The 47164-nt window shown below is 57.2% G+C and carries 36 protein-coding genes and 7 pseudogenes; 15 read left to right on the forward strand and 28 right to left on the reverse strand.

Going from position 1 to position 47164, the window contains the following annotated elements:
• Window positions 1–57: 57 nt before the first annotated feature.
• Window positions 58–564: pseudogene (locus GXB81_RS31905) on the reverse strand (hypothetical protein); the annotation flags it as partial.
• On the opposite strand from GXB81_RS31905, the gene GXB81_RS16065 reads away from it, so the two are divergent.
• Both GXB81_RS16065 and GXB81_RS16070 read left to right on the forward strand, forming a co-directional pair.
• Window positions 500–1624 carry a collagen-like triple helix repeat-containing protein gene (locus GXB81_RS16065; protein WP_346777800.1) on the forward strand — a complete coding sequence of 375 codons (1125 nt, stop codon included), beginning with the start codon at window positions 500–502 and terminating at the stop codon, window positions 1622–1624. The pseudogene GXB81_RS31905 and the gene GXB81_RS16065 sit on opposite strands and share 65 nt — an antisense overlap.
• Before the next feature lie 77 nt (window positions 1625–1701).
• A complete protein-coding gene (locus GXB81_RS16070; RefSeq protein WP_205989753.1) occupies window positions 1702–2970 on the forward strand; it encodes an isoprenylcysteine carboxylmethyltransferase family protein in 1269 nt (422 codons plus the stop codon).
• 119 nt (window positions 2971–3089) lie between these two features.
• Here the strand turns inward: GXB81_RS16070 and GXB81_RS16075 are convergent, their stop codons facing one another.
• From GXB81_RS16075 to GXB81_RS16145, 15 genes are all read right to left on the reverse strand, one after another.
• Window positions 3090–4523, reverse strand: a complete 1434-nt coding sequence (locus tag GXB81_RS16075; RefSeq protein WP_205989754.1) for a glycosyl hydrolase family 28-related protein — start codon at window positions 4521–4523, stop codon at window positions 3090–3092.
• 111 nt (window positions 4524–4634) lie between these two features.
• Entirely contained in the window at window positions 4635–5693 is a 1059-nt protein-coding gene (locus GXB81_RS16080) for a glycosyltransferase family 4 protein (protein WP_167285234.1), read from the reverse strand.
• Window positions 5690–6961, reverse strand: a complete 1272-nt coding sequence (locus GXB81_RS16085) for a phenylacetate--CoA ligase family protein (protein WP_167285232.1) — start codon at window positions 6959–6961, stop codon at window positions 5690–5692. Before GXB81_RS16085 ends, GXB81_RS16080 begins: the two co-directional genes overlap by 4 nt.
• 15 nt (window positions 6962–6976) lie before the next feature.
• A complete protein-coding gene (locus GXB81_RS16090; protein ID WP_167285231.1) occupies window positions 6977–7744 on the reverse strand; it encodes a WecB/TagA/CpsF family glycosyltransferase in 768 nt (255 codons plus the stop codon).
• Entirely contained in the window at window positions 7731–8948 is a 1218-nt protein-coding gene (locus GXB81_RS16095; RefSeq protein WP_241016399.1) for an aspartate-semialdehyde dehydrogenase, read from the reverse strand. Before GXB81_RS16095 ends, GXB81_RS16090 begins: the two co-directional genes overlap by 14 nt.
• Window positions 8945–10204: a hypothetical protein gene (locus GXB81_RS16100; RefSeq protein WP_167285229.1), complete on the reverse strand. Its 1260-nt coding sequence runs from the start codon at window positions 10202–10204 to the stop codon at window positions 8945–8947. Before GXB81_RS16100 ends, GXB81_RS16095 begins: the two co-directional genes overlap by 4 nt.
• Window positions 10204–11469 carry a hypothetical protein gene (locus GXB81_RS16105; protein WP_205989755.1) on the reverse strand — a complete coding sequence of 422 codons (1266 nt, stop codon included), beginning with the start codon at window positions 11467–11469 and terminating at the stop codon, window positions 10204–10206. The genes GXB81_RS16100 and GXB81_RS16105 overlap by 1 nt, the downstream gene beginning before the upstream one ends.
• Before the next feature lie 59 nt (window positions 11470–11528).
• Entirely contained in the window at window positions 11529–12767 is a 1239-nt protein-coding gene (gene wecC, locus GXB81_RS16110) for a UDP-N-acetyl-D-mannosamine dehydrogenase (protein ID WP_167285226.1), read from the reverse strand.
• Between the two features lie 21 nt (window positions 12768–12788).
• A complete protein-coding gene (wecB, locus tag GXB81_RS16115) occupies window positions 12789–13964 on the reverse strand; it encodes a UDP-N-acetylglucosamine 2-epimerase (non-hydrolyzing) (protein ID WP_167285224.1) in 1176 nt (391 codons plus the stop codon).
• 30 nt (window positions 13965–13994) lie between these two features.
• Entirely contained in the window at window positions 13995–16223 is a 2229-nt protein-coding gene (locus GXB81_RS16120) for a polysaccharide biosynthesis tyrosine autokinase (RefSeq protein WP_167285222.1), read from the reverse strand.
• Between the two features lie 52 nt (window positions 16224–16275).
• Window positions 16276–16728 (reverse strand): low molecular weight phosphotyrosine protein phosphatase, encoded by a 453-nt coding sequence (locus GXB81_RS16125; RefSeq protein ID WP_167285221.1) that lies wholly within the window; start codon window positions 16726–16728, stop codon window positions 16276–16278.
• Window positions 16725–17771 carry a polysaccharide biosynthesis/export family protein gene (locus GXB81_RS16130; protein ID WP_240162921.1) on the reverse strand — a complete coding sequence of 349 codons (1047 nt, stop codon included), beginning with the start codon at window positions 17769–17771 and terminating at the stop codon, window positions 16725–16727. The genes GXB81_RS16125 and GXB81_RS16130 overlap by 4 nt, the downstream gene beginning before the upstream one ends.
• 241 nt (window positions 17772–18012) lie before the next feature.
• Window positions 18013–19428, reverse strand: coding sequence for an undecaprenyl-phosphate glucose phosphotransferase (locus GXB81_RS16135; RefSeq protein WP_205989756.1), 1416 nt, complete (start codon window positions 19426–19428; stop codon window positions 18013–18015).
• Window positions 19429–19923: 495 nt separating this feature from the next.
• Window positions 19924–20652 carry a carboxypeptidase regulatory-like domain-containing protein gene (locus GXB81_RS16140; protein WP_205989757.1) on the reverse strand — a complete coding sequence of 243 codons (729 nt, stop codon included), beginning with the start codon at window positions 20650–20652 and terminating at the stop codon, window positions 19924–19926.
• A 20-nt stretch (window positions 20653–20672) separates the two neighbouring features.
• A complete protein-coding gene (locus GXB81_RS16145) occupies window positions 20673–23057 on the reverse strand; it encodes a YjbH domain-containing protein (RefSeq protein WP_167285209.1) in 2385 nt (794 codons plus the stop codon).
• A 655-nt stretch (window positions 23058–23712) separates the two neighbouring features.
• Here GXB81_RS16145 and GXB81_RS16150 point away from each other — a divergent pair.
• A pseudogene (locus tag GXB81_RS16150) lies at window positions 23713–24036 on the forward strand (sugar phosphate nucleotidyltransferase); the annotation flags it as partial.
• Window positions 24037–24334: 298 nt separating this feature from the next.
• Here GXB81_RS16150 and GXB81_RS16155 read toward each other — a convergent pair.
• The gene (locus tag GXB81_RS16155) at window positions 24335–25204 is read right to left on the reverse strand and encodes an EAL domain-containing protein (protein ID WP_167285208.1); all 870 of its coding nucleotides are present in this window, start codon (window positions 25202–25204) and stop codon (window positions 24335–24337) included.
• A gap of 411 nt (window positions 25205–25615) precedes the next feature.
• On the opposite strand from GXB81_RS16155, the gene GXB81_RS16160 reads away from it, so the two are divergent.
• Entirely contained in the window at window positions 25616–25888 is a 273-nt protein-coding gene (locus GXB81_RS16160; RefSeq protein ID WP_205989758.1) for a transposase, read from the forward strand.
• 299 nt (window positions 25889–26187) lie between these two features.
• Here GXB81_RS16160 and GXB81_RS16165 read toward each other — a convergent pair whose 3' ends face one another.
• The 7 genes from GXB81_RS16165 to GXB81_RS16195 form a co-directional block, all read right to left on the reverse strand.
• Window positions 26188–26355 carry a hypothetical protein gene (locus tag GXB81_RS16165; RefSeq protein ID WP_205989759.1) on the reverse strand — a complete coding sequence of 56 codons (168 nt, stop codon included), beginning with the start codon at window positions 26353–26355 and terminating at the stop codon, window positions 26188–26190.
• 304 nt (window positions 26356–26659) lie between these two features.
• Window positions 26660–27736, reverse strand: coding sequence for a porin (locus tag GXB81_RS16170; protein ID WP_240158958.1), 1077 nt, complete (start codon window positions 27734–27736; stop codon window positions 26660–26662).
• A gap of 238 nt (window positions 27737–27974) precedes the next feature.
• Window positions 27975–28670 carry a response regulator gene (locus tag GXB81_RS16175; protein WP_167042553.1) on the reverse strand — a complete coding sequence of 232 codons (696 nt, stop codon included), beginning with the start codon at window positions 28668–28670 and terminating at the stop codon, window positions 27975–27977.
• A gap of 33 nt (window positions 28671–28703) precedes the next feature.
• On the reverse strand, window positions 28704–30089 hold the full coding sequence (locus GXB81_RS16180; RefSeq protein WP_205989760.1) for a sensor histidine kinase: 1386 nt from the start codon (window positions 30087–30089) through the stop codon (window positions 28704–28706).
• Between the two features lie 50 nt (window positions 30090–30139).
• Entirely contained in the window at window positions 30140–31180 is a 1041-nt protein-coding gene (locus tag GXB81_RS16185; RefSeq protein ID WP_205989761.1) for an ABC transporter substrate-binding protein, read from the reverse strand.
• A gap of 125 nt (window positions 31181–31305) precedes the next feature.
• Window positions 31306–32685, reverse strand: a complete 1380-nt coding sequence (locus GXB81_RS16190; RefSeq protein WP_205989762.1) for a sensor histidine kinase — start codon at window positions 32683–32685, stop codon at window positions 31306–31308.
• A gap of 2 nt (window positions 32686–32687) precedes the next feature.
• Window positions 32688–33365, reverse strand: a complete 678-nt coding sequence (locus GXB81_RS16195; protein ID WP_167042559.1) for a response regulator — start codon at window positions 33363–33365, stop codon at window positions 32688–32690.
• Window positions 33366–33715: 350 nt separating this feature from the next.
• Between GXB81_RS16195 and GXB81_RS16200 the strand changes: the two genes are divergently transcribed.
• From GXB81_RS16200 to GXB81_RS16220, 5 genes are all read left to right on the forward strand, one after another.
• Window positions 33716–34735 (forward strand): ABC transporter substrate-binding protein, encoded by a 1020-nt coding sequence (locus tag GXB81_RS16200; protein WP_167042561.1) that lies wholly within the window; start codon window positions 33716–33718, stop codon window positions 34733–34735.
• A gap of 38 nt (window positions 34736–34773) precedes the next feature.
• Window positions 34774–35568, forward strand: a complete 795-nt coding sequence (locus GXB81_RS16205; protein WP_167285198.1) for an ABC transporter ATP-binding protein — start codon at window positions 34774–34776, stop codon at window positions 35566–35568.
• 16 nt (window positions 35569–35584) lie between these two features.
• Window positions 35585–36448, forward strand: coding sequence for an ABC transporter permease (locus tag GXB81_RS16210; RefSeq protein WP_167042564.1), 864 nt, complete (start codon window positions 35585–35587; stop codon window positions 36446–36448).
• A 292-nt stretch (window positions 36449–36740) separates the two neighbouring features.
• Window positions 36741–38279 carry an alkaline phosphatase family protein gene (locus tag GXB81_RS16215; RefSeq protein WP_205989763.1) on the forward strand — a complete coding sequence of 513 codons (1539 nt, stop codon included), beginning with the start codon at window positions 36741–36743 and terminating at the stop codon, window positions 38277–38279.
• 231 nt (window positions 38280–38510) lie between these two features.
• Window positions 38511–38828: a DUF4148 domain-containing protein gene (locus GXB81_RS16220; RefSeq protein WP_167285195.1), complete on the forward strand. Its 318-nt coding sequence runs from the start codon at window positions 38511–38513 to the stop codon at window positions 38826–38828.
• Between the two features lie 190 nt (window positions 38829–39018).
• Here the strand turns inward: GXB81_RS16220 and GXB81_RS16225 are convergent, their stop codons facing one another.
• Both GXB81_RS16225 and GXB81_RS16230 read right to left on the reverse strand, forming a co-directional pair.
• Window positions 39019–39267, reverse strand: coding sequence for a hypothetical protein (locus GXB81_RS16225; RefSeq protein WP_167042568.1), 249 nt, complete (start codon window positions 39265–39267; stop codon window positions 39019–39021).
• Window positions 39268–39511: 244 nt separating this feature from the next.
• Window positions 39512–40558 (reverse strand): phytoene/squalene synthase family protein, encoded by a 1047-nt coding sequence (locus tag GXB81_RS16230; RefSeq protein WP_205989764.1) that lies wholly within the window; start codon window positions 40556–40558, stop codon window positions 39512–39514.
• Between the two features lie 346 nt (window positions 40559–40904).
• Between GXB81_RS16230 and GXB81_RS16235 the strand changes: the two are divergent.
• From GXB81_RS16235 to GXB81_RS16245, 4 genes and pseudogenes are all read left to right on the forward strand, one after another.
• Window positions 40905–41637 (forward strand): annotated as a pseudogene (locus GXB81_RS16235) (IS5 family transposase).
• 91 nt (window positions 41638–41728) lie between these two features.
• Window positions 41729–42024 (forward strand): annotated as a pseudogene (locus GXB81_RS16240) (helix-turn-helix domain-containing protein); the annotation flags it as partial.
• A gap of 9 nt (window positions 42025–42033) precedes the next feature.
• A pseudogene (locus GXB81_RS31465) lies at window positions 42034–42225 on the forward strand (DUF6429 family protein).
• A gap of 811 nt (window positions 42226–43036) precedes the next feature.
• The gene (locus GXB81_RS16245; protein WP_205989765.1) at window positions 43037–43705 is read left to right on the forward strand and encodes a hypothetical protein; all 669 of its coding nucleotides are present in this window, start codon (window positions 43037–43039) and stop codon (window positions 43703–43705) included.
• Window positions 43706–44162: 457 nt separating this feature from the next.
• On the opposite strand, the pseudogene GXB81_RS16250 reads toward GXB81_RS16245, so the two are convergent.
• A pseudogene (locus GXB81_RS16250) lies at window positions 44163–44366 on the reverse strand (tyrosine-type recombinase/integrase); the annotation flags it as partial.
• A gap of 175 nt (window positions 44367–44541) precedes the next feature.
• On the opposite strand from GXB81_RS16250, the gene GXB81_RS31910 reads away from it, so the two are divergent.
• Window positions 44542–44964, forward strand: coding sequence for a recombinase family protein (locus GXB81_RS31910; RefSeq protein ID WP_346777801.1), 423 nt, complete (start codon window positions 44542–44544; stop codon window positions 44962–44964).
• A gap of 44 nt (window positions 44965–45008) precedes the next feature.
• Here the strand turns inward: GXB81_RS31910 and GXB81_RS16260 are convergent, their stop codons facing one another.
• Entirely contained in the window at window positions 45009–45605 is a 597-nt protein-coding gene (locus GXB81_RS16260; protein WP_167042573.1) for a hypothetical protein, read from the reverse strand.
• A 634-nt stretch (window positions 45606–46239) separates the two neighbouring features.
• On the opposite strand from GXB81_RS16260, the pseudogene GXB81_RS16265 reads away from it, so the two are divergent.
• Window positions 46240–47009 (forward strand): annotated as a pseudogene (locus GXB81_RS16265) (IS5 family transposase); the annotation flags it as partial.
• Window positions 47010–47164: the final 155 nt, after the last annotated feature.

A 47164-nucleotide genomic window follows, 5' to 3' on the forward strand; every position in this document is an offset into this window, starting at 1 on the left:
CTGCATTGCTGACATCTCGAGACTTACGGTCACTTCGTGCCACTCGTGCTCTTCCTACACTTCCGGCACCTCCGGTACTTCGGGTACTTCCGGTACTTCGGGTACTTCCGGTACTTCGGGTACTTCCGGTACTTCGGGCACTTCGGGCACTTCGGGCACTTCGGGCACTTCGGGCACTTCGGGCACTTCGGGCACTTCGGGTACGTCGGGCACTTCGGGTACGTCGGGCACTTCGGGTACGTCGGGTACTTCCGGTACGTCGGGTACTTCCGGTACGTCGGGTACTTCCGGTACGTCGGGCACTTCCGGTACGTCGGGTACTTCCGGTACGTCGGGTACTTCCGGTACGTCGGGTACTTCCGGTACGTCGGGTACTTCCGGTACTTCGGGTACTTCCGGTACTTCGGGCACCTCCTCCACCCCGATCGGCAACGTCGTCACCCAGGCCAGCAACCTCATCACCGCCGTCGGCACCACGGTTGCCGATACCGGCGGCAAGGTGTCCGGCACGTCGATCCCCGGCGTCAACAGCGCGACGACCACCAACCTCGGCGCGGCGCTCACCGATCTCGGCGACGGCGTGAAGACGCTCGGCAACGGCGCCGCAGCCGGCCTCGGCTCGCTCGGCAGCTCGGCCAATCCGCTCGGCCCGACGCTGACTTCCACCTCGGGCGTCGTCTCCGATGCAGGCGCCGCGGTCAAGTCGGTCGGCGGCGTCGTGGCAAGCCTCGGCAGCGGACCGCTCAAGCCGCTGGCGCCGGTGACCTCGACGCTCGGCGGCGTCGTCGATGGCGTGGGCGGCGGCGTCATCGCCGTCGGCTCGGGACTGAACAAGGTACTGGCGAGCGCGCCGGTGCAGCAGGTCGAAACGCAGCTCAGCTCGGTGATCAATCCGATCACGCTCACCGTCTCCAATACGACGCAAACGCTCGGCAACGCGACCGGCCTCGGCACGCCGCTCGACAAACTGCTCAGCACGCTCGGCAACGGCATCGACTCGGCAGGTCTGAAATTGTCGAACTCCACCAACGATCAGGTCGGCAAGGACGTCGGCGGCATCGTGAGCCAATTGGGCAAGACCGTCACCAGCACGGGCGGCCTGCTCACCGGAGCGACCACCAATCCGCTCGCACCGCTCACCGGACTGCTGGGCGGACTCGGCGGCGCAGGCGGCAGCGGCGGTTCGGGCGGCATCGCAATCCCGCCGCTCACCGGACTGCTCGGAAATCTCGGCCTTGGCCTCGGCGGTACTGGTGGCACGGGTGGCACCGGCGGTTCGGCCGGCCTCGGCGGCCTGCTGAGCCCGGTCACCGGCCTGCTCGGCAAGGTCGGTTCGCTCGGCGGCACCTCGGGTAGCGGCGGCCTGCTCGCGCCGGTGACGAGCCTCTTCGGCTCGCTGACCGTCTCGGTGAGCGGAACCGTCAGCGCGGGCGCAAGCGCGGGAACCAGCGGCTCGGGCGGCGGCGGTGCCACGCCCAACCCGGTGACCGGCCTGCTCGCCGGCCTCACCGGCGGTTCGTCGAGCGGCACGAGTAGCGGCGGCTCGGGCAACAAGGGCCTGCTCGCGCCGGTGACGAACCTCGTCGGCGGCTTGCTCGGCGGCGTCGCCACGACCGGCAAGTAAGCGTTCTTCGATACGGCGGCCGGGCCTTAAAAAATCAACAGCCCGGCCGCTAACAATGTCATGACTACGAGGATGGCATGAACTCCACTATCGATACCGTCGCGCAAGCGCCGGACGCTCGCCCGCGTTCGGCGGCTCCGTTTTCGGTCGGCCTCGTCGGCATCGCCGCGGGCCTGCTGACGCTCTGGCTGCTGCGCAACAGCACGACACTCGACGGCGCGACGCGCGGCGTACTCGCGTCTCTCGCGATCATCGCGACGATCGCGCTTCACGATCTGTTCGTCGCGCGCGTCTATTTGCGCCCGAGCGCCGGACTGGCGGGCCACGCGGTGCGGCCGCTCAGTGTCGCGCGCGTCGCGGTGCGGCTCGCCGCGCTTGCGTCGATCTATGCCGGCATCGGCCTGCTCTATTTCCTGCTGCCCGAATACCAGGGCACGTTCTACGAACCGTACTGGACGCTGCTGCGCACGCTCGCGCCGTACGTGATCGTCGCGGCACCGTTTTATTTCGCGTGGATGGACCGCCGCCAGCGCGACACCGACGACGCGTACCTCGTATGGGGACGCCTGCTGCTGCGCGGCGAGCGCCCCGCCAACTGGCGTCCGCTGCGGGAGATGCTGGCGGGTTGGATGGTGAAGGCGTTTTTCCTGCCGTTGATGACCGTCTATCTGTCGACCAACGCGGATCATCTGAACGGTTCGCTGAACACCGCGCTGAACGCGCCCTTCACGCTCGACTCGTTCCGCTTCATGTACGACCTGTCGTACTCGATGGACCTGATGTTCGGCACGGTGGGCTATCTGTGCACGTTCCGCATTCTCGACAGCCACGTGCGCAGCGCCGAGCCGACGACGCTCGGCTGGCTCGTCGCGCTCATCTGCTATCAACCGTTCTGGTCGGTGATGGCGAACCAGTACCTGCGCTATGAAGGTTCGGTGTTCTGGGACAACTGGCTTATTTCGATGCCGACGCTGCGCATCGTCTGGGGCGTCGTGATCGTCGCGTTGCTGCTGTGCTATGCGTCGTCGACGATCTCGTTCGGTTTGCGCTTTTCCAATCTGACCAATCGCGGGATCATTACTTCAGGGCCTTATCGTTTCACCAAGCATCCGGCTTATATCTCGAAGAATCTGTCGTACTGGATGATCTCGGTGCCCTTCATCGAGCCGCTCGGCTGGCGCGTCGCGCTCATGCATTGCACGGGGTTGATCGGTATCAACCTGCTTTATTTTTTGCGAGCAAAAACCGAGGAACGGCATTTGATGAATGATCCGGAGTATCGGGCTTACGCGGAGTGGATTGGGAGGAATGGGGTGGTGGCGAGGGTTTTGAGGGTGTTTGGGTAAAAGTACTTGAAATCATGCAGGCGGTAGTTGAGTTGTTTATCGACGCACCTGGAAAGCGGACGAGAACTCGTCCGCTTTTTTCTCTCCATACAAGCCTCGGCAACTCCCTGAATGGCAGGTTACTCGGCTATTAATACCCGAACAGGCTTGCCACTTGCGTTGACCACCAAGGAATCCGCATTTCCCTTGTAGTAACCACTGCGCGACGCATCCGTTCCGTTCATTTCCACCACGTTCCGTGCATCGGAGACGTGCAAAATGGTAATGAATTGCCACGCAACATTATTTTTCATACGTCCAATCGTATCACCCAGACACAGATCCACTCGCAGATAGCCGAAATCGGAATTGAGTAGAATCCCTCTCGCACATGACGCCACCACTGTCGAATCAAGTTCCAATTGGCGGCCATCGACCGAATAGACTCCGACATCACAGCCCTCTAGCTGCGAACTTTGGATGAGCGGCATGCTCACATGCCCGAACACCCATCCAAGCTGTCCGTGTATCACATCATCGCCGGACGTGACTGCGACGGCACGATCGAGCGTAATGACATTACCCGATACTGCTCGCACAAATGCATATTGAGCCCGGTTTGTGCTTCGCCCCACCACGACGGCTCGATTCGTGCGGAAATTTACCCCATCACTGACAGTGATCGACGTTCCTGTCGACGATTGTGCGACAGTGGCCCGTGCGAAGCTGTCGTTACCGGAAGAGACGTAAGATCCACCCTGATTTCCAAGTACCTTGCAAGATTCAAAACACAAACCGTTGATACCCGACCCACTACCCAACCCAAAGGAACCGGCGAGGGAACAGTAAGCCCATATGCAGTTTTCAAATCGGACTGTATCCGACTGCGGTCCATCGGGAAGTTCAATCGCGCAACCCAAAATTCCCCAGAACGAGCAGCCGGTCCAACGTGATTGGAATGTATCGACTTTCAGGAAGTCACATCGCAATGCGTTGCGGTTGCCGCGTGGCGCAAGTGGCGAAGATACAAAATCCACATTCAGGAATGACATGCCGACTACCTTATTTCCTTGAATCAGAAAAGGCGTGCCATCTGAACGTTGTACGGTATTGCGAAACTGCAGATTCTCGAAATCTATGTCCGCGACAGTAGAAGTCAGGGACGTGTCTCCCTGACGAATCAATAGCATCGGAGCGGCTGCGTCCCGGTTCGCCAGCAGCGTGGCACGCTTCCCTGCGCCGACCAGGCGTATGCCGGAATTCTGGATGACCACGTTATTGAAATACCAGATGCCCGCACCAAACTCGATGGTTCCCCCAGAGTCGCGAAGGTCGTACCCACCGATAGATTCAACGTGGTCAATAGCCCGCTGGACCGCTGACGAACAATCCATACCCGGTACAGCACCAAAATCTGCTACGTTTACTGGTCGATGCGAACGGGAGGCGACGGTTTCGACAGCCGCATCTCCGTGCTCCCCCCCTCGATTCTCTTGTGATTCGCCTACCTGGCGCGGCGTCCGCGTCGACGATGTTGACGCATGAACTTCAGCAATAAAGCTCGCTGCGATCAAGGATCCGCAAGCACCGACAAACCGCCTTCTGCGCATATGAATCTCCCGGTTAACGCTAAATAAAGCACCTGATCAATGCAAGCAATGTGTCATTGCAAAGTGGTCCATATATCAGATAGGCTGTTCTGAAACCCGACAGCAACGCTCGTACAGCAACAGACATTTATGCCCCATTGCATCGAGGCTGAATCTCTCCGCGTGGCTCGACTTTCCGTTTTGGCCCATCGCCATTGCAAGTTCTGGCGTCGATAGCACCGTATGCAACGCTTCGACAAGTTTCTTTACATCTCCTGGAGGCACCAGCAGGCCCGTTACACCGTCTTCGACCGCGTCGGGAATGCCTCCGATTGGTGTGCTGATCACCGGTAACCCCGCGCTCATCGCTTCGAGGATACTCATAGGCAAACCCTCCCTCCACGAAGGCAGACAGAAGATCGCCGCTCGCGCGAGCGCAGCAGAGCGGGCCGATGCATCCAGCCAACCAAGGAAGCGCACATTAGTCATGCCCGCGGCACGGTTACGATAAAACTCAATGTCACCGTCACCACCGAATTCGACTACCACATCGGGCAGAAGACTCTGCAACTGAGACGCAGCAGAAAGGAGATCGTCGACCCCCTTCTGTTGGCCAAGTTTGCCCAGAAAAAGAACCGTCTTTATCGCGGATGCGCTTGCGGCTGAGAGGACCTCCGCCGGCACACCGTTGAAAACGACGTCGACATTGGCTACGCCAATACTGGACTGAATCCAGCGTTGCCACGACGGCGACAGTGCGACCACTCGTGATGCGCGAGAAAATACAAACACGACACAGGCGCGAGATACCCTATCGAGAGATAAATAGTAATCGGCGAACCCGCCACCATGCAGATGCAGGATATAGGGCAAACGAAACGCGACACACGTCACGGCCAGGAGACTCTTCCTCAAGCAGCTGCCGCGTGATGCCATGTGAAGATGAACGAGGTCGCAATCCCTAAGCAGGCCAATGCGAATAACCGATAACCAGGCGCGAACAAACGTAACGAAACCACTCCATCGTCCATCCGCCGTGGTCGGGATGAGTAGCACGTCAACGCCCGATTTAGCCAGATAACTTTCCAGCCCTCGCAATACGGATGCTATGCCACCTTTTTGCGTGATCGACGGCCCGATCAATGCGACTCTCATGTGGTTTCCTCGATCAAGACGAACTCAAACTTCCCGTTTGCCTTGCGTGGAATAGCGTCCACCTCCTCAACCTCAACCGTCACCCCATCAACCCTCGATTTCATGTTTTTGATCAACTGCTCCACACCTGTGCGGCTCCATTCCGGTCCGGCAACAACTTTCAAAACGAAACGATTATCCCCCTTGTAGACGACCTGCCCCTCCACGACATCGGGAACGCCCTTGAATACATGGTCGAGTCGCCCCAGCATTCGTCCATCCGACAACGTAACCACCTTGTCATTCCGGCCGAGGACGCGAGACACCGTCGGGAAAATACAGCCGCAAGTGCATCGCTTACCGTCCAATGTAACGAAATCCCCCGTTCGATACCGCGTCAACGGCATCGCGCGATTGTTGTATCCAGTTCCGACAAGCTCATATCTCCCATCGTCCATGGGAATCAACTCTGTGCGCCCGTAGTCACTGAGCACATGACGCCCGCCCTGCTCACACGTGCCGATAGCCACAAGCCGTTCTGCGTGACCGTACCAATCAAAAACCCGACAGCCAAATGCTTCCTCGATACGGTCTTTCATCTCGCCCGTGAGTGTTTCTGACGACGTCACGATCGCTTTGAGTTTCGTGCTGTCGAATTTCATGCCACTCGCAATCAGCCACGATGCCAGAGCGCTGATGGACGATGGATACGCCTGAATTAGCACTGGGTCGAATTTTCGCATCGACTCGATATAGCTTCGCGCTGTCTCCGACGAAATATGGTAAGACGACAACATTAGCGTATTCGACCACCAGTCACGGCAACCATAGGTTTGTCTCTTGTCTGCACCCCGGGCAACAATATCCCCTCTCAGCCAGACACGACGCTCACCGTGGCGATATCCTGCCCACCTTAGTTGTCGATAGACAAACGCCTCTTCCTTGATTACGGCCCAGATATCCTGCACGAGGACGAGAGGTCGCCCCGTGCTGCCACTGGTTTTGATTTTGTTTCGAAGCAGCGTCGTGAGCGATCTGCCGACGATAAAGCGCTGTGGCTCCTTTCGCACGACTTCCTTATCGATACAACTCGACACATCGTCCACTATCCCAAGAACATCGGGTCGCGCAGAGAAGTGAGCACCGCCTCTTTGAAGATAATTTCGCAACGCCTCGTTCGACCGCTCATTTCGTTTCAGACGAGGATAGATGAGCAATCGGGCCGGGACGCCACGAATCATGTCCCGGATAAAACTCCGCACCGAGTATTTGAAAGAATTCAAAATCATGGTTTGAGCCAATCATTACCTGGCGTTTATATTCTCCAGAGATTTTCCAAATATCAACGCAACACGCGCCTTCAGCAACATCACCGCAAACCGGTTGTTGGTCACCCAATAGCGCCGCCACATGCGTTTCGGTTCCTGTGCTACGCGATAAGCCCACTCAAGACCACTGCGTTGCATCCACGGGGGTGCTCGACGCACTTTGCCGGCTATGACATCAAATGTGCCGCCAACACCCATCACGAAATCCACACCGAGACGATCACGCCATCGGTCAATAAAGTTTTCTTTCTTCGGCGACGTAATGGCGACAAACAGAAGTTTGGCTCCCGAGAGACGTATGATCTCGACCATGCCTTCTTCGTCGTCCCAGAAGTATCCATGGTGGTAGCCGGCAATTTTCAAGCGAGGATAGCGAACCTTTAGAACCTCGGTGGTCCTGCAAACGACGTCATCAGTCGCTCCGAGGAAATACACCGGCATATCACGAAGTACTGCCATCTGCACCAATCGCTCAAAGAGATCGACACCTGCCACTCGCTCGGGAATTTGATGCCCTAGCAGACGTGCGCCCCATACAATACCCATTCCGTCAATATTCACGATATCGCATGCCCGCACTGACGAAGATAGCGCTGTATCCGATTGCATATTGACGAGCTTGGCGACGTTAACGACCACATGCTGCGTGAACTCTCCGGCCTCCATGCGAGCGCTAATCACGTCGACCGTCTCATCCATCGTCGCAACGTCCATCGGACAACCAAAAAGCTCAATACGATTCATTGTCTTCCCCTGGTGACACAGCCATCTCAAGCGTGGCATCTGTTTTTTTTGTCAGGTTTGAAAGCATACCAAGCGCATAGAACGCCCACGCCTGAGTCCAGCGAATATAGTTAACCTTGTTGGCAGAGAATCGTCCTCTCTGATACATGAACCGTTGGTGCCGTGGCAGGTAAAGTGTCTCGATAGCGCGCTTATAGATACGAGATGCCAGATCGTGATCTGCTTTGCTCGCACCAACATTTATCAAAGTAATCAGCGCTTGTGCGACGGAATGCGTATCGAGCGGCCATACGTTATCGTCGTAATACTTGACCGTGCCATCTGGAAGGATGAAAGTCGTCCGGTAGTAATTCATGCCGAGCTCGATCCGCCCAGCAAACTCATCGGTGCACGCTGCACGCTGCAACACCGTTAGCGCCTCGAGGTTGTATCCCGTATGGAAACCGTCGACGAAACCGTGATGGTCACGCGTACCATAGCGCCACGCGCCATCCTCCCGTTGCAAATCACCGGAGCGACGGGCGGCTTTCAAGGCACGACGCATCAACGCCTCACTGCCAAGTCGGCTCGCAGCTTCGCCAACGGTCGCTGCAGTCCATAAATTGGCGTTGTGCACGAATGCAGACTCGCCTGGAATGTAAGCGTAGTAGTCGCCATCGTTCCGATATAGCGAGTCGAGGAACAGGCCTGCATCGGTCGCTGCATCGACGAACCTGGTATCCCCCGTGTGCTGGCCGAGCGCCGCAAGAGCCCGCGCGACATAGCACGTCGTGATCGCATTGGGCGTCCCACGTGGCACGAAGAACGCTCGAGCTGCCCAATCGAAATGGTAACCCCAAGCATTGTGCTTCCATGTCTTTCGCTCAGATCGCTGTTCCATGAGCCATTCGGCAAGCCTCATAGCTTCAGCAACATTCCAGTCATCATGCACTCTGCGCTCACGCTCAAGCAAACCCAATATGATCAACGCGATACCTTTTGGGTTTCGCAGCGGCGGAACGCCGACCAGAGGGCGAAAATTGAAACGGCTGCGCTTGTGAAACTGCAGCCACGCTATCTGCGCGAACGGCACGCTACTCAACCGCAAGCGCCTGAATAGAGCGCTATTCAGGCCATCGAATGGGTCATACCCTGCATAGTCAGATGCACCGCACTGTTTCATCAAGGTGTCGGCGAGAATTCCGGCGTCCGGATATATGCTCATCGAATTTCCTCCGTCAACCTGGCCGTTCTTCGGGACGGCCGTTCAGACAACGGGCGATGAGCGGAAAACAGGTACATCAACAACAGCGCGGCGAAAACATACGAGGCGGAGACGAATGACATCGAGAAAATGTTGTCGAAGCAAAATGCAGCGACGATGAACATCCATATACGATTACGTCTATTGAGCTGGCCGTACGAGAGCATGAACCAAAGCCATATGACACCACCGATCATGCCCATCTCAACAAAGAGATGAGGATAAAACGTGTCCGTTGTAGAAACCGTGTTCTGCAAACCGTACCAGTTGAAGTGATATCGGCTATAAAGCGGAGAGTGATATCTGACCGACGCAGGCCCCCCGAAAGAACCGAGACCTTCCCCGAGAAAATTCCATTTTCCTAACGACTCGAACATCACACGATACGATTCCGCTCGAGCCGAGTTTCCCGCAACCACGTAAAACGACAGTTTCGTGGTCGCCACTTGGATAAGACCATCCAGCCAACCGACCAGATACGCTCCTACCAGCGCCAGCAGTCCGACGAGCACCGACAATATCGATCGTATGTTGAGCCTTCTAGAGACCGCAGCATAAACGGCAAGCGTTGCAAATATCTTGAACGAAAAAGAGAGCAAGCTGAATACGAGAAAGACCCATGCCCATCGCCTGGATTGCTTACTCGGACGATAGTGAAGACAGAGAATAAATGCACAAAAATTGATAAACCCGAACACCGAGAAGAAGCCGATCCAGCCTTGAGCACGCAGATATATGCCTGAATCTGTCCGCACTGGAATGAGCAAAGGTAGCTTCAGCAGATATGCGACGTAAAAATAGCATTGGAATATGTCATTGCTTACGACCACAGCGAAAAACATGAAGACTACCGGCGACAGTCTCTTGCGATAGGCAAACAGCGCCACGCTCAGTCCCATCGGCACCATGAATCGCATGAGTTCGTCCAGGCCTGCGCTCACATTAAATGTGCGCCACATTCCTACGTAAAGCGAAAGCATTAACGGCAGTATCAACCATGCCTGACGGTGGAACTTCGGCCGCAAACCGATCGCGAGACACAGCATCACTACCGCACATACCTTGACCAGCTGGGAGCCGTCCATTTCGAGCACCAGCATGGTGTCGCTGATACAGAACAGCACGTAGGATATCGAAATCATCCATGCGCCAACTGAATGCCATCCGGTCCGTTCAGTTTCACCTCGTGCCGGCAACGACAAAGCAATCGAGCTCATTAGCGTGCTCCCTCGGCCACAGGTCGCAAGTTCGACTTGACGCTAAATGTCGATTCAATGCCATGTCTATCTACGTATTCCCGATAGGTGTCGCGAGCGCGACGCGCGATGAGCCAGTTACGCCATACCACGGCGCCGATTGCCGAGCAGATGATCAGCGAGAATCCTGCCTCTTTGCCGTATGCATAGAAAGCTGTGGCCAACAAACCAAATGCCGCTGTTGTAACAACGTTGATCCTGGCGGTCATCGCACCTTGCTCGAACACCATCATGACGCTGCTGTTCGCAATGCCCATCATGCTCACCGCACATTGCACTGCGAGCAGTAAACCCGCGATCGTAACGGCGACCCGATCCACCTGATGTATTGAAGACGAGGCCAGCATGCCAACCAGAATCACGTTCATCGCAAACATCAAGCCGTTACACCAACCGATCGAACGACGCATCATCCCCAGAGAATCATCGAGAGATAGCAGAGCGGCCTTGCGCTTCGCAAGTTCGGCCAGTTGCATCATGGATATAGCGCGCGGAAGCAACATGCCCAGGGCGGTCACCGAAGACAACAACGAAAGCATTCCCGCAAATACGGGCCCACACATCACTTTCGCGGCCGGAACGAAGATCAGGGAAATTCCGCCAGAAAGAAAATTCGTAAGCCCAAACTGCAAACCCTCAACGTCGAGGTATTTCGGTTGAACTCGAATCACTGGTCGACCAATAGTCAGCAGCATCCCACACGCAATCGCACCAAGTACCACCGCCAAAGCAGCAGATGAAGAAAATCCAATCGTACGGAAAAACGCAAGCACCACGCATGACCCAACAATCAACGCGACGTCGTAGAGGATTGCGATCCGATAGCGTTTCAGCGCTACAAAATAATGACGAGTGATCTGATATCCAGTCCAACCCCAGAGCAGATACAAAAAGCTGCTGAGCTCGAAATCAGCCGATGTAGCCAAGTGAATTGCAATTGCCAGCACGGTACATGCAACGGTTGTGACGAAACTCATCCACACTACGCGATAGAACGATGCGACTGCTGCGTGCCTGTCCTCAGCACCGGGCACACGCACCAGAATCAACGTAGCCCAGCCAATGGCGGTAAAGAAACCCGCCATTTGCGCGATAGACATGCTTGAGGCCATCCGTCCCAGTGCCGCCAGTGAATAGATGTGCTGCACCGCAAAGAAGACAACGACGCGATACAGACCTGGCGATCCCGTACAAATGAGCGCCTCAATGCTCTGGGCTGAAAGCACGCTGCCCCACGAGCTCCGTTTGAGGCGACCGAATAACGTGGCCGAATTCCATCGCTCCGTCACGCGAAGGTCCCTCGCGTATCAATCAGAAGCTTGGACTGGAGTCGGCGTCTGTTGATATCCTTGAACTCCCGGTGGTCGACCAGCAGCAAAACAATATCCGCCACCTCGATAGCGTTCGCGAGGCTGGAGAGCTCGACCTTTCCACGTAGCACATCCGGAAGCACGGACACGTTGGGCTCCACCACAACAATGTCCGCTACCCCTTCGTCCGCCAACTGATTCACGATGTCAATTGCCGGACTTTCGCGCAAATCGTCGATATTGGCTTTGAACGCCAGACCTAGACATGCAATCACGGGAGCCTTGAAACGCTCTGCCAGTCGTTTGGTTTGCTCGATTACGTAGTGAGGCTTTGCGTCATTGACCAGACGGGCCGTCCGAATCAGCCTGGCCTCGTCAGGAGACGAGTCAACGATGAACCATGGATCTACTGCGATGCAATGCCCCCCCACGCCCGGCCCCGGTTGAAGAATGCTGACGCGAGGATGGCGGTTCGCCAGACGAATAAGCTCCCAAACATTGATATCGAGACGATCGCAGATTACTGACAACTCGTTGGCGTACGCGATGTTGATGTCACGAAACGCATTTTCCGAGAGCTTGCACATCTCAGCAGTACGTGCATCGGTCAGAATGCAATCACCCTGGACAAAAATCTGGTAAAGGTCACGCGCCAGCTCGCTACAACGCCGGGTCATGCCACCTATAATCCGATCGTTCTGTACCAGCTCGCGAATTACCTGTCCGGGCAACACCCGTTCCGGACAGTGCGCGATACGGATGTCCGATTGCTCGCCCACTTGCTGCGGAAACGTTAGATCGGGCCGGCACTCCGAGAGCCACGCCGCCATCTTTTCAGTTGCTCCCACAGGCGAAGTCGACTCGAGTACGACGATATCGCCCCGCTTCAGCACAGGCGCGATTGCTCGGCTGGCCGCCTCGATATAGCTGAGATCCGGCTTGTGCTCTTCGCAGAAGGGCGTCGGAACCGCAATCAGGAAAGCGTCGGCGGGCTCCGGTGTCAAAGTCGCACGAAGATAACCCTGTGTAACAGCAGCATGAACCAGCATGTCCAGCTCTGGCTCGACGATATGGATCTCGCCCTTGTTAATCGTATCTACGGCTCGCTGTGATACGTCAACGCCGATCACCTGTTTTCGGCGCGCCGCGAAAGCAGCAGCAGTGGGTAGCCCGATGTACCCTAGCCCAATGATTGAAATACATTCGAAAGACATAGCGATGGTCTCTTCGCTGACTCAATTTGTTAGTGAAATACTGCTTTGGTTCGTACTTACACCTAGTGCCGCGATTAATGCTTCGACAATCCTCTCACTCGCCCTGCCGTCTCCATACGGATTGTGAGCACGGCTCATCGCAAGATAGGCTGTCGAGCTATTGAGAAGCGTTGAAACCGCTGACGCAATTCGTTCGGTATCCGCACCAACTAGTTGTACCGTTCCCGCCTCCACTGCTTCCGGTCGCTCTGTCGTGTCTCTCATCACGAGCACTGGCTTGCCAAGCGAAGGTGCCTCCTCCTGGATTCCGCCAGAGTCGGTCAGAATGATCCATGCGCGCGACATCAGAAAGACAAACTGCAGATATTCCTGAGGCTCTATGAGAGTAATATTTTCGACATTGCCAAGCAGACGGTTGACCGGCTCCCGGACATTAGGGTTGAGATGCACGGGATAAACGATCTGTGCGCTCTCATGTGAAATCGCAATCTGCTTGAGTGCAGCACAGATATTCTCGAAGCCATGTCCAAAGTTCTCCCGGCGATGTCCTGTCACGAGGATCATCTTGCGTCGACGGTCGAGAAATGGAAACTGGCTTTCCAGCTGGGCGGTGAGTCCTGACTCCCCCACAAGACGGAACTGCACTGTCAATAACGCGTCGATCACCGTGTTGCCTGTCACAATGATCCTCTCCGCGGCAACACCTTCGGCCAGCAGGTTCGCGCGCGACACTGCCGTCGGAGCAAAGTGCAGTGATGCAAGCGCGCCAGTGAGCTTGCGGTTCGCTTCCTCAGGCCACGGAGAATAAAGATCGCCTGTTCGCAGTCCGGCTTCGACATGCCCGATCGCAATGCGCCGGTAATAAGCGGCGAGCGAGGCAGCGAGCGTCGTGGTCGTATCGCCGTGAACCAGCATCATGTCCGGATTGAAGTCATCCAGAACCGGGCCGAGCTTACTCAGAATGATTCCTGTCAGCTCGCTGAGTGTTTGCCCTGGACGCATGACGTCGAGATCGTAATCAGGAACGATTTCAAATAATTCGAGTACCTGATCCAGCATGTGACGATGCTGGGCGGTCACGCAAACTCGACAATCGAAGCCACTCGTTGCACGAAGTTCGCGTACGAGTGGCGCCATTTTGATCGCTTCGGGCCGCGTGCCAAACGTGATCAGGATTTTTTTTGAAGCAGAACTCATTCGAGCCCCCAGAAGTATCGCTCGATGTCGTTAATTGCGCTCATCCGATGCGTTGCTCAAATATGCGTAGCCACCATAGTCCCCGTATTGAGCTGATCGTAAAGTCGGTCTGAAACCATTGAAGACGATGCCAGCAATCTTTGCTCCGACTCGCTCGATCCGCTTGACCGACTCCAGCAATTCGCCGCTACTTGTTACACCGGAACGTGCTGCGAGCAAGACAGTTCCGGCAAGGGGAGCGAAAATAGTCGCGTCAGTGACGGGCAACACAGGCGGCGCATCGAGCAGAACGACGTCGTATCGTTTGGACACTTCGCTCAGGATTTGAGCGATGCCACCGGCAGAAAGTACTTCGACCGGTTGAGCAAGCAGCGGCCCGGTTGCCAGCAAATCGAGATTCGAAGAAACGTCCTTCATGATCGCGACATCGAGAGCTACGCCATCGCGAAGCACGTTGGACAACCCAACATTCGAAGGCACGCCGAAATCGTTGGCCAGATGACCGCGTCGAAGATCGACGTCCATCAGAAGCACTCGCTTACCGGAAGATCCGAGCAACGCCGCGAGGTTTGCAGATGTGAACGACTTACCTATGCCGACCGAAGGGCCAGTCATCAGAATCACGTTGTTGGTGGGATTGTCGAGCAAACCGAACTGCAACGCCGTGCACAGACTCCGGATGGCTTCCACAGCTGGTTCCTGAGGCCTTGCCAACGCGAGGATGGACGGACCGCCACGGTATCCACGCTCCTTGAGGTTGGTCAGTTGACGTTGCGTATCACTCAACGGAATCGTCGCAATCACATCCATCGACAGATCGCGCTCGATGTCCATCGGATCGGTCAGGCCGCCAAACAATGTAGAGCGTGCCACGGCATACCCGATACCGCTGAAGAGCCCGACCAGCATCGATAGCACGATCACCAGCGCCTTTTTGGGCTTCAATGGCTTGTCGGCGACCAATGCCCGATCGATCACTCGTACGTTGCCGATCTTGCTAGCCGTAGCAAGCTGAAGTTGCTGGATGCTGTTGAGCAATCCGACGTACAGCCCGGTTAACACGGTCACGTCACGGTTCAGCCGGACGATGTTCTGCTGATCGTCCGGCAGACGCTGAATTGATCCATTGAAGGTTTCGATATTGGCTCGCGCCGCGGCAATCTGCTGGTCTAGCGCAAGCACAGCGGGGTACTGCGGACTATAGATCGCAGCCATTTGCTTGCGCTTCTGCTCAAGCTCAAACAGACTCGACTGTGCCTGAACCGCTTGCCCCAGAATAGCCTTCGCCTGTTCACTGAGATCAACCACCTTATGGCGATTCTGATACGCGTTAAGGCGATCTTCAGCCAGTCTCAAACTATGCTCAATATCCGGAAGCTGTCGTTTCAGGAAATCCAGGGATTTTTCCGCCGTCTCCGCCTTCCGATTGGCGTTTTGAGAAACGTAGTTCTCTGCGATCTTGTTCAGAACCGCGGCTGCCCGTTCAGGATCCTCGTCATCATAAGTCACGCCGATAACGCCAGATTGGTCTTTACCCATTTCGGTAATGACGAGATCTTTTCTTAGCTGCTCCAGAACCTGAACACGCGAGTAGCGTTTCAAGTTGAATTTCGCGCCTTCGCGGCCGTTCAACTGTGAGACGGTAAGCTGAATTGGGCCCGACGAACTCGTTAGAACCAGGGGAACACCGACTTTACCCTGCACCCCTTCGTCGAGATCACCACCGGAAAGCCGATATTTATTACCACCCAGCGCCGTAACGACGAACTTATCGCCTTCGAAGTCCTTGGGTACGTCAAATTGGTCGACGACGATATGCTCCGAACCCCAGACATATCCTCCCAGCCCAAAAATACCAGGCGTCGACAAAGCGTGGTCATGTCTCGCGATGAACGCTCCAAACACTGGGAAGTAATCCGGCGTAGCGTCGATATATAGCCGGAGATCGTCGACCATGCTCGCAGTCACGAGTCGCGAATCGAGAATCTGCATCTCGCCGTCGTCCGTCGATTTGATGTCGAATAACGAATTCAATCCGCTCATCAAATTTCCGGCAGCGGTACTCGCCAGATCCGAGTTATCCTCCACCTGGACTGTAATGTCTCCGCGGTACGTTGGTGTGGCGAGAAATGCATACATGACACCTACGAACATGCAGCCGACAGTGATCAAAGCAATGAGCTTTTTCTTGTCGAATACAACATCCATCAACGCACGAATGTCGAGTTCTTCCTCGTAATGGGTAAATTGATTTTTCATTATAGAGACGTCATTTTTGCACTTGGTCGATACGGTCTGGTCGTCTCGCGATTCAAAGACGAGAACCGCGGGAAAGATTCGCAATACGTTTGGTCCAGTCCTGGACCCCCCGTTCGATCAACGTCATCGCTTGCGCATACATGCGTGGCGAACGTCCAATCGGGTCCAGTACATCGACACGTTCGGACTCAGCCAACCGGAAAATACGCCCTCGCGCGGTTGGGACAAAATTTTCGATGACCTGTTTCTGCGCCAACTCCATGACTAGAATCAGATCAGCCGCGACACATATGCGTTCATTGACGCGTCGAGCCCGATGAGATGACATATCGATTCCGCGATCGGACAACATCTCGCAAGCCACGCGGTCGATGGGCGTGCCAGTGGACGCGGATAGTCCCGCCGACATCACCTTGATATCGGCCAGCTCGTTCTGCAGGAGACCTTGCCCTATTGGACTGCGGCAAAGATTTCCCTCGCAGACGATGAGTACGGTATCGATCATTTCGTCACAATCGCCGCGGTGAGACCAGCATTGATGGCGGGAAGAAGCAAGCTCAACACACGGCTGAAGCGAACGAGTCCATTCCCGTCCACATACACCACGTCTTTCGGTTGCAGTTCAAACTGGGTCGCGAGAATCATCGACACAGGCGAATGCGCGTCGAGGTGAAATACCTCCGGCGTGGCATTCAAAGGGCCGCGTATGACATAGATCTGCGCCGCGTCGGCGCTCGTTGAGTTGATGCTCCCCGCCTGTGAAAGCGCATCGCTTAGCGTGAGCCTTCCGCTCTTCATCGGTATCGCGGTAATCGGCTTGTTGACTTCTCCCATGACGAAAACACCGTTGTCGTCACGTGACATGACGCGGAGCATATCGCCGTTCCTAAGCAGAATGTTGGACGGATTCTGATCGCGCTCCAGCATGCTCGACAGATCCAGACGGTAAGAGATACCGCCTCGAACCAGCACCATCCTGCTTTGATCAGCAGTTGTGCTAAAACCACCAGCCCTGTTGATAGCCTCATACAAGGTCATCGGAATATCGTTGACCGGCACGCCGCCCGGCGTTCTGACTTCACCGTCCACATAAATCTGCTTGGCGCGGAACGATGCAATTCGAACGGTTAGCTGTGGCTTGATAAAGACCTTTGAAAGCTCTGCATATATCGCCTGCTGCGCCTGTTCAACAACAAGCCCGCCTACGTGTATGGATCCCGCAAAGGGAAACTGTATGTCGCCGTTGCTGTCGACGACAAAGCCTTGCCCCGGATCAAACGGCTTTGCGCTCGTCTGATTCTGCGTGCCCAGTGCAGCGGCCAATTCGGGATGATCCCATACGGTAATCTGCAGTACATCGCCGGGACCGAGCGTATAAGGAGTCGCCTTCCCTGACAGTTCGCGCTCCTGATCCGTGCCCGCTTTATCGGAACTGTCGCGCAGTTTCACGATGAGCGATGAGTTGATATCGACAATCGGAATTTGCAGATCGGCTTGCTGCCCTTTCGTGTCGACATCTCCGGTCGGAAGCGTCGCCGACACGGGCATACGCATGCCGGGGGCCACGGCGCATGCTGCAAGGCCCACACTCGCACTCACACAAATCAACCAACTCGCCAACATACGTTGCATTCTCGGCCCGAATGATTCCCTCATATGTCCCATTACATAATCCCTCGTAGGTTTCGATTGATTTTTCTTTGACGTGCGTCTATTTCTGCCTCGAATTAGCTGGCAGCACGCTTTCTCTATGGCTCTGTGCAACGGACCTGCCTACCTCACCGAACATTCAATACGCGTTCTGATGCGTGAACCCACACATAAACGTGGCAAGAACGATCTTCATATCCAGGCCAAATGACCAGTTCTGCAGGTAGTACAGATCGTGCTCAACCCGTTTCTGCATTTTTTCTATTTTGTCCGTCTCTCCACGGTAACCATTCACCTGGGCCCACCCCGTGATGCCCGGCTTGACGCGATAACGATGAATGTATCCGTTGACGATGGTTCGATACAATTCGTCGTGTTCCACGGCATGAGGTCTCGGTCCCACCACTGACATGTCGCCCTTGAGCACATTAAAAAACTGCGGAAGCTCGTCCAGACTCGTTCGTCGCAGAAATCCACCCACCACGGTCACCCGTTTATCGTTACGGGAAGCTTGCTTGACGACGCCCTGCTCACTGGCATGCATGTACATCGTGCGAAACTTGTAAATCTGGAATACGCGACCATCGGCTCCCTGTCGTTTTTGTGCGAACAGAATAGGGCCTCGAGAGGAGAACTTGACCGCAACCGCCACCAACATCATCACAGGCGCAAGGCAGATCAACGCAGCAAGTGCAAACACCCGGTCGAATACCTCCTTCGCTATAAGTGAGCGCGAGGACAGCGGCGATGCAATCAGATTGATAGCTGGCACACCAATCAGATCGATGATCGTGCTATCGAAGAGTGCAAGGCTGCTCATATCCGGAAGAAACCGAACGTTGACGAGCTCATCACGAAACTCGTTCATGCAGTGCAAGATCATGTTTTCCTCGGATAGCGGCAGGGCCAGCCAGATTTCCCGGACGTTGTCCGATCTGACGAATTTCGAAAATGCCGAAAACTCCTTGAACGACACTGCTCCAGCATGTTGAAAACCCGTGTCGGGATGCACATCGAACACCGCAGACACGCGAAACCCGCTGTCGGGAGACATCTCAATGCTGCGCACCACTTGCGCGCAATGAGATCCGCATCCAACGACCGCGACACGGCGTATGTTCAAGCCTGCGTTGCGAACGCGACGCAAGGCGGTATAGGTGGCAAATCGAAAGATGGCCAGCGCCGCCCAGGTGATCGCGGTCCAGTATGCGAACCACAGCCGCGATATGACGTCCGTACGGTGCAGCGAAAACATCAGGACAAGCGCACAACCCTGCACGATCAGCCAAGCGAGAGATATCTGACCGATCAGCTTAAGCATCGGCCGTCCTCTCCATGATTGATAGACACCAAGAGCAGGAAATAACGCTGAAGCAATCGCTGCGGCGAAAGCAATAAACCCGGTATCCACATGGTTTCCGGCGACTTCACCAAAGCGGATACTCGACGCCGCGATAGCACCACCAACAATCAGCGCGATGTCGATGCATCGCGCTAGCAATCCCTGCAATTCCGGTGATCTATGCGCCTCATACGTGACAGATTTCGAACTCATCACCCCAGGCCCCGATTTATGGTTTTCACAATCACTTACTACTTCTCACTCACTGAGTTGGTCATTTCCAGCGGTAAAACATTTATTGCTTTTTTAGGCTTTCAGCCTTTTAATATTTGTGGAGCCTTTAGTCTCATCTCCATCGGAACAAATACGTGCTGCGGACGGCAATTCAGGCCAAGCAAACAGATAGCGTCGCGGCTTCGTTCTGTGCTGAACGACTTCTTTAGCCGTCCTCGTATAACGTGCAGCCCATTGTCGTGACTTCTTTAAAGCAGCAAATATGCCAACACGGAAATCGCGCTGTAATTCCTGCGAGTCGTCCCGGAAGTCAAGCTGCATAGCGTTTGGGCGCTGACGGGAGCAAAAAACCAGAAGCTATCTTGATGGATTACGACAGTCCGTAACGTAACGGCACACCGTAACGCCACCTCAGATCACGCGTGACGAACAAAGCCAACGTGATTGAATGGACGCCCATAGGCGTCCATCCGCTTATTTCGTCGTCGTGCCGGCGCCGCCAGTGCCGCCTGTACCGCCAGTCGGCCCGGTGTTACCGCTTCCAGAGATGGGCGACGCCTCACCCGCCGAAACCGCCGCGGCGGCAAGCGACGTCGAGGGTTGCCCGTTGCTGGAAATCGCACCCACCGTCAGCAACGTATCGAGATCCGAGTCGGCTCCGCTTTGTCCCGGTGTGAAAGACACCATGAGGAATGACGACGTCGAAAGCGTCACGCCATACATCTTCTTGATCAGTTGCGCCACACCGGCTTCGGCGTTCTGGATCACGCTGGGGTTGGTCAGCGCCGATTGGTAGGACGCGTTGGACGCAATGCCGGACAGGAGACCATCCACGGTCGTCCCCAGCTGACCAGCCAGGTAACTCAGCAACAGTTGAGTCAATGGCGTCACGTTGTACGTACCCGCACCGCTAGCAAACGAGTGAATCGTGGCTGCGCCGTTTGACGCGGTGATCGCGCACGGACCGTCAAACTGGAACGATACGGAATAGGCACCGCTCGCATTGGCGGTCGCGCTTCCCGCACCGTTCTTACAAGTCAACTGAATGCTGGCATTCGCCATGGCAGCACCGACAGCGGCAGTGCCGCTGACCGTTCCCAAAGGCGAAGTGCCGCCACCTCCGCAGGCAGCGAGCACGGTTGCCGAAAGCATCATTGCCCCTATCTGCAGGGTGCGAGTCGTTGCGCGACTAAAAGGCTTCATTCTCAATCTCCAAATAGAAGTCACTGATCACTAACAGGTGACGATATCGACATGTCACCTACCTTGAGCGCATCGTTCCCGAACGATTCAGACAAACTCGCGGGTTTGAGCGAAGAACGCTGCATATTGCCGCCGGCCCCTTGAATCCCCGCCTTTGCATCAGGACTCGCATAACGGAGATAGGCGTCCCGCATCCGGTAAAGCTGAGTAGAGAAATACTCGCCACTGAAACGCCCCTGGTTCAGCAAATACTGCTGGGTGCTATACGGGAAGCTCATGTTCTGCACGGCGTCGGGCGACAAATAGTTTTTCGAACCAACACGCGTCTGGAAGTCGAGTGCAAACTGTTCCGAGCCATATACCTGCGTGAGGCCCGGCTTCATGCCTTGTCGCGGCGTCAATGGGAATGTCACGGTCGCTCCGACAAAGCTGCCCATGCCGCTATGCTCTGCATGTACACTGACCGACACGTCATCGAACCATCTCGTGAACGTGATCAACGGCCCCTTGTCACCGGCGACATATCGCGCAACGCCAGCCTCCACCCAAAGATTCCACTCAGGCTTCACCCATCGATAGGTCAGCATTGCATTCTTTTCGGCGGGAAACGCCTGACTACCTGGCTCCTCATGCAGGTATGCGAGGCGCAGCCGAACGAGGTCAGGTCGCCCAGGAACAAAAAGCGTAGTCTCGTTCTCAAGGCCGACATAGTGGAAATCGAATTTGCCGACCGCGGCCACATTAAAGATTTGTGGGCTCAGCCAGAAGCTTTGACCCAAGGCGACCGCCGACAATCCGCCTCGCAGACGGTATTGACTGAAGACCCGGCCATCGTCCATGTTCTTCGTGTTGTATAGCGGCGCGATATAGCTGGCGTAGAGTTCCGCGCCTTTCCACAGTGGGACGAAGCCTTCAATGTTTGCTCCCAGTGAGATATCGAAGTTTCCGTACTCCGTTCCATAGAGATAGCTCGTAACTGGTTCGATCTGGATTCGCGACAAGCCGTGCTTATGCTCGTCACCCTGCCACGAGATTGAATCGGTGTCATAGGTTGGCTGCGTACGCATCGTCATCGATGCGCTTGCCGCAGTCGGTGCCCCCCCTTCGATGAATTTCGCGAACGCTCTGCGATCTACCGAGACCTCACCTATCGCCTGATTGGCTTTCTTGATGACGGCACGAATCTTTTCGATCCGGCTCGGAGCTTCAGAACTCGCCACGCCAAGCACGATACCCAGCGCATCCGCCTCGTTCTGGTTGTAGCGATGATTTTCATATTCGACTACCAGATCGCGTCCAGAAATGCCGACGCGAACCCTTTCCAGTCCTGCCGCAAACAATTGCGCAGTGATCGCGTCAAGCGAAGCTGTATCAGTTACGCCTATAGGCGACAGCGCCGGCCGGGGCGACCCAGTTACCGATGTATCAGCCAACACCAGCCTGGTATTTTCCTGAAGCGGCGACACATAGGTAATCGGCAATGCCGCTGGCGCTTTATCGTGGCTATACGATGACAGGTAAACAGGACCCGCGACGGTGTCCGGCGCAGAATCCGGCATTGCGGTATCGCTAACCGCAGTGTCCGCGGAAGCGCTGCGCTCCTTGCACAGCCCCCCGGCACATCGATCCGAATCAAAGCGCTTTCCGAGCGGTATCTGCACTGCAAGGGAAATCGATGTGCGCGGCGCCACGCTATTCGTCGAGCGCAGCGACCGCATAGCGGTCGCGATCAGGTTCGCGTCGCCGAGCCAGCTGATACGCGGTGACTGATAGCGCACACCGACGTAAGGCGTCTTCGAATCATCCTCGGCAAGCAGTGAAACTCCGGTGCTCCAGAGTGATAACTGAAGACCACCGAATAGTCCGTCAAGCCTATCGCCGTGACCATACCCCGCGGTGAGAGCTACAGGCCCAAACGTCTGAGACACGACACCGTACGTCGAGCGAAAATAATGCGTCCGACCGCCAATATCCGTCGTACCAAAAGCAATAGACGGTTGATATTTGAAGAATTTGGGAATCTCGACCTTGGCATTGGCCACTAAATGACGAATGACGGTGTGATCGCCCTGTGAAAACTCAGCGGGACCGACAAATGGGTAATTCGCCAGCCCGCCTGACACTTCGACATACGGCAATATGCCGAATGCCCCCCAATAGACTTGCGAGCTCGTCGCCTGCCTTCCGTACCTCGGATCGATATAGTTGTTGAACTGCGCTTCTGCCGTCCCAACAGGCAGCGTGAATGCATACGGGATGGTGAGGCCACCCGATTGTCCGAGCGCATTGAGCGCGGGCTCGACCGCGCGAGCCGTCGATGCAAACGACAGGAACACGGCCCATGCCAACGCATGCGGCGCGAGACGAAATCCACGCGTGCATCCGAACCGGTTCATTGACCGCATTTCACGCGTTCACGCAATTTGGTTCTAACCACGTCACCCGCAGCGCAATACCCCGTAATGCAAACCCTTTCCATAGTTTTTCTCGTGCTACCTTTCTTACGCCGACCGTTCGGAAAAACGACGCCATCGCGGTCGCTTTTAAACGCTGGCTGTGTTATCTATCCGCACCACGCGATTCAGGGTGAACTCACCAACCCCAGCACACGAGGAATTCGTTCGTTTGAAACTTCCCGGGCTGTGGCTGCGCAATCTTGTCAATGGAATGCAAAGAATGAGTTACAAGCAGTATCTGTGCCAATTGGCATCGGCGCATACAGACTGATCGATAGGAAACCGCGCAAAGGCGCGCCAAATGGGCCGCACGGGTTTTCTACTTCCGGAGCATATGAGTAAGGCAAACTGAAGGAATGAGCATCCTGAAAGGCTCTGTCACGTTACGCAGCTCCGTAACAGTCCGGCACATTCAGGAACGCCCCTAGCCGTGGACAAGACGATCACCATACAAATCGAGGTCGCCGAGGAAAAGAGCCACCAATAAGAGACTGCACGCTACCTTTGTTACCTCACAAATGGTGAATCCATACGGTAACGGCTTGATCCGCGGCAAACACACTCCTTACCGTGCAACCCACCTCACCTCCACCAGCAAGCCGGTCCGTCGCCGCGCGGCGAACTCGAAATCACCGACGTCAACCCGTGCTATCTCGCGAACGCGGCGCTCAACGTCGAGATCGTGGGCCGCGGCTATGCGTGGCTCGATACCGGCACGCACGATTCGCTGATCGAGGCTGCGACCTTCATCGCGACGCTGCAAAAGCACCAGGGTCTCGTGGTCGCGTGTCCGGAAGAGATCGCGTACCGCCGCAAGTGGATCGACGGCGAACAGTTGCTCGCGCTCGCCAGGCCGCTCGCGAAGAACACCTACGGGAAGTACCTGCAAAACATGCTTACGGATCACGTCGCATGGCCATCCAAATGACCATGATCGCTTTACGCTAAATGAGGGATGGTCGGGATGTGTGGAAGTCGACGCTGAGCGATCGCTTGACGTCGTCGCTCAGACACATCGCGAGCCGATGTCCTGATCTCAATCATTTCAGACATCGGCCAAACAGCAAACTGTGCAGCCACCCATTTCCCACAATCGCGGCTGGGTTTCGGAAACGTAATTGCCCTTAAATGTTCTGACTCAGGCGAACGACAATTGAATCAGACAGATGCAATTAAATAGCCTCGGCACACAAACTCAAAGCACGCAATACCACGCGTCACCGCCCTCACGTTGCGCACAGCACGTCCCTCAACCCCGCCTGCGGCCGCGCCAACAACGCCCCCTGCGCCAACACATCGGGCCACCGGCCCAACCACTCGAACTGCTCCCGCGTATCGACGCCATTCACAACCACCCGCACACCGAGCTCACAGAGCAGATCCATCACCGCCGACATCACCACACAAGCTCGCCTGTCACGCGGCACCGCGCTCATCAATTCGCGCGCAATCGTAATCGTGTCAACATCGAGCGCACCGAGCAACGCAAGTGACGACGCCCCATTCCCCCAATTCCCCAGCGCCACACCCACGCCGGCCTCGCGAAGCCCTTCCGTCATCGTGCGCAGCGAAAGCAGCTTCGCCGCTTCGGCGCTATCGGTCACCTCGATTTCGAACAGATGCAGCGGCACACCATGCGATTGCGCAGCACGTGCGAGGTCATCAGCAAACGAATCGAGCAATGCGATCTGCGTGGGCACCGTGATCGCTATGGGCTGCAACGGTAACTGCATGGCAACGCAATCGCGCAGTTCGCGGCATATGCCATCCACCACGAATGCGGCCATTTCTCGTGCCACTTGCGGATGTTCAAGTGGCATCATGAAGATACCCGGCAGCAGTAATCCGTATTCGGGGTGCGTCCAGCGAAGCTGGGCCTCGAGCCGCGCCGGCGCGCCACCTTCCACGCGATATGCACCCTGAAACACGAGATGGAACTCGCCAGCATGCAGGCCTTCGCAGACACGCGTCTCCAGTTCGCTAAGTCGCGCGGTCGTGTTGTCGGCGCCGTTCGCATCGTTCTGCGCGACGGCGGCCAAACGCGCGGTCATCGTGCGCGCAAGCGCGACATGTTTCGCAGGGTCAAGCGTGTGCATGGCGAATACGTCTTTTTGTATAAACGCGCATATGCAAGCACGAGTCGCGCCAGATATGACACGGATTCGCCGATTATTTGCAAAAAGACCGTAAAAGTCTTTTCGATCAAGGACTTCGGGAACAATATCTTGATGGGAAAAATGGCTGTGGCACACCGTACGATGTTTGCGTAACGTCGCACGTTACGTTGCGTTGTGTTGCCCGTGACGTAACGCAACGACAAGCGCGGCCCTATCACACCATACGGGCGGGCTCGTATATCGGCATAAAATGCAGGAGATTAAGAAAGTCAAATACGGAAAATTGCGTGCCTAACCATTTGACCGGCTCTGCAAGATTGACTAGTATCCGCTCCGACGCAATATTGACCAGCGACTGCGAATTTCCCTTAAGTTCATTCAAGGCAGCCGATGCTAGAAATCCCGCTCTCCGACGCCAACTGGGATCGCGTCAAGAGTCTGTTCCCCGAACCGCCCGCCTCAACTCGCGGGCGGCCACGCCGCAGCGATCGCGACATTCTCGACGCCATCCTGTGGCTACAGCAGCGAAAAGAAAAATGGCACAGACTTCCGGCAACATTTCCACCGCAACAGACCTGTTATCTGCGCTATACGATGTGGAAAAAGGCCGGCATTCTAAAGCGGGTGAATGAATTACTCGCCATCGACGAAACAGATGTTTGAATCCATCGACTCAAACGGATATAGCTCGTCTGCACACAAGACCAGATGCAGACGTTTAATTACCGCGCCGTAGTCTGTCCGTCGTGACCTATCATCGAGGCGCAGCCTACCTCTTCAACCTTATCGAAACATTAAGAAAACACCCCTCCCAGCACTTTTCTTTCCAACCTTAACAACAACTTAAGCTCCACCCAAAACACAAAAAATATAGTCCTCAAGCCCCCTCAAACGACGCCGATAGACAGAGCGCAGTACTCGTTTTCCAACCAGGAGAGAGAAATGTCTATTCAGGCAGTTGGTCAAAGCCCGGCGGGACCCACAGGTTCTGCTGTCGCGTCGGGTTCGGCCTCGGCATCGGCATCGACGGCACCCGCATCCAGCAAGAGCGCTTCGTCGTCGACAGGATCGTCCACCAGTTCCACCACCTCGTCGTACACGGTCAGCATCAGCAGTGCCGCGCGCGCCATGCTGGCCGAAGCCAGCGAGACGTCGGTTCAAACCGCGCAGGAAGCGGCAAAGGGTGATCATCAGGCCCAGCGTCTGCTCGCGAAGGAGGCAGCAGCCAAGGCAGCTTGAGTAACGTCTACAAAGGTCCTCCCAAAAAAAGACCGCCGCCCGAAAAACCGGCGGCGGTCTGCCTTCAACGCAAGCGCAGAGATACCCGAGCAATAGATTGGGCTTTCACCGCGAGAAATGCTCAGCCTAAAGAACGCTCGACCTCCCGCAACTCCCACGTCACTCTCGCGAAACAAGAGACACGAAACCCGAAACTCAGAACCGCGTACGAATCCCCGTCGTCAATTCCAGCTGATTCTTCGCGCCATACGTCGTCGCCACGACGTAACCGTTGTGCAGCTTCATATAGTCACCGGCCACATATAGTTCGGTGCGCTTCGACAGGTGATAGAACATCGACGCGTACAGGGTTTCCTTATAGCCGCTCGCGGTGCCCCCATCGGGATTGAAGGCGAGGTTGGCATTCGCGGTGCCGCCGTTATCGTCGAATGCCGCATTCGATGCATGCATCTGCTGGTAGCCGATTGCGTAGTCGAACGGTCCCTTCGGCGAGAGTTTGAGCGACACGGTCCACGCATTGTCGTGACGTTGTCCCAGCGCGCCCTGATCGCCCGTGTAGTGGAAATAGCCGGCGTTCACGCGAACGATGCTATACGTGTAGTTACCGCCGATCGAATACGATTTGTTCGTGAAGCCGTTGTTGTTGACATGGTTGAAGAACGCGGACACATTGAACGGTCCACCGTTATAGCCGAGTGCGCCGGTGTAGGTGGCGTCGGTGCCAAAACTCGTGTGATTGCCGAATGCGTAGCCCGCCGCGGCGAATATGCCGTTGCTGAACAGCTTTTTCCACACCACGCTGTTTTCATAGCGAGTACCCGTGGCACTGCCCGCATAGAAAATCAGTTGCTTGAAGTTATTGGCATTAGTCCAGCCGCCTTCTTCGGTGGTCAAGGCGGCGCTGCCGTATGGGTCGCCGTAAATCGCGGCGGCATCGCGTGCCACGGTGTTCTGGAAGCCGGCCGTCACCTTGCCGAACGTGTCGCTTTCGATACCCACCCATGCGTCGCGATCGAAGATCTGGCCCGGGTCTTCCATTGCGCCATCGCTCACGCGGTATTCCGCTTCGAGCCTGAAGATCGCCTTCAGCCCGCCGCCGAGATCTTCCGCGCCTTTCATGCCGAAACGGCTACCGCTAAACCACGGCTCGCCGTTGATGCCCATCGAGATGACATGCTTGCCTTCGGCATTCGCATTGGTCTGATACGACACCGCGCTCAAATCCATCAAACCGTAAAGCTGCACGCTCGATTGTGCGTGAACGTTGCTCATGGCCAAAGCACTGCCGCCTGCCACCAGCAAAAACCTGGTCTTATTCCCCATCTTCTCCTCCGTTCCTGCTGTGTTGAATTGATCGGACATCTGCTTGCATAGCAATGCCAAGAATAGTCAGAGCAACCCTTCACGCCTCTTTCGCGCAGGAGCGGCGGAAGTCGGTGAAAACACTAGAACGTATGATTTTGACAACAGAAGACGGGTAAACGAAACACGTATTTATCGCGCTGTCGTCTCAGGTCGCAGCAAATGCCTCGTGCGGTTCCTCTTCGCGCAGAATGTAGCCGAGTCCGCGCAGCGTCATGATCTTCGCGCTCGATGCCGCGAGATGCTTGCGCAAGCGGTGAATATAGATATCGATTGCGTCGGCGCTCGGCTCTTCGTCGAGCGTGAAAACCTTGTCCATCAGCGTCGCTTTGGAAACGGTCTTGCCCTGCTTCAGCATCAGCGTTTCGAGAATCGCGTGTTCGCGGCGGCGCAGTGGCAGACGCTCGTTTTGCAGCAGGAATTCGCGCGAATCGAACAGATAGCACAAATCTCCGCATTCGATCTGCTGCCCCTTGTCGCCCGCCGCCTGACGGCGGATCAGTGCCTTGATGCGCGCCACCAGTTCGCGCGCATCGAAAGGCTTGACGACATAATCGTCGGCGCCGGCGGAAAAGCAGGCCACCTTGTCGTCGGTCGAGCCATTTGCGGTCAGCATCAGCACCGGCACGTTGTCGCGCTTGCGGCGCAACCGCTTGAGTACCTCCTTGCCGCCGATGCCGGGCAAACGCATATCGAGCAGCACCGCGTCATAGCATTGCAGACCGAGCAGCGTTTCCGCGCACTCGCCGTTCTGCGCCCAATCGATGGCGAATTGCTCGACCTGCATCAGGTTCATCACCCAGCGGGCGAGGTCCGCGTCGTCTTCCACGAGCAGTAGTTTCATCGTTCCTCCCTCTTTTGCGGGTCGCGCGACGCGTCAGGCTGCGCCGATCCATAAAGGCATTTCGACCGTCGCGACGAGGCCGATACCGTCTTCATTGGGTTCGAGCCTCACGCTACCGCCCTGGCGTCGCGCAATCTCGCGCACGATCGGCAAACCGAGTCCCGTTCCTTCGGCATGACTCGACGCGCGATAGAAGCGCTCGAACACACGCTCGCGTGCTTCGGCCTTGATGCCGGGTCCGTTGTCGATCACGCGTACGATCGCCATCTCATCGCGCCGCTGCGTCTGCACGGTAACGTGACCGCCGGCCTGGATATAACGCAGCGCGTTATCGACGAGATTGGTCACGAGTGCAGAGGTCAAGGCTTCGTCGCCGGTCACGTATAAGCCGTCTTCCAGCTCGGCACCCAGATCGATTGCACGCGACTGTGCGAACGCAATCAAGTCTTCGAGTACGCCCGCAATCAGCGCGCTCAGATCGATACGCTCGCGCGCACTCGACGGCGCAACCGACTCGGCCTGTGCAAGCAGCAACAGCTTGTTGGTCAGCGTGGTCAGCTTGCGGCTGCTCTTGTGCATGCCCGCGAGCGCTTCGGCGAGCGGTGCGTCCCGGTTGTCGCGTTGCCGCGCGAACTGGATCTGCGCGACCAGCAGCGCAAGCGGCGTGCGCAACTGATGCGCGGCATCGGAAATGAACTGCCGCTGCGTCGCCGCCTGCTGGCCCATTCGCGCAATGCACTGATTAATCGCCTCGACAATCGGCCTGAGTTCGACATGCAGACGCGCGACGCGAATCGGTTCGAGTTGCGACGCATTGCGATCGGCAACGTCGTCCTTCACCTTCATGAGCGGCAGCAACTCGAAGGTCAAGCCGAGATAGACGAACACCATCGCGAGCACCAGCGTCAGTACTTCGCCGGACAATTGCGGCCGCAGCAGACGCCACACCATCGCATCGCGCGAGCCCTCGGTCTTCGCGACCGCGACGATCACCTCCTCGGTGCGCCCCGAGTCGTAGAGCTGCCGCACATAAGCCACCGCGCGCGCCTCGCGGCCGTCGTCGAAATGCGTGGAATAAAGCGTGGGACTATCGCTCACATGCGGCGGCAGCGGCAGGTCGGGACTGCCCGCAAGCAGACGATGTCCGCTCGCCTCGACGCGATAGAAAACGCTGTCCTGTTCCGGCGATTCGAAGAGTTCGAGCGCAGCCGGCGGAATCTGAATGGACACCGAAGAACTATCGTCCCAATCGATATCCTCGCCGATGATCCGCATCGACGAAAGCAGTGCGTTGTCCTGCACGAGATCCGCCGTGGTCTGCGCGAAGCGATATGAAATCGCGACGGAAATGGAGACGAATGCGGCCAGCGGCAACAGGAGCCACCACAGCAAACGTCCGCGCAAGCTGCCTGAAAACACGATGCGTCGATCCTTTTGTGTTCGAAGCGACAAGCGCGGTCAACCCGCTTTCAAGGCTTCACGTCACTGACAAACTGATTGGTAAACGTGCGCGACAGATCGATATGCCGCCCCTTCACTGTCGGATTGAATGCCGACAGTACTTTGAGCACCGTCTGCGGACCGTCGGCGGGCATCTTGCCGTCCACGGTGTACATCGGCAGCGAAGCCTGCAATGCGCTGACATAAAGCACCCGGTCGCCGCCAATCGCTTCTTGCGGCATCTGCGCGGCAATCTGTTCCGCGCTATGCGTGTGCATATAACGCAGCGTTTTCACGAATGCGCGCGCGAGTTTGGCGGCTTCGTCGGGATGCGCGTCGAGCCAGGTACTTTGCATATAGAAGCTCGACGCCGGATAGGTGCCGCCCAACGCCTCGCGCGTACCGTCGACGTTGCGCATATCGACGAGTACTTTCGCCTCGCCGGCTTTCAATAAGCGAGTGACGGTCGGCTCGGTCGTCATGCCCGCCTGAATGTGCCCCTGCCGCATTGCCGCAATAAAACTGCTGTCCGCGCCGACCGGCAACAGCGTGAATTGCGTGGACGGCACGCCGGCGCGTTGCGCGAGGTATTGCGTGAGAAAACTCGTCGACGAACCGAGCCCGGTTACGCCGAGCGTTTTGCCGCGCACGTCGGCCATGCTTCTAACGGAAGCGGCCGATTTTGCCGCGACCAGTTGCACTTCACCGGGCACCTGAGCGAATACGACGATCATCTTCACTTCCTTGCCGCGGGTCTGCAAATCGATCGTGTGATCGTAAAAGCCGACCACGCCCTGCACCGCGCCCGCGAGCATTTCGTTTTCGCCGTCGATTCCGGTCGGTTGCGACAGCAACTCGACGTCGAGCCCTTCCGCCTTGAAATAGCCGAGCTGTTCGGCAAGACGCGCCGGCAAATAGATAAGCTTGTCGATGCCACCGACCATGATCGCGAGTTTCTCCGGCTCGGCGGCTTGCGCGGGCGTCGCGAGTTTCGCGAGCGCGCACAACACGAGCGACGCCGCGACGGCGGCACAGGCCGCGCGCGAGAAACGCGTCAGGGGAAGCTTCATTGCGGGTGTCTCCGTTGTCCTGCTTCGTGGCGCCGCGCGAGTCGCCTGTGCCTGATTCTGAAGGTGCGAACCCTTCCCGATGCTTTCACAAATGTGAAATAGCGCGAACCTCGGGTTTGTCCCGATCACTTCATCGCCGCACGCGGAAACATCACGGCAATATCCACGCCCTTGCCGCCGTCACCCGCCTTCAGCGATATCTCGCCGTGATGCGCATCCGCAATCTCACGCACGATCGCGAGTCCAAGCCCCGTGCCGTCCGTATCCGCCGAGGCCCTGAAAAAAGGCTCGAATACGCGGCTGCGCGCTTCGGCCGGAATGCCGGGGCCGTTGTCGATGACGCTTACCGTGACCGTATTGGCATCGGCATGCACCGCAACCGTCACGTGACCGCCACTGCCGGTATAACGAATCGCGTTCTCGGCGAGATTCGCAATCAGTGCCTGTAGCAATCCACGATGCCCCACCACCGGCGCGGCGCCGTGCAACTCCGCGCCGAGATCGATTTCGCGCGCCTGCGCGAGCAACGCAAGGTCTTCGACGACTTCCATCGCGAGCGGCACCAGGTCGACGCTTTCCATTGCGAGTTGCGCGCTGTCGGCGGCCTCGGCCTGCGCGAGCAGCAACAGCTTGTTCGTGAGCGCGACCATCGACCGGTTGCTGCGATGCATCGCGCCCAGCGCCTCGTCGAGCGCGGGATTGATCCCGTCCTGCTGCCGCGCGAATTGCAGTTGCGTACCGAGCAGCGTCAGCGGCGTGCGCAACTGATGCGCAGCATCCGCGATAAAGCGGCGTTGCACCGCCACCTGCAAGCCGAGCCGCGCAATGCACTGATTGATCGCATCGACGATGGGACGCAATTCCGTGTGCAAACGCTCCACACGAATCGGCTCGAGTTGCATCGGATCGCGATCGGCAACCTCGTCTTTCACTTTCATCAGCGGCCGCAATTCGAACGTGAGTCCGATACAAACGAGCGCAACCGCCAGCACGATCATTTCGATCTGCCGGATCAGTTGCGGCTGCCATAGCTGTTTCGTCATCGCGTCGCGCGAGCGCGCGGTCTTGCCGACCGTCACGCGCACGCGCCGCGTCACGCCGTTGTCGTACATGAGCCGCGCGATATCGACCGCGCGCACCTGCTGGCCGTGCAACGCCGTGTAGTACGAATCCGGCACGTCGGGCGCCCGCGCGGGACGCGGCGGAAAATCGGGCGTACCCGCGAGCAGTTGCCCGTCGTCGACACGCACGCTATAGAACACCTGGTCGCGATACGGCGAGGCGAAAATCTCGAGCGCGGCAGGCGGCACGTCCACGCGCAGAAATCCGTCGCGCCATTCGACTTCCCCCGCGATCATGCGCGCCGACGCCACCAGTTGGTTGTCCTGCACGAGATTCGCGGTACGCCGCGCATTGTCGTATTCGGTCTTGCCGGTCACGAACACATAGAGCGCGAGCGGCACGAGCAGCCACCATAGCAAACGTATACGCAGGCTATTAGCCATTGTCAGTGGTCGTCTTCTTTCTTGCGCAGCAGATACCCGAGCCCGCGCAGCGTGACGATCGCTGCGGAACTGCCGTCGAGCTTCTTGCGCAAACGCGAGATATAGATCTCCACCGCGTCTTCGCTGGGCTCGTCCGCGAGCGTGAAGATCGCATCGACGAGCGCGGGTTTTGTCACCGTCTTGCCGAGGCGCAAAATCAGCGCTTCGAGCACGGAGCGCTCGCGCGGCGTCACATTGAGCGGCGCGCCTTTGAGCGTGAACTGGCGCGTGTCGATATCGAACGACAGATCGCCGCACACCACCTCGCTCGCTTTCGACGGCGACTGCCGGCGAATCGCAACCTTGATGCGCGCGATCAACTCACGCACTTCGAAGGGCTTGACGAGGTAATCGTCCGCGCCGGCGCCGAGCAGTTCCACTTTTTCGTCGATCGAGCCGCTCGCGGTCAGGATCAGCACCGGCGTCGCATCGCCACGCTGACGCAAACGGCGCAGCACGTTCTTGCCCGAGAGCTTCGGCAAATTCAGGTCGAGCAGAATCACGTCGTAGTGATTCGTGCGCAGCAGGCGGTCGGCCTCGTCGCCGTCCTGCACGGCATCGAGCGCGAAGGCCTCCTGCTCCAGCATCTTCGCGAGCCAGTGCGCAAGCGTGGGATTGTCTTCGATGAGCAGCAGCTTCATGGCGGCAACGGCAAAAGTCAGGCCGTCGATTGTGCCGTAAAACAGGGGGTTTGCGCGCTTCCTGTGGGATTTGCGCCATACGTCCCCTGCCCGCTGTCGACGCCGGTCAAGCGCGTCGCGCAGTGGCGGGCTGATTGCGGCTCGCTTGCGGCTTAAGCGCGGCTCGTTTTCAGCACATTCCCGGCGCATTTTCGGCTTATTTTCGGCGCATTTTCGGGTTAACACCCATGTTTCGCGCTCCCTCCCGAAAGCTCGCAGAAGGTTTCGCATTTTTATAATCGCCGCCATTCACCCAGAAAAGCGCCGCTTATCAGGCCGCGGCGACCACACTTAATTAAGGAGACTGCTTCATGCGTACCTTGCGCCAGATTGCCGCCGTGTCAGGTGTTGCTTTCGCCCTTGCCGCCGCTTCGGCCGCCGCTCACGCCGAAAAGATCACGATCATGGTGGGCGGTGCCACCAAGATCATCTATCTGCCGGCCAAGCTGACCGAACAGCTCGGCTACTTCAAGGACGAAGGGCTCGACGTCGAGATCCTCTCGCAACCGGCCGGCGTCGACGCGGAAAACGAACTGCTCGCGGGCGCGGTGCAAGGTGTCGTGGGCTTCTACGATCACACGATCGATCTGCAAAGCAAGGGCAAGGAAATTCAGGCGCTGGTCGTGTTCGGCCAGGTGCCCGGCGAAGTGGAAATGGTTTCGACGAAAGCAGCCGATACCCTTAAGAGCATGGCCGACACGAAAGGCAAAACGCTCGGCGTGACCGGCCTCGGCTCGTCGACGAGCTTCCTCACGCAGTACCTCGCGCAACGCGCGGGCGTACCGGCCACGCAATACACACTGCTGCCGGTCGGCGCCGACAACAGCTTTATCGCGGCGATCAAGCAGAACCGCATCGACGCGGGCATGACCACCGAGCCGACCGTTTCGCAATTGCTGAAGACCGGCGACGCCAAGGTTCTCGTCGACATGCGCACGCTCGACGGCACGCGCGCCGCGCTCGGCGGCACGTACCCCGCATCGAGCTTCTACGTGCAGCGCGCATGGGCGGAATCGCACAAGGACGAGGCCGCGAAGCTCGCGCATGCCTTCGTGAAGACGCTCAACTTCATTTCGACGCATAGCGCGGAAGATATCGCCGCACAAATGCCGAAAGACTACTACGGCAACAACAAGGACCTGTACGTCAACGCGCTGAAGGCCTCGCTGCCGATGTTCACGAAGGACGGCAAGATGCCGGCCGACGGCCCGGACACGGTGCTGAAAGTACTGTCGGCATTCAATCCGTCGGTGAAGGGCAAGCACATCGATCTCGCCAAGACCTACACCAACGAATACGTATCGGCGCCGGTCAAGACCGCGTCGAAGTAACGCTTCTTTCATATCCAGAGAACTGCGAGGCTCCGCCGATGAATCAACCTATGTCACGCGATACGCCAGCAATTGAAATGCGCAACGTGTCGTGCCGTTTCATTTCACCGGACGGCAAGGCAACCATCGCGTTGCGCGATTTCAGCATGTCGGTGGCACGCGGCGAATTCGTCGCGGTGGTCGGCCCGACCGGCTGCGGCAAGTCCACCACGCTGAGCATGATTACCGGTCTGCTGAAACCCACCACCGGCGAAGTGCGCGTGATGGGCGCGCCGGTGGACGGCATCGATCCGCGCATCGGCTTCGTCTTTCAGGCCGATGCGGTGTTTCCGTGGCGCTCGGTGCTCGACAACGTCGCGGCCGGTCCGCTCTATCGCGGCCGCTCGAAATCCGCCGCCTACGACGAAGCGAACGAATGGCTGCGCCGCGTGGGCCTCGACAAGTTCGGCAAGCACTATCCGCATCAACTGTCCGGCGGCATGCGCAAGCGCGTCGCGCTTGCGCAGACCTTCATCAACAAGCCGGAAATCCTGTTGATGGACGAGCCGTTTTCGGCGCTCGACATGCAGACGCGCACGCTGATGCAGGACGAACTGCTGCAATTGTGGGGCGGCGTCGGCTCGGTGGTATTCGTCACGCACGACCTCGAAGAAGCGATTGCGCTCGCCGACCGCGTGTTCGTGTTGACCGCGCGCCCCGCGACGCTGAAGAAAGTCTACGAAATCGATCTGCCGCGCCCGCGCGTCACCTCGGAGATTCGCTACGACTCGCGCTTCATCGAGATTTCGCGCGACATCTGGCACGACCTGCGCGAAGAAGTGCAAATCGGTTAATCAAGGAACGGCAACCATGTCCACGCCCTCTCAACAGATGATGCCGTCCGGCATCGACGCCGCATCGCTCGCTCAGGTCGAGCGCATTGCGCAAAAGAAAATCCGCCAGCGCCATGTACTCGTCGTCTCGCTGCGCATTCTCGTACTCGTGGTCGTGCTCGGCGGCTGGGAACTGTCCGCGCGCCTGAAATGGATCGACCCGTTCTTCTTCTCGATGCCGAGCGCGATTTTCGAGCAGATCGTCGACTGGTTCGTGAACGGCACGTCGCAAGGTCCGCTGCTTACGCAGGTATGGGTCACGCTCGAAGAAACCGGGCTCGGCTTCATTATCGGCTCGGTCGGCGGCATCTTCTGCGGCATCGTGCTCGGCCGCAACAAGCTGCTCTCGGACGTATTCAGCCTCTACATCAAGATCGCCAACTCGATTCCGCGCGTCGTGCTCGGCTCGGTGTTCGTCATTGCACTCGGGCTCGGTATGGCGTCGAAAGTGGCGCTCGCCGTCGTGATGGTGTTCTTCGTCGTATTCGCCAATGCATTCCAGGGCGTGCGCGAAGCAGACCGCTACATGATCGCGAATGCGCAGATTCTCGGCGCGTCGCGCCGCCAGGTGACGACCTCGGTCGTAATTCCGTCGGCGCTCAGCTGGATTCTCGCCAGCCTGCATGTGAGCTTCGGCTTTGCGCTGGTCGGTGCGGTGGTCGGTGAATTTCTCGGTTCGAAGCAGGGCATCGGCCTGCTGATTTCCACCGCACAGGGCGCGTTCAACGCAAGCGGCGTGTTTGCGGCAATGATCGTGCTGGCCGTGGTCGCGCTGGCAGCGGACTATCTGTTGACCGCGATCGAGAACCGCCTGCTGAAATGGCGGCCGACTTCGGTTTAAGCGCAGCGTAATCGCCGCGCCGTTTCGAATCCGGCGCGAAAAGCGGTACCAATCGTTTCCCGATTCATCACGAATGCCGTTCGGTCTTTGGCCGAACGGCATTTTTGCTTCTATATCTTCCGAATCGATCTCGCTCGACTTCGCTGCGCCGATCATGCGCGATGGGTCGCCCCCGCCACTCACGCGTTTCCGTTTTAGCCGGGCTCTTTCGCGACCAGACGTTTTGCGCTAAGTTGGCAGCGCCGCAACCGCACCCAACCACCCAACTCTGTCCCACCTGGAGCGATAAAAAATGAGTGACGTCCAGCACAGCGCGCAGAACGATCCGATCGAACATGTGGTTCTCCTGCTGATGGAGAACCACTCGTTCGATCAGATGCTCGGTTGCCTCGACGCCGTGCATGACGGACTCGACGGCGTGCGCAACGCCGCCACGAAATCGAATGCCGACGGCCAGGGCCACACGTTCCACCCTCGCGCCACGCGCGAGCGGCAAATGAAGCACGATCCGAATCACGAGCACGAGGCCGTAATGGAGCAGATTGCCGCGGACAACAGCGGCTTCGTGCGCCGCTTCGTGAAGGACTATCCGAAGAGCAGCCTCGCCGCGCGCCAGGACGTGATGGGCTATTACCCGCTCGGTTTTCTGCCCGCGCTCCATACGCTCGGCAAGCAGTTCACCGTCTGCGACCGGTGGTTCTCATCGCTGCCGGGGCCCACGTGGCCGAATCGCTTCTTCGCGTTGACCGGCACGTCGATGGGTCAGGTGGCCATGCCATCGGGACTCGATGCGCTCAATCCGCACTGGTACACCGAGCAGAGCCAGGACACGATTTTCGATCGGCTGAATGCGGCGCAAAAAACATGGAAAGTCTATTTCTACGACTTTCCCGCATCGCTGCTCTTGAAGAACCAGCGGCACGCCGCGAACCTCGCGAACTATCATCTCTTCGAGACGTTCTTTCACGACACAGCCGGCCCCGCCGACGCGTTTCCGCAATTCGTGCTGATCGAGCCGAAGTACTTCGGCGAAGCGCAGAACGACGATCATCCGCCGCACAACATCATGAAAGCGGAGAAGCTGATCGCCGATACCTACAATGCGCTGCGCTCGAATCAGGCGCTGTGGGAACGCACGTTGTTAGTGATCCTGTACGACGAACATGGCGGCTTCTACGACCATGTGTCGCCGCCCTCAAACGCCACCGCGCCGGACGACCACACCGCGAGTTTCGACTTCACCCGGCTCGGCGTGCGCGTGCCCGCGATTCTCGTGTCGCCGTGGTGCAAGGCCGGCGTGTGTCACACGCAGTTCGACCATTGCAGCCTGCTGAAATACCTGTGCGACAAATGGAAACTCGCGCCGCTTGGGCTACGCACGCAGAAAGCATCGAGTGTGGGCGAAGCAATGGGCACCGATGTCGCGCGTACCGATACACCGGCTTTTATCCGCGTGAGCAATCAATTGCTGATTGCCGAGCATGTGGAACTCGAACGCAAATCGTCGAACGGCAATCAGCACGGACTGCATTATTTCGCCGATTACCTGCACGAGGAACTGGACCGGCTTAGCGCGAACGCGGTGGCATCGGCAGCGCAACTCGCGAACGCCGGCAACGCGTGGGTACGCTTCAAAAGCACGTTGGGCTCGCTAATGACGAGCTTCGGGCAATGGCTCAGCAAGGATTTCTACGCAGCGCGGGACCAGCGCGATGCGCGCACGAGCGACGCATTCACGCGTCTTTCGCAATCGGTCCGCAAAACGACGGGCGCGCCATCGAAAGATGCAAGGGCCAATACCGATCAAACCCGCCCCGTTTCTCCGAAATAGCATCGGCTCGGAGCATTGACCCATGTCTCTTCGGATCGCAGCTCGCGGCTCACGCGAACCGCATAAGCACGCGTTAACCCTTAAAGGTTCCGCAGCTTTATCTCAAAATTAGCAATAAACATTCAACGGATGACCTATTACTCTCTCCAGTTATCGAAATTACAATGTAATCACTGACTACGAACAACAACGTTCGCAGCACGACAAAACCCAAAACTGGAGGTAAGTATCATGAAATCGCTCATTCAAGCCGTTGTCATTGCCGCCGCAATCGCCGCTCCTGTCGCTTCGTTTGCGCAAACCACCCAGCCCGTGACCCGCGCCCAGGTGCGCGCCGAACTGGTTCAACTGGAAAAGGCCGGCTATCAACCCGGTCTCGCCGACCCGCAGTACCCGGCCAACATCCAGGCCGCTGAAGCTCGCATCAATGCGCAAAACGGCGTGAGCCAAGCCGCGGCAAGCGGTTTCGGCGGTGTGACCAGCGGTTCGTCGCAATCGGGCCGTGTGGCTCCGGCGACTGGCCCGAAGTCGGTCTACTTCGGTCAGTAAGCAACGCAAGTCGTTAAAAAAACTGGCCCGCGTCCGGTGATACCCGGACGCGGGCCAGTTTTGTCCTGTATGTAACCGTTACCTCCGTCATCGGGCTTCCGATGACTTAGCCCGGACCTTCACGGTCTGGGCGCTTTTTCACGGCGCTCTGCGTGCGTCGCGCCGAATACCCGGCAACGCTATCAGCCGCTCAGTCGCGCGCGATCAGATCGCCGACCTGACCGCGTCCGGTCACGAGGCAGCTTGACAGAAAGCTCTCGCTCTGCGCGCTGGCCCCGGCTTCTCCAAAGCCCTTCTTCACAGCGTCCGATTTGACGAGCGCCGCGCCCTGGTGGCACGTAATCGTCCCAACCTCGCCGGCCTGAGCACGCATCAACGCCCTATCTGCCATCAGATAGCCAAGCAAAAGCACCAAGGCAATGTTGAACGCCTGTCGCATGGGTCGCCTCCTCTTTTGGAAGAGACTAACGCGAAGCGCGAGCGCACGGTCCTGGGGCTTTCCCGATTATCTGCTTATTTCATGATCCCAATTAAATCGGGTAGTACTCCGCCGCGATTTGCAGTGAAATAACGCGTATTGCCAATTTTTGCCGGGGCCGATGCACCCCGTTCCATTTTGACCGACTCGATGCAATGCGAATCGAATGTCTGTTCGCCCCGCGCGCAGCCCCTATGTGACACGCTTACAACCGTGCTTCGATCCGCCTGATGCGTTTCTCGATCGCATTGCGCACCAGCGCATTCGAGGGCACCAGCAGCAGCGACGACGCGATGATCCGATATACCGCATGACGCGTGACTTTCGATACCTTCGCAGGATCGAGCCATGCGTCGTTATCCGCGAGCAGCACGAGAGTGTCGAGGCCGATCAGAATCGGCCACAAGCACGCGAGCCGCAAGCGTACCGCATGGGCCGGAATCGCGAGCGTGTAGTCGAGCGACGCACGATAGTGCTCGATCGCCTTGCGCAGAAGCTCGACGAGCAACGGCCGCGCGCGCATCGAATTGGCCGGCTCCAGCAGTTCCTCTGCGCTCAGGCCGTGACGCTCCAGCATGTTCTGTGGCAGATAACAGCGGCCAATGCGCAAGTCCTTGCCGCAATCGCGCAGCACGTTGGTCATCTGTAAGGCCTTGCCGAAACGCACGCCGAGTTGCGTCATCGTATCGGGCGGCTCTTTCAGCGTGCCCGGCATATGCGCGTAAGTCATCGTGGTCCAGAATTCGCCGACGCAGCCGGCAACCAGATACGTATAGCGATCGAGTTCGCCGTATACGCGCAGCGCCGCGATCTGGCCGGCGCGTTCGTCGGGGAACGTGCGCAGATCGAATTCCATGCCTTCGGTCAGCGTCGAAACGATTTCCCGCACGGCCTTGCGGTCGGATTCGCCCAGTTGCGACAACACGTCGAGCGCGGGGCCCAGCGATTCGAGCAGTACTTTTTCATCCGATTGCACCTGCTGGCCCGCGACTTCGGCGGCGATGCGCTGAAACGGCGCGCTATCGACAGCCACGCCATTCACCTGCTCGCGCAGTGCGAGCACTAATACGAGGCGTTGTTCGGGCGGAATCAGCGAGGTGTCGGCAATCGTGTCGGCCGCGCGCGCGAGCAGATAGGCAAGGCCGATCGGATCGCGCATACCGGCGGGCAGCACGCGCAGCGTCAGATAGAAGGAGCGTGAAACGCCTTTCAGGAGCGGGCCGAGAAGGAAGGCCCGGGTCGGAGTCGGCATGGGTTGGATCGGATCGCGGTACAAGGCGTAGGAAAAAATGCGTTCAATCAATGCACTGACGGATGCGTTGCGGGTAGGTCAGGCTGTAAAAATCAGGTGCTGCCGCATTGTATACGCCGACGCGTTCATGCCACGTCCTCGATGCCCACTCCTCGAAGTCTTCCAGCGGCGAGGGCTGTCACGCCCGTGTCACGATATGACCCGCCCAAGCCGTCGCGGAGCCTCTCCGGAAACCTTGAACTTCGACGGGTAGATTAGGTATCACAGCAATGGAAGCCGACGACTATGGCCTGTTTACATTCAATGAAATATGTCTACATCTTGTCTTTTGCGCGAGTGGGCCAAGATGATTCGAGCGTTAATGAGCGATGAAGTAGGGGCACGAATCGAATCTGTCTTGCCGGGCAAAGAAGGCGATCCAGGACGAACGGCGACCGACAATTGCTGGTTTGTCGAGGCTGTCCTCTGGATCGGCCGGACCGGTTGCCGAAGGTATTCGGCCGATGGCACACGGTGTACATGCGTTTTCCAGGTGGCGTCGCAAGGGTGCGTGGGAACGCGTGATACACGCAGTAGCTGACGAAACCGGGATCAGGCATGTGCTGATCGATTCGACCATCGTGCGCGCGCATCAGCACTCGTCCGGCGCTCGAAAAAAAACGGACCGCACGCGCTCGCGAGGTGGACTGGCCACCAGGTTGCACCTGACCGTCGATGACGCTGGCCGCCCTCTGCGGTTGATGGCCACCGAAGGGCAAGTTTCCGATATTTCGTGCGCGAATGAACTGGTTGAGCATTTGCGCACCGGCGCGATCATTGCCGACAAAGGCTACGATTCGAACGCCTTTGTGGAGCGTATCCGCAGTACGCATGCGAAGGCCGTAATCCCGCTGCGTTCGAACCGGAAAATCAGGCGTCGCTATAGCCGCGTGCTGTATCGGACCCGGAACATCGTCGAACGCTTTTTCAGTCGTATCAAACATTTTCGTCGCGTCGCCACTCGCTATGACAATCGCGCAGGGAACTATCTCGCCCTCGCTTCGCTTGCCTGTGCCTTTGGACTACTCGTGAGAATGTGAACAGAACCTAGTGTAATGAGTTAGAAATTCGTTGAACAATTTGCTGCCTGTCGTACCGTGTAGTGAGTGCGACGGACACGAAGAGGCGGCCATGAGCGGAAGACCCAAGGCGGAACTCGTGTTGAGCGAAGCGGAACGCGAGCAGCTCACGGCCCTGATGACGCGCCGCAAGACGGCGCAGGCGTTGGCATTGCGAGCGCGGATCGTGCTGGCCTGTGCCGAGGGCACCGACAACAGAACGGTCGTGGCGAAACTGCGGGTTACCCAGCAAACTGTCTCGAAGTGGCGTGGGCGCTACGCAATGCATCGGCTGGAGGCCTGCTTGACGCACCGCGTTCGGGCGCATCCAGATCGATCGACGACGCACGTGTTGATGCCACTCTCGCGCTTCTCTATTTGACACTGCATGACCACAACCGAGCATGGAAGAGCTTCGATTGAGATGCGCTCAACCGACTCTACGAACGCGGCCTAATCGGCGGTCCGGTCAATAAAGCAAAATCCGTGATCGTCACTGACGACGATTTGCTCGAATCCGAACTCATCTTCAAGCAGCACTTCGTCATAGCTGGCAGCAAAACTGATTAATCAAACGAATTTCTAACTCACGACACTAGGGGTGCAACAGAGTTCGATGCCGTACATGCTCAAGGGCTATCCACTTAGCGCCAAAATTTATCACACTGAAAATGCAGTGCGCGTCGCGGAGGTATTCCAAGGGTGCCGATCCGTGTCTCCTGGCGCTTCGCACGGCAGAACCTGTTTTCGCTTTGATGCAATGTATGACGCATGTTTGCTGCTATTGGTAAGTGTCTTTACCAATGCGCGCAGTTTTGCGAATATCACCGACATGTCAAATCAACGCATCTCTGGAAATCCTTCCGGTCAGTGGCACAGCTATTCCGAATTAGCCCCTCGCAGACCAACAACAACTCTGTGCCGTCCTCTGGCCGGCGTGCCAGCGCCGCTCAGTTTGGGGGCCTCGCCCCTGTCTCGCATCCGTCAACACTTCAGCCCAGCATGGTAAGCGGATCGTCTACCGCGTAGCTCCACGCATTCCGGAATTCTAGCGATGCTGGTGAACGCGCGCTGGCCGGAGCGGTCATATCAGCCATCCAGAACGGTTCGTTAGCCTTAGGCAGTCCCGCGTCACAAAGCGCCATGCGGGCGCAATACGGGCAACTGCTGGAAACGACTCATGGCACTGTCTCGCTCGTCGTCAATTTGAGGACGCGCGCCGACGGACACTTCGACCTTGTCTCAGCTGGCATGCGGGATTCAGCAAATCCAAACAGGCGGGTAATCATCTCTGCCCCCCAGAACGCCAGCACTTCTGGGGCAGGCGCAACCGATCCCGAATTCGGCACCGTTGCTGCCTTTTGCCCCGTCACAAGCTCAAATGCCGCAGTTTCCTGTTCAGTATTCCGGAGTTCCGGTGGCCGGCTCGTCTTCTCAACCGTTGCAACCCGTGGTCGCTCTGCCTGCGTTTTCTCCATCGATCAGCCGGGGTATTACGCAAATCGTGAACGAATTGCCACGCTGGGAGCAGCAGGCAGCGCGCGCCGAGATCGAAACCAAACTGCGTTCCATGCCTGCGGACGAACAGCAAACTCTGCTTATGCACTTGAATACGCGACTCTCCGGAAAAGCAAGTGATACAAAGCCAGCCGTCATCCGGAATTGGGCTGCCACAGACTCAGTCGCCACGGTCATTGAAGGGCGCGACATGCGGACTGATCGCGAGCGCGAATTACAGACTGCTCTCGCAGATCAAAACAGTAATCCGGACTTCAGGATATCTCGCGATGAGGTATTGGGCATGCTACGGGGGGCTCAGAGAAGGGCTGCCATGCATATCGGCATCGGCCCATACGGAACCGGGACCCATTACGTTAGCGTCTTGTATCGGCGCGTTTTTCGCGATAGTCGGGGACCTGTGGCTGCGATAAGCGATATCCGTGACTTGATCGCTCCGCTTAACGAACAGCAACGCTACCAAGCCATTAAGGATTGGATTCCCCGTTACCAGGATTTTTTTCGCGGCGTTCTTTTAACGATGCGGCACTAGGTAATCGGGGCTGTGTCACGTGAGGACCCTTAATGATTTCGTTCGTTGTTGGATTTGAGCTATAGGACTGGCGAGGTGGAGCGCAAAGCGTCCTAGTTGTCTGCAAGCGTACTAATAGACAAAAAAGCCTCATAGCTTGGTGTGACTTGGAATGAAAAATACATATCAATGCAGGTAGGCCGATATCACAATAGATCGGTGCGCGTCGCGAAGATGATATGTGGCTTAATGCGTCCCCGCAATTTGGTTCATGTGATCGCTGGAATTATGCTGCTGGATGAGGGCGCACGCAGAATACGTTCGCGCAATTTGGCGAACATGCTGAAAAGTATTTGCAAGATTTGCTGCCATCTGAAGGCAGGGATTGCTGGTTCGATCCCAGTCGGGCGCCAAGCCTCATAAGGCTTTCAGCGATTTCGCTACTTCATCGATTTCCCCCAGTGCAGTGAAAATACAGTTAGCCGGCTGCCAGGTGCAGTTCCGTCTCGCTCGTATGCGGCACAACCCACTGCGCAAGATGATCCGCGCTCAGGTGTGCATACCGCTGCACCATCTCCAGCGTTTCCCACCCGCCCAATTCCTTCAGCACCTGTAGCGGCGTGCCGCGTTGCACATGCCAGCTCGCCCACGTGTGTCGCAGATCGCGCCAGCGGAAATCGCGGTTAAACATGCAGCATGAAAATATGCCCGAGACCCTGATTGGCTATGTGCGGTGCTCGACCGACAGACAGGATCTGACCGCCCAGCAGCGGGCGCTCATGGAACTGGGGGGCGCCCCGGACGCATCTACACGGATCGCGGCCTGACCGGTACCCATCGCGCACGCCCCGAACTCGATCAGGCTCTGGGCCGTACGTCATGGCGATACGCTCATCGCCCCGAAGCTCGACCGGCTGACACGGTCGGTGCCGGATGCGCGCGACATCGCGGATTCGCTCGTCACGCGCGGCATGAAACTGGCAGTCGGGTTAAGCGTCTACGATCCGGCCGACCCAATGGGCAAGATGTCCTTCAACATCCCGGCGACGTTCGCGGAATTCGAAGCCGACCTGATCCGTCTGCGCATCCGCGAGGGGATGGCCATCGCACGAGCGAAGGGGAAGCTCCGTGGCAAGCAACCGAAGCTCTCCATCAAGCAGCAGAAGGAACTGCGCCGGATGCACGAAAGCGGCAAGCACTCGATCAGCGATCTGGCTGAATTGTTCTCGGTATCCCACCCGACCGTGTATCAGACGCTTGCACGTTTTCCAGAGCGTTGAGCTCTTTACAAATGCGCTGACCGTTTCGCCAAAACGGCATGCTTTTATTGAACGAAATCGATCTTCTTTTCCCCTGACACTACATCTCTTACCCAATCTTCATTATTTGCGAGGTATTCCTTATACCCACCATACGAATTTGCCAGTATTTTTCCATCGGCAACCCATTTATCCATCTTCTTTGAGAAAAAATCATTAAAATAAGGTGCCGAACAAGATATGTTACACCATGGGTCACATATAATTATATCTTCACTCCATTTACTCATATCGCTCCCCATATCGAAACCCATGTAGTCAGGGTGCGATGGTGGCAGTACAGCTGCGAAAGCGTGTGTTCCAACAACCCCGCCAATCCCGATCTTGACCGCCTTTAAATTATTCTTCAATAACATGTCGACTGCGAGTCGAGACAATTCGCCACAGTTATGTGCTTTCGATTTTTTTATGTTATCCAAAGTATAATTTTTATATAGTTCACCCATTTGATTTGCCGCCTCACAAACCCTGCGTATTTCGGAGTCTCTTTCCGCATGGAGTCGAATTTTGTTGCAGGACTTCAAATTTGGATGTTTGTAATATAAATTCCTTACATCCTCCAAGACTACTTGCGCGATGGCTCTTTTAGTCTCCAATGTCATGGGAGATTTCGAAAATACCGCATGGGGCATCGTTATTGTGCGTGTTTCGGCAGAAGGTTGAGCAGCAGTACCAGAAGTGTATGCCGTTTGAGCCGCTGGAGATTTGAGTTTGGGTGGCCGGTTTTGGGAAATCTGGTCGAACCGCGCGTCGGAGTACTGAGACCGTGACGATGACAACGCCGACGCCTGCGCGGGCGAAGACGACGACCCCAACGTATCGAGCGCATAGTCGTGCCCGTGAGAATCCACTAGTTTTGAATGAATGCAGCCCATTATCGTCCGACAACATCAGAGAAACTATCAGCATGCACAATCCTCCGGCACTGCACTATCGCTCTCGCGAAAAAAAGTTGCTCATTGCGAACGCTCTCGCCTGGGCCCTTCCAGTAAACCATTGCGTGATTCCTTTTTCGTGTTTTCCATAGATTCCACAATTAAATGGGGTCTATGGAACCCCGCGCGCTTCACTCCTCCGTCAAGCTCGTTCGCGAGGCTTAACTGACCTCCCTGTTCCATTGCTCCTCAGACCCCGAATAGAGCCGTGCGCCAAATGGCGTGAAGCGGGGGCTAGTACAACATCCCTCAAATAGCTTTAGTATTAGGCACTTTCGGCCAAACTTGGTAACCAGGCTGGATGCCAGAACGCAAACCCTACCCAACAGATGTATCGGACGAGGAATGGAGCTTCGCCGCTCCGTACCTCGTCCTGATGAGCGAAGATGCGCCGCAGCGCCGCTATGAGCTGCGTGAAATGTTCAACGCATTGCGCTGGATAGCGCGCGCTGGTGCATCGTGGCGCATGCTGCCGACCAACTTCCCGCCGTGGGAGATGGTCTATCAGCAAACACAACGCTGGCTCAACGCGGGTTGCTTTGAGGCGATGGTCAACGATTTGCGTTCGGTGCTGCGCGTGGCGCAAGCGCGCCAGGGCCAGCCCAGTGCGGTGATTCTGGACGCACGTTGCAGTCCACATGCGAAAGCGGACCACGTGCGGGCTATGACGGACACAAGCGCAAGCGAGGCAGCAAGGTTCATATGGCCGTCGACACGTTGGGTCTGCTGCTTGCGGTACACATTACGCCCTCCAATGAGCAGGAACGTGCGCAGGTGGGTGAGCTTGCGCGCCAGGTCCAGCACGTCACGGGGCAGACCGTGAAACTCGCCTTTGCTGACCAGGGCTATACGGGCGACACGGCGGCGCAGGCTGCTCGCGACGAGGGAATGCAATTGCAGATCATCAAACTGCCCGGGACGAAGAAAGGATTCGTGCTATTGCCGCGTCGCTGGGTGGTTGAACGCAGCTTTGGCTGGCTGAACCGCTTCCGGCGGCTGGCACGCGATTACGAGCGCCTGCCCGAAACTCTTGCCGGGCTTCATTTCGTCGTCTTCGCAATGCTCATGCTTGTCCATGCCGCGCCAGTACTTCAAAGTGCCTTATGTGGACGCCTCCCGGATTGCAAGCTGGTTTGCATTTCTGGTCTACAGGTAAAGGCAGCACGCTTATGTCCGGCCCGTTGATGCAGGCCGGTCGACCTGCTGGCCCATATGGAATTCGCTGA

It is taken from the genome of Paraburkholderia sp. Ac-20336 (assembly GCF_017105025.1).
In the GTDB taxonomy this organism is placed as follows: domain Bacteria; phylum Pseudomonadota; class Gammaproteobacteria; order Burkholderiales; family Burkholderiaceae; genus Paraburkholderia.

What these genes read in the sequence shown, in the direction of transcription:
- GXB81_RS16120 (WP_167285222.1), bottom strand. Translation starts at nt 16,223, where the DNA reads ATGAAAAATCAATTTACCCATTACGAGGAAGAACTCGACATTCGTGCG.
- GXB81_RS16100 (WP_167285229.1), bottom strand. Translation starts at nt 10,204, where the DNA reads ATGAGCTCGATTGCTTTGTCGTTGCCGGCACGAGGTGAAACTGAACGG.
- GXB81_RS16175 (WP_167042553.1), bottom strand. Translation starts at nt 28,670, where the DNA reads ATGAAACTACTGCTCGTGGAAGACGACGCGGACCTCGCCCGCTGGGTG.
- GXB81_RS16095 (WP_241016399.1), bottom strand. Translation starts at nt 8,948, where the DNA reads ATGAGCATATATCCGGACGCCGGAATTCTCGCCGACACCTTGATGAAA.
- GXB81_RS16165 (WP_205989759.1), bottom strand. Translation starts at nt 26,355, where the DNA reads ATGGCGCGCGCGGCACTGCTGATGCTGACCGTGTACGACGAGGTGGTG.
- GXB81_RS16230 (WP_205989764.1), bottom strand. Translation starts at nt 40,558, where the DNA reads ATGCCGACTCCGACCCGGGCCTTCCTTCTCGGCCCGCTCCTGAAAGGC.
- GXB81_RS16245 (WP_205989765.1), top strand. Translation starts at nt 43,037, where the DNA reads ATGCCGCAGTTTCCTGTTCAGTATTCCGGAGTTCCGGTGGCCGGCTCG.
- GXB81_RS16220 (WP_167285195.1), top strand. Translation starts at nt 38,511, where the DNA reads ATGAAATCGCTCATTCAAGCCGTTGTCATTGCCGCCGCAATCGCCGCT.
- GXB81_RS16160 (WP_205989758.1), top strand. Translation starts at nt 25,616, where the DNA reads ATGCTAGAAATCCCGCTCTCCGACGCCAACTGGGATCGCGTCAAGAGT.
- GXB81_RS16185 (WP_205989761.1), bottom strand. Translation starts at nt 31,180, where the DNA reads ATGAAGCTTCCCCTGACGCGTTTCTCGCGCGCGGCCTGTGCCGCCGTC.
- GXB81_RS16200 (WP_167042561.1), top strand. Translation starts at nt 33,716, where the DNA reads ATGCGTACCTTGCGCCAGATTGCCGCCGTGTCAGGTGTTGCTTTCGCC.
- GXB81_RS16070 (WP_205989753.1), top strand. Translation starts at nt 1,702, where the DNA reads ATGAACTCCACTATCGATACCGTCGCGCAAGCGCCGGACGCTCGCCCG.
- GXB81_RS16125 (WP_167285221.1), bottom strand. Translation starts at nt 16,728, where the DNA reads ATGATCGATACCGTACTCATCGTCTGCGAGGGAAATCTTTGCCGCAGT.
- GXB81_RS16210 (WP_167042564.1), top strand. Translation starts at nt 35,585, where the DNA reads ATGTCCACGCCCTCTCAACAGATGATGCCGTCCGGCATCGACGCCGCA.
- GXB81_RS16190 (WP_205989762.1), bottom strand. Translation starts at nt 32,685, where the DNA reads ATGGCTAATAGCCTGCGTATACGTTTGCTATGGTGGCTGCTCGTGCCG.
- wecC (WP_167285226.1), bottom strand. Translation starts at nt 12,767, where the DNA reads ATGTCTTTCGAATGTATTTCAATCATTGGGCTAGGGTACATCGGGCTA.
- GXB81_RS16225 (WP_167042568.1), bottom strand. Translation starts at nt 39,267, where the DNA reads ATGCGACAGGCGTTCAACATTGCCTTGGTGCTTTTGCTTGGCTATCTG.
- GXB81_RS16170 (WP_240158958.1), bottom strand. Translation starts at nt 27,736, where the DNA reads ATGAGCAACGTTCACGCACAATCGAGCGTGCAGCTTTACGGTTTGATG.
- GXB81_RS16135 (WP_205989756.1), bottom strand. Translation starts at nt 19,428, where the DNA reads ATGAGTTCGAAATCTGTCACGTATGAGGCGCATAGATCACCGGAATTG.
- GXB81_RS16155 (WP_167285208.1), bottom strand. Translation starts at nt 25,204, where the DNA reads ATGCACACGCTTGACCCTGCGAAACATGTCGCGCTTGCGCGCACGATG.
- GXB81_RS16090 (WP_167285231.1), bottom strand. Translation starts at nt 7,744, where the DNA reads ATGAATCGTATTGAGCTTTTTGGTTGTCCGATGGACGTTGCGACGATG.
- GXB81_RS16260 (WP_167042573.1), bottom strand. Translation starts at nt 45,605, where the DNA reads ATGACATTGGAGACTAAAAGAGCCATCGCGCAAGTAGTCTTGGAGGAT.
- GXB81_RS16195 (WP_167042559.1), bottom strand. Translation starts at nt 33,365, where the DNA reads ATGAAGCTGCTGCTCATCGAAGACAATCCCACGCTTGCGCACTGGCTC.
- GXB81_RS16215 (WP_205989763.1), top strand. Translation starts at nt 36,741, where the DNA reads ATGAGTGACGTCCAGCACAGCGCGCAGAACGATCCGATCGAACATGTG.
- GXB81_RS16145 (WP_167285209.1), bottom strand. Translation starts at nt 23,057, where the DNA reads ATGCGGTCAATGAACCGGTTCGGATGCACGCGTGGATTTCGTCTCGCG.
- GXB81_RS16085 (WP_167285232.1), bottom strand. Translation starts at nt 6,961, where the DNA reads ATGATTTTGAATTCTTTCAAATACTCGGTGCGGAGTTTTATCCGGGAC.
- GXB81_RS16205 (WP_167285198.1), top strand. Translation starts at nt 34,774, where the DNA reads ATGAATCAACCTATGTCACGCGATACGCCAGCAATTGAAATGCGCAAC.
- GXB81_RS16140 (WP_205989757.1), bottom strand. Translation starts at nt 20,652, where the DNA reads ATGAAGCCTTTTAGTCGCGCAACGACTCGCACCCTGCAGATAGGGGCA.
- GXB81_RS16080 (WP_167285234.1), bottom strand. Translation starts at nt 5,693, where the DNA reads ATGAGAGTCGCATTGATCGGGCCGTCGATCACGCAAAAAGGTGGCATA.
- GXB81_RS16130 (WP_240162921.1), bottom strand. Translation starts at nt 17,771, where the DNA reads ATGCCCGTGTCGGCGACGCTTCCGACCGGAGATGTCGACACGAAAGGG.
- wecB (WP_167285224.1), bottom strand. Translation starts at nt 13,964, where the DNA reads ATGAGTTCTGCTTCAAAAAAAATCCTGATCACGTTTGGCACGCGGCCC.